Source organism: Clostridium tyrobutyricum DSM 2637 = ATCC 25755 = JCM 11008 (assembly GCF_000359585.1).
Lineage (GTDB): Bacteria > Bacillota > Clostridia > Clostridiales > Clostridiaceae > Clostridium_B > Clostridium_B tyrobutyricum.
In genome coordinates this window covers 1-57,671 of the sequence record NZ_APMH01000023.1, presented here as the reverse complement: position 1 = coordinate 57,671, position 57,671 = coordinate 1, and the positions used below count along the sequence as shown (strand labels likewise).

The window sequence follows — 57,671 nt, the reverse complement described above, 5'->3', positions numbered from 1 at the left end:
TTTTCTACAGAGGAACTTCTTGCAAGGGTGAGAGCTCTTGGTAGAAGACACACTCATTTTATTCAAAGTGAGGAAATAAGAATATCATCTTTGACTTTTGACCCATTAAGGACAGAAATAAGATGTAATGATAAAAGTTTAAAGCTTACTGCCAAAGAATCACAACTTTTAGAATTGTTAGTTAGAAACAAAAATCAAGTAATAACCAAAGATCAGATTTTGGATAGAGTATGGGGAATTGATTCAGATGTTGAAATGAATAATAATATTGAGGTGTATTTTTCATATTTAAGAAAGAAATTGAGAAAATTAAATTGTAATGTTATTATTGAAACTATAAGAGGAATCGGATATTGCTTGAAAGAGGTTTGATTATGTTTCGTAAATTAAAAATAGAACTTATTTTAATTAATTTGATATTAACGAGTTTGGTGCTTATTACTATATTTTCAGGTATATACATACTTATGAAAAAAAGTTTTGATCATTCTTCTTATATGAGAATGGTTAAAACAGCAGAGATGGAAAATTTGCCACCTTCACCACCTGAAAGAAATTTAACACCATCTGATAGTTTCTTTATAAAAATAGATAGATCTGGAGCTGTTCGTGAAATCTCCAGTAATTCCATTATAACTAGAGATTCGTCATATAATGTAATAGAAAAGATTTTAAAAGATAATAAGGATAAAGGAATTATAACGTATAAAAGCTATAAATTACGATATCTTGAGATAGCTAAGCCCTATGGACGTATTATAGTTTTTGTAGATAAATCATTTGATAATGAAGTATTAAGAAGATTAATTATGATTTCTATATTAGTTTGTATAATAAGTCTTGTACTTGTATTTATAATAAGTTTGTTTCTTGCCAATGTATCTCTTAAACCTGTTATGACAGCATGGGAAAGACAAAAAGCATTTGTTGCAGATGCATCTCATGAACTTCGTACGCCTCTTGCCGTTATAACTACAAATCTTGATATAGTATTGGATAATAGGGAATATAGTGTGGAAAGTCAGAAAAAGTGGCTTGGGAATGTAAAACTTGAAACAACTAGAATGACTAAACTTATAGAGGCACTTTTATTTATTGCAAGGTCTGATTCAAGTAAAACTTCTTTTAGTAAAAATGAGTTTAATTTGAGCAATGCGGTTGTTCAATCAGTACAACCTTTTGAAGCAGTGGCAATTCAAAGTGGAATAAAGATTATATCCAAGGTTGAACCGGATATCTTTCTAAAAGGAACAGAAGGAAGAATTAAGCAGCTTATAGCTATTTTAATTGACAATGCTATAAAACATACAAGATCTGGAGATACTGTTACAATAAAAACGACCATGGTTAAAAGTAGAATTCAAATAACAGTATCAGATACAGGGGAAGGTATACCAAGAGAACACTTAAGTAAAATTTTTGATAGATTTTATAAAGTTGATAAATCAAGGGCAAAAAGAGAAGGCAGTTTTGGACTTGGACTTTCAATTGCAAAATGTATAGTAGAAGAACATAATGGCATCATAGATGTGTTAAGTGAGGTAGGAAAAGGCACTGAGTTTAGAGTTGTATTTGAAACTAAAAAAGTATTGCAATAATATTGGATATTATTGTGTTTAAGGTAATGATAAATATTTTTCAGCATAATTAATAAAAGACAATGCAATCTATTTTATGATGCATTGTCTTTTAAACTATTTGCTATATCCATTTGGATGATTCTTATGCCATTTCCATGCAGTATCAATAATTGTTTCCAAAGAGTTGAATTTAGGATTCCAGCCTAATTCCTTAATTGCTTTGTTTGAAGAAGCTATTAGTGTTGCAGGATCTCCTGGACGTCTATCTGCAATTTCTGACTTGATATTTATTCCAGTAACTTTTTTTGCAACTTCAACTACTTCTTTTACTGAAAAACCTTTTCCATTGCCTAAATTGTAAATTTTACTTTCACCACCAGATTGCAATCTTTTTAGAGCAAGTAAATGGGCAGAAGCCAGATCTGATACATGTACATAATCTCTAACACAAGACCCGTCTTCAGTATTATAATCATCACCAAAGATCATTATCTTATCTCTTTTACCCATAGCAGCCTGAAGTATTATTGGAATAAGATGAGATTCTGGATTATGATCTTCTCCTATTTTTCCATTTATATGTGCACCGCATGCATTGAAATATCGAAGTGCAGTATATTTTATGCCATAGGCATTGTCACACCATTTCAATATTTTTTCTACTGCTAATTTGGATTCACCATATGGATTCGTTGGAAATGTTTTGTCCTGTTCTTGTATAGGCACATTTTCAGGCTCTCCATAAGTTGCAGCTGTAGATGAGAATACAATATATTTTATATTGTGTTTGTTCATGGATTGTAAAAGACTTATAGTGGATCCAATATTATTATCAAAATATTTAAGTGGATTTTCTACACTTTCACCGACTAGGGAATTTGCTGCAAAGTCAATTACTGCATCAATTTTATTCTCAGTAAATATTTTATCTAAGATAATACTGTCTTTTAAATTCCCCAAATAGAATTTTCCACCTAAAATTGCATCTTTATGACCTGTTTGAAGATTGTCAAGTATTACTACATTATGATTATTTTCTAATAAGTGGGCAACCATATGGCTTCCTATATAACCCGCACCACCGCAAACCAATATATTCATTATGAACCCTCCCGATGAGTGATATTCTAATTATTATAGAACAAAAATATATTTATTACAATTTAATTTATTGTGAACTTATCTATCATGGCTGAAAGTTTTTCAGCCATTTCGGATTGACTTTGAGAAGAAACTGAGATTTCTTCAATGGCTTTGGTAACTTCGCCTACACTTCCAAGTATTTCTTCAGAACCTGAAGCAGATTCCTCTGCTGTGGATGCAGCACTTTGTATAGCCGTGCTTACCTGGGATACAGCTTCATGCATCTGTTTTGAAGAGCTATCTATTTCTTTGGATATAGTATTTATAAATTCAGAGTCCTTTTCATACTGAATTCCCGTATCCATAAGGAACTGATAATTTGGTTTGACATTGTTTGCTATGTATTCGAGTACTTCTTTGCTGCTGTCAGATAGATTTTTAAAAGCTGTTTCTACAGCCAGTACCATTTTATTTATACTTTCAACGGTAGTTGATGACTCCTCAGCAAGTTTTCTAACTTCATCTGCAACTACAGAGAATCCCCTTCCCTGCTCACCAGCCCTTGCTGCTTCAATTGCTGCATTTAATGCAAGCAGGTTGGTTTGCTCGGCTATATTTCCAATGGAAGCTGCCATTGTCTTTACTTCTGAAACAACCTTTCCATCTTCAATAGCTTTTAAAATTTTATTGTTCTTTTCTTCATATACAGAGGCACTTTCTTCTATACTTTTGGAAGCTTTCTGTTTTATTTTTACAGCACGGTTTTTTATTTCAACAGATGACTTTGAAGCCTCATTAGCTTTTCCTGAAAGTTCACTTGTATTTGCTTCCATTTCCTCCGATGACGCACTTATTTCTTCTGTAATACTGCTTAAATTTTGAGAGCCTTCAGCTATTTGGGCAGTCGATTCATTTACAGAGGACATCATGGAGGATATTTCTTCAGTTGTAGCAGATAGATCCTGACTTGAGGAATTTATGGTTTTTATACTGCTTGTTATTTCACTAACTAGATTTTTTATATCTTCAGTAGCATTATTTAATGCATTTGATATGATACCAAATTCATTTTTACTTGAAATACTTAAACGTTTAGTTAAATCACCATTACTAAGAGAATTTGCAAATAATAAAATTTTATTAAGCACTTTTCCTGTGGAAGAGGCTAGGATATTACCTAAAAGTATTGCAATAGTCAATCCGATTATTGTAATTAAAATTATAGCAATTAAAGATGACGTATATAGAGCATTGTTTTTAATATTACTGCTTTTGGAGTTCTGCACTGTTATTTGAATCAGCTTTTCTATAGTAGATGTTAACTTATTTCTATAACTAGCAGCTTGTTTGTTTAATAACATTGCATCGTCATATTTTCCCGCAGCCATTAAATTCAGAATTTTATTGTATATAGTTCTCCATGAAATAAGTTCATTGTCTAATTGGGATACCAATGTTTTCTGCTCAGAAGTTAAATTTGATTGCTTATATAAAGTTAATATACGATCATTTTCATCTTTATATGGAGATATAGTTTTTAAAGTATCAGCAGTTTTATTTTTATCACGGCTTTCAACTAAATTTATTATTTCTAAACGTAAATGCATTGTATTGGCATCAAATTTGTCTAAATTTTTAATAGTTTTTAGATCTTCATTGTATAGTTGATTGGAAGCTGAATTTATTCTTTTAATATTTATACATCCTATAGCACCTACTATTACGATAAATATTGCTACTACACAGAAACTTAATAGCATTGTTTTCTTTACTTTCATCTTATTAAAAAAGTTCATTTATAACCCTCCTAAAATTCACATATTAATTAATGTTATATAATAATTGATATTAATTAATATTAATTAATATCAATATACCATCAGATTTATGGAAATACAACACAATAAAAGTAATACAATGGTAAATTGTCACAATATTATAATGTTATAATATTAATTAATGAATACTTTTATATTTACTAAATAGTTTATGAGGAGTTGATTTTATGTATCCTATAAAATTTAAAAATTTATATTTTGAAAAGATATGGGGAGGTAGAGATTTAGGACTGTTTAGGAGTAATCTTCCGGAGGGGGATATTGGTGAGAGCTGGGATATATCTTGCCATCCTAATGGAATGAGTATAGTTGCAAATGGTAAATTCAAAGACATGAGATTTGATGAACTTATTAAGCAGACGGGAGATAAAATAGTAGGCACAAAAATAGACAAGAAAAATTTTCCCATACTTGTAAAAATAATCAATGCTACGGACAAACTATCCATACAAGTTCATCCAGATGACAGATATGCAAATAGAGTTGAAAATCAAATGGGCAAGACAGAAGCATGGTATGTAATAAAGGCATTTCCAGGAGCAAGCTTAATAGTTGGAACTAAAGAAGGGTGTACTCTGGAACAATTTAGAAATGGAATTTCAAATGGAAATTTAGAAAGGTATATGAATAGGATACCTGTAGAAAAAGGAGATGTTTATTTTATAAGAAGCGGCATGATACATGCAATTTGTGAAGGTGTAATTTTAGCAGAAATACAACAGAGCAGTGATATAACATATAGAGTGTATGATTATAATAGGGGAAGGGAATTACATGTAAAAAAGGCCCTGGATGTAGTCAATTTAAAATTACGAGGTGAAAAAAGTACAGGACTTAGGGTAGAGAGACAAGGATTTTTTAAAACCTATATATGCATTTCAAAAGAATTTTCTTTAGAACTTTATGATATTTATAAAGAAGCTGTTGAAATTAGCGATAAGGAAAGATTTTATATATTTACATGTGTGGAAGGACAAGGCGATATTATATATGACAATGGTGCCGAACCTATAAATGTTGGAGATAGTATACTTATTCCAGCATCACTTGGAGAATATAGATTAAGAGGTAATATGAAACTTGTAAAAAGTTATGTACCAGATTTTGAAAAAGTTGAATCAGAAATATTAAAAGAAGTAGAAAAGATATAATAAGTTTTAATAAGAGACATGGTAAGTTTTTTTACTTATTATGTTTTTTATTATAAAAAATTATAAAAATACTTGCAATTTAATAATTAGTGTTATATAATAATAATTGTTGAAAGAAACATAAAAAAATTTACGATATAAATTATTAAATATAAACCATTAAGGGAGGATTTTTATTATGAAAAAATTTGTTTGTACAGTTTGTGGATATGTATATGAAGGAGAAAAGGCACCAGAAAAATGTCCAGTATGTGGTGCGTCAGCTGATAAGTTCGAAGAAAAAACTGATGATGAGGTTTCTTGGGCTGATGAGCATAAAGTAGGAATTGCAAAGGGAGTTGATCCTGAAGTTTTACAGGGATTAAGAGACAATTTCACTGGTGAATGTTCAGAAGTTGGTATGTACCTTGCTATGGCTCGTCAAGCAGATAGAGAAGGTTATCCAGAAGTTGCAGCAACATATAGAAGAGCTGCTGAAGATGAAGCTGATCATGCATCAAGATTTGCTGAACTTTTAGGGGAAGTACTTACAAATGATACAAAGAAAAACTTACAGATGAGAGTAGATGCTGAAAGAGGTGCCTGTGCTGGAAAGAAGAAATTAGCTACACTTGCAAAAAAATTGAATTATGATGCAATTCATGACACAGTACATGAAATGTGCAAAGATGAAGCTAGACACGGAGCAGCTTTTCAGGGAGTATTAAACAGATATTTTAAGTAGGATTCCAAATCTGCGATTTGGTGTGAGGCCTAATGTGAGCTGAATCTAGATAAAAAATAAGCTTGTACCTTTAATAAAGAGTACAAGCTTATTTTTATTATGCTGGTGGATACATGAAATATGATATTTTATCAGCTATAGATGTTTGGGTATCAATACTTCTTTCATGGTATGCATCTGTATTTCCATCATCAGTATAAGGCCAATCGCCGCCTTGATTATCACATATATAAGCATAATGGAAATCATCAGGATCAGCCCACTTCATAAAAGTGTAGGTATGAGTTGGACCTGTCCCGTTCGAAGCACCAATAGTAAAACATATATCTCCCGGTAACAAAAGAGATAAATCATATGATATTTTCCATCCCAAATTTGTAAGTACATTTGTAAGAGTTCTAGTATTTGCAGTAGAGTTTGGTATATTTATACCTATACTTCTCAATGCTGTACTTTGATAAAATGCACAGTTGTTACTGTATGGATCATCACCATAGCCTAAGGAAGCATGTATTTGAACAGCTCTATCGTAAACCGAATTTCTATTAGTATAATCTGAAAGATAATTATACAATTTAAGCTCAGTAGCATTTTGAGTTCTCTTACCATCTGTAGGTGAAGGAGATTGAGGAACAGCTTCTATAGTCAAGTTTAATTTTACAGTATTTTTATAACCACTTACGGTACCATTGAATGTGTAATTGCCAGGACTTCTTGTACTGTTCAATTGCTTGTCCCAAGATATAGCAACTTTGGATGTAGTTCCATCGGACATAGTTGCATCTACAGTTGTAGGTAAAGTAAAAGCTCCTCCTTGTTTTATAGTTAAATTGATATCATTAATTGAGGATATACTCGATTGTGTTTTAAAGCTAACTATAGTAGGATTTGAAAGAACTTTTCCAAACTTTGATGTTATACTTTGGGAAACTGACAAATGATACTCATTATCAAAGTCAAGCGCAACTGATGGTGTTATTAGTACAGTTTGATCGAGACTATTTTCTACTATTGTCATTGTAATTGGAACTTCTGCATTTGTAGTTTCGTTTATTAGCTCTATTTTTCCTTCTAATGAATCAATAGTAACAGGTTGATTAAACTTGACCTGCCATGTTTTAGTTGTTGCAACATTATCCTTCGTAACTACATTACTACTATCTGAATTTACTTTTTGAGAATAGTTTGCAGTAATTGTTCCATTGTCCTCAGTTGAATATGTATTTTTTGATTTTTCACTCGACTCTACACTTGATTCTGTATTAGTACTAGATAAAGTATTTTTTTCAGATGAAGAAGTGTCATCTTTAGTAGTAGAAATCGACTTGTCCTCAATAGAACCTTCTGTGTTTGTGGAATTATTATCTGTGTTTGAAATTACAGCCGAACTAGATGTTGTTATTTGAGAAGATTCAATAGAAGACTTGTCTTCATTATTTGCAGCAAATGCAGTACTGTGGCTTGCTATTCCTGTTGTTGCACATACAGCACATACAATTAATAAGTGTTTAGTAAAACTTTTCATTATTAACCTTCCTTCTCTATTTTTATTATATATAATTAGTTTATCCTTTTTTTGTTTAGGTTTCAACAAATTTTATGAAATTGTTTTATTTATATTTAGAATAAAGGAGTAAAACAAATAATAAATTTATAAAGTAGGAAATACTATATATACTATGTAGTTTAATTATAAAGGTTGGTGTATATATGCGAAGTAAGTTTATATATAATTTAAAAATATTTGTAATAAGATTTGTAAAAGATGATGTTATGGCACTTTCCTCCCAACTTGCCTATAGTTTAGTCTTCTCCTTTTTCCCTTTTTTAATATTTATTATAAGCCTTGTAGGGTATATTCCTGTGGAAAGTGGTGATATATTGATTATGTTAAATGGAATACTTCCCGAAGATATTTTAAAAATTATAGAAAGTACGATTGTGAATATTGTAGATACCAGGAATAATAAAATATTATTTTTAAGTTTTATTTTTACTATATGGAGTGCTTCAAATGGTTTTCAAGCTGTTATTAAAGGCCTTAACAAAGCATATGGTGAAGATGAGGATAGAGGAATTTTAAAATTATATACGATATCAATACTTTGTACTTTTGGAATTATATTTATAATTTTAATTACTAGTATACTCTTGATATTTGGACAATTATTAGGACGATTTCTGACAACCGAATTAGGACTTAATGGAAACTTTAATTTTGCCTGGAATGTAGTAAGATATTTAATAATAATTTTTTCAATAAGTTCCATTTTTGGGGCAGTTTATATTTATACACCTAATGTCAGGCTGAAGTGGTATGAAGTAATTCCGGGGTCAATAGTATCCACTATAACATTGATTCTTGTATCTATATGTTTTGCTTTTTATGTAAATAATTTTGCCAATTATTCTTTAATATATGGAAGTATAGGTGCTGTAATAGTACTTTTGACATGGCTGTTTATTTTATCTAATATTACTATAATAGGTGGAGAAATTAATGCACTTTTTTGGAATAAAAGAAGATTTGTTAATAAATAAGCTCCAGAATATATTGATTCTGGAGCTTTCATAATTTTATATTATAAAGTATTTTCTTTTAAAACATCATTTAATGTTTTTTCGGATTGTATTGCTAACATTATTTTACCGGATTTTGAAGTATCACCTATAAGAATGCCACCTACTAATTTATTGTTTTCAAAGAATAATTTTGAGTATGTTCCTTTGGAAGGATCACTAGATGAAATATTTTTAAAATCCTCTGAGAAGTTTCCACAGGAAAACAAATTACAGTTCATTGCAGCAAATATAACAGAAGATACAAAAGATACAAAATGGACTTCATCACCTACAGCGTTATTACCAGCTGTTTTTCCCATTTCTACGGCAGCAGGCCAGTTACCGTAGATTTTTTCATTGTATTCACATATATCTCCACATGCATATATATCTTTTGCAGAAGTTTCCATTCTGTCATTTACAATGACACCTTTATTGACTTTTATACCTGAATTTTCAGCTAATGTTTTATTAGGACGTATTCCTATAGAGAATAGAACTAAATCAGTATTGATAATTTTTCCACTTTTTAATTTTACAGAAGATACTTTATCCTGACCCTGTATTTCATCTGCACTATCGCCAAGGATTATGGAAACACCAGATGTATCAATGTATTTTTTGAATATTTCAGCTCCTTTAGTATCCAGCTGTCTAGGAAGCAGTCTATCCGAAAATTCAACGATAGTTACAGAAAGACCATTTTTTTTCATTTCCCATGCAGCTTCAAGACCTAACAAACCACCACCTATGACTACGGCATTTTTAGATTTATTCATGTATTCTTTTATATTGTCCGCATCTTTTAAAAATTTTAGAGTAAATACTCCCTTTTTATCATTGCCTTTTATAGGAGGTATAAAATTTACACTTCCATTTGCAAGGATTAATTTATCATATGATAGTTCTTTATTATTACTAAGGTATATTTTTTTAGATTTTGAATTTATAGATTTAACTGAAGTATTGAGGATTAATTCTATATTGTTCTCATCATACCATTTTGGACCGGTTACATAAAATTTATCATCAGGTATGGAAGTCGCAAGATAATCTGACAACTCAGGCCTGTAATATGTTAAATATTTTTCTTCTGATATTAATTTTATGTCAGCTTTGGTATTTCGTGTTCTTATAGACTTTGCAGCATTAAATCCTGCTGCACCGTTTCCTATTATTATAAACCTATCTTTTGAGTTGGATTTAAAGGACATATTATTTTCTGCTACTTCCACAAATTGACTGGAGTCTGCTCCACATACAGGGCAGATTTTTGGAGGCTCATCTCCCTCAAATATTACACCGCAAATAAGACATTTCCATTTTTTCTTTGTTTTTATGGATTTATTCATTCTAAGCCCTCCTGCTTATTACCTAATAATAATTATTCAATATAGATACAGTATAATATAGTTATAAACTAAAATCAACAAAAATAGTTAAAATTTAGATTAAGTGTTGACAAACAAATTTTAGCAATATATACTCTTGATGCTTGAGTATTTTGTAATTATGGGAGGTAAAAATGTTTGATTTCTTAAAAAAGGAATTTCAGATACTTTCTCCAGCTGATGGAAAGGTTGTGAGTTTGTCAAAAGTACCTGATCAGATATTTTCAAATAGAATTGCAGGAGATGGAGTGGCTATTGAGCCTATAGGGGACAGCATACTATCCCCAGCTGATGGAGTAGTATCATTTATATTTAATACAAATCATGCTTTTGGAATTATTCTGGATAATGGCTTGGAAGTTTTAGTTCATATAGGTATAGATACTATAGATTTGCAAGGAAAAGGGTTTAAAAGAGTAGTATCAGAAGGTTCTAAAATTAAAGCCGGTGATATAATCATAAAAATAGATAAAACATTCATACAAAGTAAAGGATATTCGCTTATAACTCCTGTAATTATAACAAACACGGATATTATTTGTAATATCAATTTTAAATGTAATTTAAACTCTTACGTTAAAGCTGGAAAAGACCCAATAATAACTTATAAAATGAGATAAGCAGAGAACCCAAATCTGTGATTTGGTGTGAATCGATTACTCATCTAAAAACTAGATTCCAAATTTATAATTGTTTGTAAATGATTTACTGATATGGTGCAATTCAATAGAATAAGATTGTCAAATTATAATGAATAGAATGTTTATGGTGAAGTTATCTAATTATGTTGTCATATAAAAGAGATAATTAATAATTTAACTTTATCACAAAGTGACATAATTTTTTTGTGATGTGTGATAATATAATTTCTGTAAATCAATTATAAAAACAATATAGTTTGGGGGAGAAATGTATGGTAATTGAGAATCTTATGAAAACAAAATTGGGTGACAGTAAAAAGAGTAATTATTTTTATAGATTAATTAAAAATAATTTAGATATTATATGTAGATGGGATATAGTACAGATACAGTCATATGGAATAGAAATAGAAAGACAGGATATATTCAATGAAAAATTAGTTGATATATGTAGAGATTGTGTAAAAAATATAAGCCCTGATAGATACAAGGTACATAATTTATTGCGGTTATTGTACACGAAGGAAGTTTCACCAATTCATCTTGTAGATATAATTGGTGATTATGTTGATGATTATGCTATGGACTTTGATAAACAAATAAAAACTATGGCTTATTAAAAATATTGAAGAATATAGAACAGATAATAGAATTTGCAGCTATTCCTATTATTTATTCTATATTCTTAATTTTTATAGTGTATAATTATACTTGAATAACAATATGAGTATTGGAGGTAGTGTTGTTGATTTTAGGTGTTGGAGTGGATATAGTTGAAATATCCAGGATAAAAAGTGCGTTGGACAAATATACTAATCTTGTAGACAGATTATTTGATAAAGATGAGATTAAATATTTTAATAAAAACAACAACAAACCTGAGTCTATAGCTGGAAGCTTTGCAGCTAAGGAAGCTGTATCTAAAGTTTTTGGAACTGGATTTAGAGGATTTGAATTTAAGGATATATGCATACATAGAACAAATTTAGGTAAGCCTAACGTGATTTTAAAGGGAAAAGCTGAAGTATTAGCAAAGAAATATGGCAATTATAGAATTCACTTGAGTATATCTCATGAGATTAATAATGCAATAGCATTTGCAGTTATGGAGGTTGATGATATTGAAAGTTGCCAATGTTGAAACAATGAGAAACATAGATAGTTATTGTATAAACGAACTTAAAATACCAGGTATAGTTCTTATGGAAAACGCAGCGCTAAAGGTAGTAAAAAATATTGATACTAAAAAATACAGTTCTTTTTGCATAATTTGTACCAAGGGAAACAATGGAGGCGATGGATTTGCTGTTGCCAGGCATTTATATAATTTAGGAAAATGTATAAATGTATTTCTAATTGGAAATGAAAAAAATATGAGCAATGATTGCAGGATTAATTATGATATATTAAAAAATTTAGGAGTTAAAGTAGATATAATAGATAACAGTCAACAAATAGAAAAGGTTAAATCAGCTATATATTTCAGTGATATGACTATTGATGCTATTTTTGGAACTGGGCTTTCAAGAGATGTAGAGGGAATATATGGTGACATTATAAGTCTTATAAATGAAAACAGTAAGTACGTGTTATCTATAGATATTCCCTCAGGACTTAGTGGTGATACAGGTAAAGTATTAAAAAATTCCATTAAGGCAAATAAAACCGTATCCTTTCAATTATATAAGAAGGGATTTTTAAATTATGAGGCTGATGAATTTACTGGAAGTATAATTATTGAAGATATAGGAATTCCAAGCATTGCAATTAATAAATTTAATATTAGAGATTTTATTATAACTGATACAATAGCAAAAAACACATTAAAAATAAGAAATAAATATTCTCACAAAGGAGATTTTGGCAGAGTAGTAATTATTGCAGGATCAGTTGGATTTTCTGGAGCAGCATATATAAGTACCCAATCTGCGGTTAAAGGTGGGGCAGGACTAGTTACTCTTGCATGCAGAAGGGAACTCCAAAATATTATGAGTTCAAAACTTGAAGAAGCAATGACTGTTGATCTGGCAAATGATCAGAAACTTGAAGAACTTATTCAAAAGTGTGATGCTGTAGCTGTAGGACCAGGTATGGGAAATAATGAATTCACACTAAATATTTTAAAAATGCTTCTGAACAAAGTAAGAAGTACTTTGGTAATTGATGCGGATGGAATTAATGTTTTAAAGGGTAGGCTGGATATTTTAAAAGATAGAAAGTGTAAAATTATAATGACTCCACATTTAGGAGAGATGTCAGGAATTACAGGATTAGCCATGCATTATATAAAAGAAAATAGAATAGATATTGCTAGAAAATTTGCCAGAGAAAATGATATAACATTAGTACTTAAAGGTTATAATACTGTTATAACGGATGGATACAGTTTAGCCATAAATTCTACTGGAAACAGTGCAATGGCATCAGGTGGAATGGGAGATTGTTTAACTGGTATGATTACATCCCTTGCAGCTCAAAATTATACTCCTTTTGAGGCTGCTTGCATGGCTGCTTATGTGCATGGACTTTGTGGGGATAGGTTATCGGAAAATATGTTTTGTGTAAATGCCAGTGATATTATAAGTCAAATACCATTTATATTGAAAGATATACTATATAAATGATAATTTGTTAAGATGATTGTAATACAAATATAACTAATGGAATAGTATTAGTAGTGAAATACATTTATAGGGGGTATAAAATGTATAAAAAGCTGCTAAGTATTTTCATTATGTGCTTTGCTGTGATTTTTGTCTTCGTATCATGTGGAAAAAAGATAAAAAACACTGAAGAAATAATAAATTATCTTAAAGATTTAGACAGCTACAGCTGTAATGTAAATATACGAATAGAAAATGATAAACAAAAAATAAATTATACTGGTAAACAATTATACAATAAAAAATATGGAAAAAGATTTGAACTGGGGAAGGATAGACTATTCATATATAAGCAGAATAAAATATTTGCAAGTGACCTTAGTAGTGGAAGTAATTATAATATAGATGAAGATTTTGATAGCTTATTTAAATTCTGTTTTATAGATGAATATGTAAGCCTTATATATACTAATGAAAGGGTTGATAATTCATTTAAGAATATATATAATGAAAAGTATCAAGTTATAAGTTTGGATATACCAGGGAATAATAAAAATATGTGTAAAGCAGAACTATATATAAATGCAGTAAGTTCTGTACCGCGATTTTTAATGATTTATAACTCTAACGGTGAAAAAATGGTAAATGTTGAGTATACTGATTTTAAATCAAATATAGAATTGAAAAAAGATATTTTTGATATAGGTACCGTGTATAAATGAGGAGTGACATAAGTGGATAAGGTCTTCAGACCTGCATGGGTAGAGGTAGATTTGGATAATTTAATTTACAATGTCAGGCAGATAAAAAACAAAGTAGGGGCCAGAGATATAATAGGAGTGGTGAAAGCTGATGCCTATGGGCATGGGGCTTTTGAAGTTGCTCAGACTCTTTTACAAAATGGTTTTACAAAGTTAGCTGTTGCTATTTTGGATGAAGCTATAGAACTGAGAAAAAAGGGAATAAAATGCCCTATTATGATACTGGGAATTACAGATGATAATTTTTTGAAAGACATAGTATTATACGATATAGAACCTACTGTGTGTTCTTATGAATATGCTATAAAGCTATCAAAAGTTGCTAGCCTGTATAATAAGAGAGTAAAAATTCACATTGCGGTAGATACAGGAATGGGAAGAATAGGATTTTTGCCTAATGAGGACAGCGTAGATTTAATTTGTAAAATAAATGAACTTCCTAATATTGAGGTAGAAAGTTTGTTTTCTCATTTTTCTACAGCTGATGAGACCGATAAAGAATATACTAAACTCCAATTTGAAAAATATAATGAGTTTTATAACATGCTTAGTTTAAGAAAAGTTAATATAAATATGAGAAATATAGCTAATAGTGCTGCAATAATGGAACTTCCATTTACCTATCTTGATGAAGTAAGACCAGGAATAATAATCTATGGATATTATCCATCAGGAGAAGTAGACAAGAATGCCATGGACATAAAGCCGGTAATGCAATTAAAAGCTAAGATAGTTCATTTAAAGACTTTAGATGCAGGTGAGTATATTGGTTATGGTAGAAAATTTAGAACTAATAGAAAAACTGTTATAGCAACGCTTCCTATTGGATATGCAGATGGTTATTCCAGGAGATTATTTAATAGGGCCAAGGTTATTATAGATGATAAGTTTGCTCCTGTTATTGGAAACATATGCATGGATCAATGTATGGTTGATGTAACTGATATTGAAAACATAAATGTTGGAGACGAAGTTATACTTATGGGTCAGCAGAACAAATTGAGATTTGATGCGGAGGACATAGCTTCCATACTTGAAACCATAAGTTATGAAGTGCTGTGTATGATGAGTAAAAGACTTCCAAGAGTGTATATTAAACATAATAAAGTAGTAAAAGTCAAAAATTATATATTATAAAATTAATATTTTCCTATTACATAAGATTTTAATTTATTGAAATACATACTAAAATTAAAAGTACAGGTCTTTATATAAAAAATATACGTCTAGTAAAGGATTTGTGTCAAAAAATATTGTTGAAATATGAATATTTTTTTGACATGTACAATTATTATGACTATAATTATTTTATGTTTATCTTTTGCTTACGTTAATAGGAGGTATTAATTTTTAATGTCAAATTCAAAAAGATTAGTAGTGAACCTCTCAGAAAGACTATATGATGAGTTCAATGCAGCACTTAAAGAAGATTGTAAAAAAAGAAGTGAATTTATTAGAGAAGCTATCATATTATATATTAAGGAGAAAAAAAGGTTAAATATTATATCTGAAATGGAAAGAGGATATAAAGAAATGGCACAACTTAATCTTGAGTTTGCGGAAATGGGCTTTGCATGTGACATAAGGGAATTAAAAGAATATGAAGCGAAGCTTTCGGAGAGTGATTTGCCAAATGACAACGATAGTGAAAAGAGGAGATATATTTTATGCTGATTTAAGCCCTGTAGTAGGATCTGAACAGGGTGGAATTAGGCCTGTGATTATTATTCAAAACGATGTAGGAAATAAATACAGCCCTACTGTTATAGTTTCGGCTATTACTTCTCAGATAAATAAAGCAAAACTTCCGACCCATGTAGAAATTTCTTCAGAGGCATATGGACTTAATAAGGATTCGGTAGTATTGTTAGAACAAATAAGAACATTGGATAAAAGAAGGTTGAAAGAAAAAATCGGCCATATGACAGATATAGATATGAAAAAAGTAGATAATGCACTTCTAGTGAGTGTGGGTCTCCAGTAAACTATTTAAGGGTAATTTTACCCTTTTTTTTATTAATAATAATTTAATACTTTAATTTTCAATTACTTATTGTTATATGATATAATGAAAATCAGGGTATAAAATCTTTTGCAATAAAAGAAATGTATTGAGGAGAGGTATAAATGATAGAATTTAGAGGCGTAAGTAAAGTTTATAATAACAACATATTTGCGTTGTCCAATATAAACCTTAAAATAGAAAAAGGTGAGTTTGTATTTTTAGTAGGCCCAAGTGGAGCCGGGAAGACAACCTTTGTTAAGATGATGCTTAAAGAAGTTGAACCAACTAGTGGAAATATAATAGTAAATGAAAAAGATATAACAAATTTATCAAGAAGAAAGATACCATTTTATAGAAGAAATCTAGGAGTGGTTTTTCAGGATTTCAGATTGATACCTACATTAAATGTATATGAAAATGTAGCTTTTGCCATGAGAGTAATTGGATCTTCTTCAAGACAGATACGAAAAAAGGTTCCAATAGTGTTATCACTTGTTGGATTGGCTAAAAAATATAAATCATTCCCAAATGAATTGTCTGGTGGAGAACAGCAGAGAATATCACTTGCACGAGCTATAGTAAATAACCCGTCTATACTAATAGCAGATGAACCTACAGGAAATCTAGACCCTGAAACTGCCATGGATATAATGGATACAATAAGTGATATAAATAATGCAGGCACTACAGTGGTTATGGCAACTCATGCCAAAGAAATAGTAGATAGCATGAGGAAAAGGGTTATAGCAATAGAAAAGGGAATAATTGTTAGAGATGAACAGAGAGGTGCATACGGTTATGAGAATTAGTACGATAAAATTTTTTATAAGTGAGTCTTTAAAAAGCTTAAATAGAAATAAGACTATAAGTACTGCATCAGTAGCTACAGTTGCCGCCACTCTCTTTATACTTGGAGTATCAATACTTGCTATGGTAAATGTAAATCAGGGAATACTTCAGGTTCAATCAAAAGTAGAGGTAGATGTATACTTAAAAGATAATATAACTAGTTCACAGAAAAAGGATTTGGAAAATAAAATCAAGTCCAATGGTAATATTCAATCATTAACTTATGTAACTAAGTCACAGGCTGTAGATAAATTTAGAAATCAATTGGGAGAACAGAACAAATCATTAGTTGACGGTCTTGAAAAAGATAATCCACTTCCTAATTCATACATAATAAAGGTAACAAATCCAGAATATGTTTCCAAGTTAGTAAGCAGTATTCAGGATATGCCTGGTATTGAAAGTATTCAAGATGGAAAAGGAATTGTGGATAAAATCGTAAAAATAACTAGAACTGTAAGGTGGATAGGAATTGTTATATTAGTTATAATGGTAGGAGTTTCTCTATTCTTAATTGGGAATACTATAAGACTTACAGTATATTCACGAAGAAGAGAAATAGGAATAATGAAATATATAGGAGCTACAGATTGGTTTATAAGGTGGCCTTTTATAATAGAAGGTATTATTATAGGTATAATAGGAGCAGGTGTGGCAGATATAATCTTATATTATCTATATAGGATGTTGTATTTTAAGACATCTTCTTCACTTATATTAATGCAATTAATAAGTCCTCAATATGTATATAGTAATATATTAGGAATATTTTTATTAGTAGGAGTTATAATAGGTGCATTGGGAAGTTTACTTTCTATAAGAAAATTTTTAGCAGTTTAATCTATGATTTTAAGTACTGGCATGCAGTTATCTGCATGCCAGTTTTATAGAAAAACATTTTAGGTAATTTTGTATATTTATATTTTTTTAGTGTTATAATTATTTCATATCTACATAAATACTAATATAAGACAGTTTTTTATATGCTTAAATGTTATTAAAAGAGGTGAAGATAGCTTGAATAAAAAGAAAAAGTGGATATTGGGGATAGTATTTATTATAATTGCTACTAATATAGCCACTATGTTTGGAACTTATAGTTTTTGGCAAATCAGAGAGGGAAATGCAATAAGTAAATTTGAAAAGATATTTGAAGTTAGAAATACACTGTATAAATATTATGATGGCAAGATAGATGATAGTGTTCTTTTGGAGGGTGCATTAAAAGGAATGACATCATCATTAAAAGATCCGTATACTGTATTTATGAATAAAAAAGAATTTAATGACTTTAATACTGAAACTGAAGGGAATTATAGTGGAATTGGAATACAGGTTGCTTCAAAGGATAATAAGATACAAATACAGCAGGTATTTGAAGATTCTCCTTCTAAAAAAGCTGGATTGATGACCAATGATATAATTGAAAAAGTCAATGGAATTGAAGTTAATGGAAATGAGCTTGAAAAAGCTGTTTCTATAATGAAGGGAAAAGAGGGAACAGAAGTCAAGCTTACAATTTTCAGAAAAAATAAAGGCAGCTTTGATGTTAAGGTAAAGAGGGCCAAAGTGAATATGGTAACTGTAACTGGAGAGATTGTAGACAATAATGTTGGATATATTCAAGTATCCATGTTTGATGAAAATACAGCTAAAAACTTTAAAAAAGAATTGACATTGTTAAAGAGCAAAGGCATGAAATCTTTAATTATAGATTTGAGGGATAATCCAGGAGGTGTACTGGATCAGTGTGTATCAATGGTATCTAATTTCTTGCCTAGTGGTAAAGTAGTAGTTTCTACAATAGATAAATATAATAATAAAAAAGAGTATAAATCTGAAGGTGGCAATTTTTATAATATGCCTATTACTGTACTTACAAATGGAAATTCTGCCAGTGCATCGGAGATATTTTCTGGAGCAATTAGGGATTATAAATTAGGAACTTTAGTTGGAGAAAAAACTTTTGGAAAAGGTGTAGTTCAAACTATGTTTGATACTGGAGAAGGAACTGCCTTAAAGGTCACCATATCAAAATATTATACTCCAAGTGGTGAAAATATACACAAGAAGGGAATAAAACCGAATGTTCAAGTAGTATATCCTGACAGTTTAAAAAACAAGCCATATGATAGAAACTCAGATCCTCAATTTATAAAGGCATTGCAGATTGCAGAGAGTAAAATTAAATAGTAAATTTTAATTTGAGGAAAAGGGGTATTAACTTTTAATGAATATGTTGGTTTACACACTAAAAGCTATAGCTTATGCACTTACAAATTTTTATTTTATAGTGCTTTTAGCTATACTAGCTTTTGTGCTATATAGAAAAAATAGCAAGATTGTGTTGATGCAAAAGATGATAATAGGGGAAAAAATTAATACTACACTTGAACTTACTATATCTCAAATTGTAATAGGAATTTTTGCAGGAACTTTGGCAAGTGTTATAATGTCTTATTTGGGAATTACATTTAATAATAATTCTTCAGTGGAGTTGATCTTTTTAGCTTCTATAGTCTTTATGTTTTTTAATCCTAGATTTATATGTTTTTCTTATTCTGGGGCATTAATTGGATTTATAAGCATTTTATTAAATATAGTTTCCATGCACTTCAATATGTCAGGTTTGGATTTTTTGAAAATAGACATAGTATCACTTATGAGTATGGTTGCTATACTCCATTTTGTAGAAGGTATACTTGTTGTAATTGATGGCAAAAAAGGAAGTATACCAGTTTTTACAAATAAATCGGGAAGAATAGTTGGAGGATTTGCACTCCAGAGGTATTGGCTAATTCCTATAGCTATATTTTTTATTCTCCAGTCTAAACCGGATACGGCTTCATATGTACAATTATATACTCCAAATTGGTGGCCAATTTTAAAGAACCAAATAACTAATGTAAATTTATTGAAGACGGCAGTACTTACATTAATGCCATTTTATGCGGTAATCGGATATAGTTCAGTGACTTTCACAAGAAATGTTAAAGAAAAAACTTTTATGTCCGGTATGTTTATAATAGTTTATAGTGTTCTGTTATTTGTTTTAGCACAATTTGCAAATATAAATTTATTTTTAAAATTATTTGTTATAGTATTTGCTCCACTTGCTCATGAGGGTATGATATTTATACAAAGATATATAGAAACTGTTGGAAAACCTAAATATATAAGCAGTGATGAGGGAATTATGGTTCTTGCTGTAGCGCCAAATTCCCCAGCCAATGAAATGGGAATAAAAAGTGGTGATTTACTAGTTGAGATAAACAGTCAAAAAATTGAAAATGAAGAAAAAATAACTGAGATAGCTAGAAAGTGCTCAAATTTTATATGGTTTAAAATTAAGAGAGTAACTGGAAAACTTGAACAAGTAAGTTATAATAAGATGAATGAAAATAGAAGACTTGGAATAGTATTTGTACCTAGAAATGTGCCCAAAGATAGCACGATAATAAAATTGAATAAAGATAAGTTTTCAGATGTACTTAATAAAGTTAAAAATAAAAACAAGGATAAGGATGATTAGAAAATGGGAGTTTTCAAAATACATTCTAAATTTAAACCTAAAGGTGATCAACCTCAAGCTATAGATAGTATAAGTAAGGGTATAGAAAAAGGAGATAGATTTCAAACCCTCCTTGGTGTAACTGGTTCAGGAAAGACCTTTACTATGGCAAATATAATACAAAGAATACAAAAGCCAACTCTTGTACTTGCACATAACAAGACATTAGCGGCTCAGTTGTGTTCTGAATTTAAAGAGTTTTTTCCAGAAAACAGTGTGGAATATTTTGTTTCTTACTATGATTACTATCAACCAGAGGCTTATGTTCCCCAAACCGATACATATATTGAAAAAGATGCTTCTATAAATGATGAAATAGATAAACTTAGACATTCAGCAACTTCAGCTCTTCTTGAGAGAAAAGATGTAATTGTAGTTGCATCTGTATCATGCATATATGGTCTTGGAAATCCAGAAGAGTATAAAAAACTTACTATCTCCTTAAGACCGGGAATGATAAAAGACCGGGATGAAATAATTAAGAAATTAGTAGAAATACAATATGAGAGAAATGACATAAACTTTGTCAGGGGAACTTTTAGAGTAAAAGGGGATACCTTGGATATATTTCCAGCTTCATCTACAAGTCATGCTATAAAAGTAGAATTTTTTGGCGATGAAATTGACAGAATAAAAGAATTTGATGCTTTAACAGGTGAAACTATGGGAATTAGAAAACATGTGTCCATATTCCCAGCCTCTCATTTTGCTACTTCTAAGGAGAAACTTGAGATAGCTATATCTAAAATAGAAGAGGAATTGGAGAACAGATTAAATGACCTCACTGCCCAAGATAAACTCCTTGAAGCTCAAAGAATAAAGCAGAGAACTAATTTTGACATAGAGATGATGAGAGAAGTTGGTTATTGCAGTGGAATTGAAAATTACTCCAGAATATTAGATGGAAGAGCGAAAGGCTCTCCCCCTCAAACTCTAATAGATTATTTTCCAAAGAATTTTTTGCTGTTTATAGATGAAAGTCATGTTACACTGCCTCAGGTAAAAGCCATGTATGCAGGAGATAGATCAAGAAAACAATCTTTGGTTGATTATGGGTTTAGACTTCCATCGGCTTTTGACAACCGACCGTTAAAATTTGAGGAATTTGAAAAAAAAATAAATCAAGTGGTGTTTGTAAGTGCTACTCCATCAGATTATGAAATCTGTCATTCCCAAAATACTGCAGAACAAATATTGAGACCTACAGGATTATTAGATCCCGAGATTGTAGTTAAGCCTGTCAAAGGACAAATAGATGATTTATATTCCAGTATAAACGAGACAATAAAAAGAGGTTTCAGGATTCTTGTAACTACTCTTACAAAAAAGATGGCAGAGGATCTTACTGATTATTTTAAAGATATGAATATAAGGGCCAGGTATATGCATTCAGGCATAGTTACTATAGAGAGAATGAAAATAATTAGAGATCTTAGAAAAGGTGAATTCGATGTACTTGTTGGAATAAATCTTTTAAGGGAAGGTCTAGATATACCAGAAGTAGCACTGGTTGCCATATTGGATGCAGACAAAGAGGGCTTTTTAAGGTCGGAGCGATCACTTATACAAACTATAGGCAGGGCAGCTAGAAATTCTGAAAGCAAGGTTATAATGTATGCTGATAGAATTACTGATTCCATGAATAAAGCTATAACGGAAACAGAAAGAAGAAGAAAAGTACAAATGGATTATAATCATAAGCATGGAATAGTGCCTAAAACTATAAATAAAGGAATTAGGGATGTAATTGAGGCTACTACAGTTTTAGAAAAAAAAGAAGAATATAATACATTAGATGAAGCTATTATTGGAAATAATAAAGATATAGATAAATTAATAGAAAGTAATGAAAAACAGATGAGGCAAGCTGCAAAAGAATTAAGATTTGAGGAGGCAGCTGTACTTAGAGACATAATACTAAAGCTACAAAAAGAGAAAAAGAAGATAAAATAGATTTATATACTAAGGAGTTAGAATTATGAGGGACAGCATAATTATAAAAGGTGCTAAAGTTCACAATTTGAAAAATGTAGATTTAACTATACCACGAGATAAGTTGGTAGTTTTTACAGGGCTTTCAGGATCAGGTAAATCTTCTCTTGCATTTGATACTCTATATGCAGAGGGACAGAGAAGATATATGGAATCCCTATCAGCTTATGCCAGGCAATTTTTAGGCCAAATGAATAAACCTGATGTAGAATATATAGAAGGTTTGTCTCCTGCAATATCCATTGATCAAAAAACTACAAGTAAAAATCCTCGTTCTACAGTAGGAACAGTTACTGAGATATATGATTATCTAAGGTTGTTGTATGCTAGGATAGGAATACCTCACTGTCCTAAATGTGGCAGGGAAATAACTCAGCAGACTATAGATCAGATGGTTGACAATGTGCTATCCATGCCTGATAGAACTAAAATACAAGTGCTTGCGCCATTGATAAATGGGCGTAAAGGTCAGCATGTGAAAATAATTGAAAATATAAAAAAGAATGGATATGTTAGAGCCAGGGTTGATGGAAAAATAGTAGATCTGGAAGATGAAACGATAAATTTGGAAAAGAATAAGAAACATACTATAGAAGTTGTAGTGGATAGACTTATAGTAAAGGATGAAATAAGAAGCAGATTAACTGATTCCATAGAAACGTCTCTTAAATTGTCAGATGGAGTAGTTATTATAAATGTAGTGGGTGGAAAGGACATACTTTTTAGTGAAAAATTTTCCTGTATACATTGTGGAATAAGCATTGGAGAGATTACACCCAGAACTTTTTCCTTTAATTCCCCATTTGGAAAATGCGATACATGTGATGGGCTTGGAACTCTTTTAGAAATTGATGAAGATTTAGTTATACCAGATAGGACCAAGAGCATAGTTGACGGGGCAATTCTTCCATGGGGAGAAGGGAGTTTAAAAGAGGATTCATGGACTTTTAGCATACTCAGGGCCCTTTCAGAAAAATATAAATTTAGATTAGATACTCCGGTAGAAAAACTCAGTGATAAGATACTGGATATTTTACTTTATGGATTAAAAGGTGACAGTATAAAGGTAAAGTATGAAAAACAAGGCAGATTAATGGAGTTTAATCATGCATTTGAAGGGATAATAAATAACTTGAAACGCAGGTATATTGAAACCAATTCTGACTATATAAAAAATGCAATAGAAAATTATATGAACAATAATCCATGTCCTGGCTGCAAGGGGGCTAGATTAAAAAGAGAGGCTCTATCAATTACTGTAGGAGGAAAGAATATATATGATTTTTGTAGTATGCCTATAAAAGATGAACTCAAATTTTTAAATACCCTTAATCTTTCTGAAAAACATAAATTAATAGGAGACCAAGTTTTAAAAGAAATAAAAGGCAGACTTAAATTCCTAATAGATGTAGGTCTTGATTACCTTAGTTTGGCTAGATCATCAGGTACGCTTTCCGGCGGCGAATCACAGAGAATTAGATTGGCTACGCAAATAGGTTCAGGTCTTGTTGGGGTGCTTTATATATTGGATGAACCAAGTATAGGACTTCATCAAAGAGATAATGACAGACTTATTGAGACATTAAAACATCTCAGGGATATAGGCAATACTTTAGTGGTTGTAGAACATGATGAAGATACAATGAAGGCTTCTGATTATATAGTGGATGTAGGTCCTGGAGCAGGGGAACATGGCGGAGAAATAGTTGCTCAAGGTACTATAAATGATATAATGAAAAGTGATAGATCTCTAACGGGTCAATATTTAAGTGGAAAAAAGAAGATAGAAGTGCCTAAGAATAGAAGAACTGGAAATGGAAAATATATAAATATAATAGATGCATCTGAAAACAACCTAAAAAATATAAATGTGAAATTTCCTCTTGGGATTTTTAACTGTATAACGGGAGTATCAGGATCTGGGAAAAGTACCCTTGTGAATGAAATACTTTATAAGGGACTTAATAAGAGTATAAATGGTTCTAAAGATAATCCCGGGAAGCATAAAAGTATACTTGGAATAGAAAATATAGATAAGATTATAGATATAAATCAAAGTCCTATAGGAAGAACACCTAGGTCAAATCCTGCCACATATACGGGAGTATTTGACATAATAAGAGAGGTATTTTCAAATACTTCTGAAGCAAAGATGAGGGGATATAAGCCTGGAAGATTTAGCTTTAATGTAAAAGGTGGCAGATGTGAAGCTTGTAGAGGAGACGGTATAATAAAGATTGAAATGCAATTTTTATCTGATGTATATGTTCCATGTGAAGTATGCAAGGGCAAGAGATATAACAGGGAAACTCTAGAAGTAAAATACAAGGGTAAAAATATAGATGATATTTTAAATATGACTGTAGAAGAAGCCGTGATTTTTTTCAAAAATATACCTAGAATAGAGAATAAACTTCAAACTTTAATGGATGTAGGACTTGGATATATTAAATTGGGTCAGCCATCTACACAGTTGTCTGGTGGAGAAGCTCAAAGAATTAAACTTGCTTATGAACTCTCAAAGAGGAGTACTGGAAAAACGCTTTATATATTGGATGAACCCACTACAGGCCTTCATATAGATGATGTAAAAAGACTTGTAGATATACTGCAAAGAATTGTAGATACAGGTAACACAGTTGTAGTAATAGAGCATAATCTGGATGTTATAAAATGTGCAGATTATATTATAGATCTTGGACCGGAAGGCGGTGAAAATGGTGGCAAGGTATTGTGCGTAGGTACACCTGAAAAAATAGCCCTAGATAAAACATCTTATACAGGACAATATTTAAAAAAGATGTTATAATCTACATAAAGATTAGCGTAATTAGATTCATAATGCTAATCTTTTCATCTTTAGGGGAGGATATGTAAAAATGGATCTGAGTAAATTGAGTTTGATTTTTAAAATAGTAATCATTGGAATAGTATATATAATAATATTTTGGGCACTAAGAATAATGTACAAGGATATAAAAAATGGTGGAAAAAGAGTAAGAGTATCCAATAGAAGATCTTTTGGTCTTGAAGTATTAGTTCCAGGAAATAATTCTAATCTTAGAAAGGGTGCTGTTATCCCCATAAGAAAGGAGATAACCATAGGTAGAAAAAACGATAATTTATTGAGATTGGAAGATCCTTATACCTCGTCTCACCATGCTAGGGTATATGTTAAGAATGGTAAGGATTGCATGATAGAGGACCTGGGGAGTACTAATGGTACTCTTTTAAACGGTAAAAAATTGAATGGGCGCCAATACCTAAATTCTGGAGACGAAATAAAAATTGGGAATACTTCTTTTAAGGTTATATAGTAGTGTATCGTATTATTATTATTAGTCATATTTTATAGGGTGGTGAATGTAATTGGATACTACTAGAGATGAGAAAAAATTACTTAAATATACATATTTACTGTGTTTATTTTGTTTTTTCAATCTAGCTGTAATAAAACAGCCTTTTGATAAAGGGGCTATGATAATGGCAGTTGTTATCTGTCTGCTAGTTGGATATTCATATTTTGTAATAAGAAGATTTTTTTCAGATGGAGATAAATATATATTTATTTTTTCAAGTATCTTGTCGGTTATAGGTATGGTAATGCTGTATAGAATAAATACGGCTGTTTCAATTAAGCAAATTATATGGTTTGCAATTGGAGTTACTGGATTTATATTAATTGTAGTTTTAATGCCTGATACAACAAGTTTTAGTAAATATAAATATATATATTTAATATGTACTTTAATATTTATGGGTATGGGATTCTTTGCAGGTACAGAAATAAATGGTTCTAAAAACTGGGTTAGTATAGGTGGAATGCAATTTCAGCCTTCGGAGTTTGGTAAATTATTTTTAGTGGCTTATCTGGCTGCAGAGTTAAAAAATTACAAAAATTTCAAGAACCTCATAATTCCATGTATAGTAGTAATGATTTCTTTGGGATTTATGGTAATTCAAAAGGATCTTGGTTCAGCACTTATATTTTTTGGGATAACTATAACTATGTTATACATAGCTACATCAAAATTCAGATATGTAATAGTTTGTTTTTTATTGGCAGCAGTTGGAGCAGTTATAAGTTATCATATGTTCGGGCATGTAAGATTAAGGGTAATGATATGGAGAAATCCATGGCCTTATGTTAGTGACCAGAGTTATCAAGTGGTACAGTCCTTATTTTCTATAGCATCAGGGGGACTTACAGGGTCTGGACTTGGACTAGGACATCCAGAATTTGTACCAATAAACACTACAGATTTTATATTTGCAGCTTTATGTGAGGAACTTGGTATATTAATGGGATTTGCTATTATAATATTGTATTTTTTACTTTTCTATAGATGCATGAGGGCAGCTGTTTATTGCAATGATAAATTTTCAAGACTATTGGCAGTAGGATATAGTGCTATGATTGCATCTCAAGTTTTGGTTATAGTTGGAGGTGTTATGAATGCAATTCCACTTACAGGAGTAACTCTACCACTTGTAAGCTATGGAGGCAGTTCCATGTTGATAACATTTTTTTCTCTAGGTATAATTCAAAAGATATCAGAAGAGGGTAGGTAGTATGAATAATACGCTAAATAATATAAAAAAAGTAATGTTTGTTTTTTTGATATGTTTTATAGGATTGGTTTCCTATATGACTTATTTTGAAATGATAGTAGGTCCCAGTGTAGTAAATAATGGCCATAACAGGAGAACATGGATCAGGAGAAATGAGGTACTCAGGGGAACTATATATGATAGAAATGGAGATGCTCTGACTAAAAGCGAGCCTATAAATTCAGAAACTCAGAAAAGGGAATATACAGGAGGGGCAGTATTTTCACATATTCTTGGTTATGTAGATCAAAAGTATGGGATAACTGGGCTTGAAAGAAAATATGATACAGATCTCATGACTACAGATATAAAGGACAGCTTAAAAAGCCTGATTTTAAATAAAGGGCGTAGTAAAAAAAAGGTTGGAAATGGAGTAAAAACTACTCTTGACATGGCAACTCAAAAAACGGCTTATGATCTTTTGGGAGATAATAGAGGAGCTGTTGTTGTTCTGAATCCTAAAACTGGAGCAGTAATTGCCATGGTATCAAAACCATCCTTTGATCCTAACAATCTTGAAGACAGTTGGTCGGCTATAAACAAAGACTCAAGCAGACCTCTTTTAAATAGAGCTACTGCAGGGCTGTATCCACCAGGATCTACATTTAAAACAGTAACAGCAATAAGTGCACTTGAGAATATGCCAAATGCACAGAATAGAACTATACAAGATACAGGTTCCGTTCAAATAGGTCCAGATTATGCACTTCATAATTATAATGGAGAAGTTCTTGGAACTTTAAATCTTTATCAAGCATACACGCATTCAAGTAATGTATATTTTGGTACTCTAGCACTTGATCTTGGTAATAATACATTGAAAAATACTGCAGAGAAGTTCTTCTTCAACAAGAGCATTCCAACAGATGGGATACCTGTAGAAGCCAGCCATTTTCCTACACTAAAGTCTTATGAAAAAGGAAGTATAGCTCAAAGCGGTATAGGCCAGAGCAGTGTCCTTGCCAGTCCACTTCAGATGGCAGTAGTAACAAGTACTATAGCAAATGATGGTGTAATGATGAAGCCTCATCTTGTGACAAGTGTAATTACCAGCAGCGGAAAGCTAGTAAAGACAATATCTCCGGAATCAGCAGGACAAATTATATCATCAAATACAGCTGATATAATGAAAAATATGATGAAATCAGTAGTTGATAATGGTACAGGATCAGGAGCTTATATAAATGGAATAGAAGTTGCCGGAAAAACTGGTACTGCAGATAATCAGGTTATGGGAGCAGGATCTCCTCCACATTCATGGTTTATAGGTTTTGCACCATATGATGATCCACAGGTAGCTATTGCAGTAATTGTAGAAAATGGAGGCCAGGGAGGAAAGGCAGCTGCTACCATAGCTTCACAGGTAATAAGCACAGCTTTACGAAGATAATTATATAATCGAGTGTTTTCCCGGGAAATTTTGTTGAAAAAAGTAATATTATATAAAATTTAATGCTATAATATACTCACTTATACTAAACTTTATTCAATGAAAAGGAGAAAAAATGAAAGGTAGAACTCATGCTGGAATGGGAGTAATTACTTTTTTATCCATTTATAAATTTCTCCCGGGAGGATTTAACTATTTGGGGATGATAGTAGTTTTATTTGCATCCATATTGCCGGATATAGATCATCCTAAAAGTATAGTAAATAAATATATACTTCCTTTTAAAAATAAAATGACGAAGGCTACTCTATATGGCTGCATAGGTGCAGTGCTTTTATGGTACAATTATTTGTATTTAGATAAACCTATAATAAAGGCATTAGGTATAGTTTTTATTATAATAGCAGTATCTTCACATAGAGGAGGACTTACCCATAGCTTAATGGGAATGTCATTATTTTCTTTTGTAGCTGGATATATAGGTAATATGTATAATATACATTATCTGGTATATTATTTTATGATAGGATATGGAATGCACCTTATATGCGACATGTTTACTAATATGGGAGTGCCTTTATTTTATCCTTTTAGGAAGAAAAAAGTCAAGTTTCCATTTACTTATAAAACTAATTCTAAAATTGGGTCTGCTATAGAGCAATTACTTATGATATGTGGACTCTTATTTACTATTTATAAAATACCAGTAATATTTTATAAATAGTCTAAGTTAGAAACTTTATTGTGTAGGGGATGATGGTATGTTTGACCTTGAATTTCAGTTAAAAGTATTGCCGGATAAACCCGGTGTATACATTATGAAAAATTCTCTTGGTGGAGTTATATATGTTGGAAAAGCTAAGGTATTAAAAAATAGAGTGCGCCAATATTTTCAAAATTCAAGAAATCACTCTGCCAAGGTAAGAGCAATGGTGGAAAATATATATGAATTTGAGTATATAGTTACAGATTCTGAAATAGAAGCTCTTATATTGGAGTGCAATCTTATAAAGAAGTATAGGCCAAAGTATAATATATTGCTTAAGGATGACAAACATTATCCATTTATAAAGCTCACTATGAATGAAGATTTCCCTAGGATAATTATTACAAGGAGAATTAAAAAAGATGGATCAAAATACTTTGGCCCATTTCCAAATTCTTCTTTTGTATATGAAACCATAGAACTTATAAAAAAAATATTTCCGATAAGAACCTGTAGAATAAAAATAATAGAAGATGAGACAAATATAAGACCTTGTTTGAATTATTTTATAAAATTGTGCAAGGCACCTTGTGCTGCTTATATAAATAAAAATGAATATGGAAAAATAGTGAATGAAATAATAGATCTTCTATCAGGCAAAGATAAAAAAATAATAAGTGGATTAAAAGAAGACATGAACAATGCATCTACGAATTTGGATTTTGAAAAAGCAGCTAACATAAGAGATAAAATTTTTGCAGTTCAAAAAGTTACAGAAAAGCAAAAGATAATAACTGGAAATTTTGAAGATGAAGATTTTATAAATATATCATCCGATGAAGTAGATAGCTGTGTACAGATATTTTTCTTAAGAGATGGCAAAATAGTTGGAAGGGAGCATTATATTATTCAAAATACTGTGGATTCTCCTAAAGGAGAAATAATTGCTGATTTTATTAAAGAATTTTATGGCGGAACTGCTCATATAGCAAAAAGTATATATGTACCTATAGTGGAGGATTGTGAATTGCTACAAAAGTGGTTATCCATGAAAAAAAATTCCAAGGTAAATATAAGAATTCCATATAGAGGGGATAAGAAAGCTACCTTGAAATTAGTGGAAAAAAATTCGGAAACCATGCTCGCAAATTTCAAGATGAAGTTTATCCAAGATACTCAAACACATAAGAAGGCATTAGAAGAATTAACTGAAATTTTAAATTTGGATGATATCCCTCATAGAATAGAAGCTTATGATATATCAAATATACAAGGTGTTGATTCTGTTGGAAGTATGGTAGTTTTTGAAAACGGAACAGCAAAGCACAGTGATTATAGAAGATTTAAAATAAATACTGTTAAAGGTGCAAATGATTATGATAGTTTATACGAGATATTGTCCAGAAGATTTAAGCATGGGTTAGATGAAATAAAGAGAATACAGCATAAAAATTTAAAACTAAGTGCCGGAAAATTTTGTGTGTTTCCAGATTTGATTCTTATGGATGGTGGAAAAGGTCAAATAAACATTGGCCTTAAAGTATTAAAAGACTTTGATATAAATATCCCAGTTTGTGGAATGGTTAAAGATGATAATCACAAAACAAGGGGACTTATATATAATAATATAGAGCTTTTGATAAAATCCAATTCAAACCTGATGAGGTTTATAACTAGAATACAGGATGAAGTTCATAGGTTCGCTATAACATACCATAGAAGTTTGAGAAACAAGAGAGTACTTCATTCAATATTGGATGACATACCCAATGTAGGAAATCATAGAAGAAAAGAGCTATTGAAAAAGTTTGGAAGTATAGACAACATAAAAACAGCTGAAATAGAAGAACTTGTGAATACACCTTCTATTGATAGACGTACAGCTCAAAGTATTGTAGATTTTTTTAAAAATCAGAAAAATTAGTTGTGCTGGCATCTTTCTGCCTAATTATTAAAAAAAGCATATATAAACCTTGATTAAGATGCATATGTACACTATACTAGATTAAGATTTTAAATTAAATTTCAAGGAGAATAGAACCATGAATAAATTTAGAGATTTTAGTAATGATTTAATAAAAATATTAGATGAAAAAGATATAAAAATAGATGAGCCTATGAGTAGCCATACTTCTTTTAAAGTTGGAGGGCCTGCAGATATTCTTATAACTCCGGAAAGTGCAGATCAAGTTTTAGATGCAGTGAAACTGTGTAAATCAAAGAATGTACCTTACTACATAATGGGAAATGGTTCTAATTTGTTGGTTAAAGACGGTGGGATAAGAGGAGTAGTGGTAAAGTTAACTAAGTTAAAGAGTATAAAAATTCAGGGCAGTAGAATTATAGTATCAAGTGGTGCATGTCTAAAGGATGTTTCACAGAAAGCTTTGGATAATAGTTTGACTGGCTTTGAATTCGCATGTGGAATTCCTGGAAGCGTAGGCGGAGCTGTTACTATGAATGCAGGAGCATATAATGGAGAAATATCCAATGTTATTGAAAGTGTAATTGTAATAGACAACCATACTAAAAAGAGAATACTAAACCTTGAACAATTGGAACTTGCTTATAGGATGAGTTCTATATTAAAGTATGGATATATTGTTTTGCAAGTTACGTTTAAATTGGAAAAGGGAGATCATAGCAAAATCAATGACAGAATTGAAAATCTAAATAGAAGAAGAAGTGAAAAACAGCCTCTTGAATATCCATCGGCAGGAAGTACTTTTAAGAGACCGGAGGGCCATTTTGCAGCTAAATTAATAGAAGATAGTGGTTTGAAAGGGATGAGCGTTGGAGGAGCACAAGTATCTGAAAAACATTCAGGATTTATAATAAATAAAAAGGATGCTACCTCAAAAGATATATTGGATTTAATAAAGTTAGTTCAAGATACAGTAAAACAGAAGTTCAATGTAGATCTTTATACAGAAGTTAGAATTATTGGAGAAGATTGATATCCAGGAATAATTCATATATTATAAAAATGGAGAATCCGCTTGAGATAGGCTGGATCCTCTATTTTTTATGAAATTTTTTTATGTTATAATTATAACAGTGCATCTATTGTAATATAATAAGATTATTGCTAATTAGGAGGGACGATTATGAGATTTGTTATAGTAACAGGTCTATCCGGTGCAGGTAAAACTCAGGCTGTAAGAAATTTAGAAGATTTAGGATATTTTTGTGTAGATAATCTTCCATCTACATTAATACCTAAATTTGTGGAAGCATGTTATAAAGCTGATGGTAAAATTGATAAAATAGCCTTGGTTATAGATATACGGGGCGGCCAATTTTTTGATGATATATTTGAAAGCCTGAGTTATTTAAAAAAACAGGGATATAAATATGAGATACTCTTTTTAGATGCATCAGATGAGGTTTTAATAAAGAGATTTAAGGAATCTAGAAGGAAACATCCTTTAGCTCCCGAAGGAAGAATATTAAAGGGAATAACTATGGAGAGAAATAAACTTAGAGAATTAAAAAATAAAGCAGATAATATAATAGATACTTCTAAACTGGCTACAAGGGAACTCAAAGAAGAAATAACCAAGATATATTCAGAAGAGGGACAGATAGAAACCCAGCTAATGATAACAGTACTTTCCTTTGGATTCAAATATGGAATACCGGTAGATTCAGATCTGGTATTTGATGTTAGATTTCTTCCTAATCCATTTTATATACCAGAGTTAAAGAAGTATTCTGGAAATGATAAATTAGTTGCAGATTATATAATGGGATTTGACCAGACAGGACAATTCATAGATAAACTTTCTGACATGTTGGAATTTTTAATACCATATTATATCAAAGAGGGAAAAAGACAACTCATTATATCTATAGGATGTACTGGAGGAAGACATAGGTCGGTAGCAATTGCAAATACAATTTATGATAAATTAAATAAAATCGGTCATAAAGTTAATATAGATCATAGGGATATTGAGGAAGATGTAAATAAAGGTGGTAAAAAACTATGAAAATTATGGGCTGGCTCAGGCCTGGAATAAAAGTTAAAAGGTGGGTTATGCTTGGAATCATGGGTGGACTATTTATAATATTCGGGGTAATTGAATTTATAAATAGAAGATTTTACAGCATGTATTATATATCATTTTATATATTTCTAATTATATCCGGAGTTTTTGTAGTATATATTTCAGTAACTCAAGGAATGAGATCCATAATAGCACTTATAAACAAAGGTTATTTAAGTGTATCCTTGAGTTCGGCAAAATTGGAAAACTTGATATATGAAAAAAGACTTCTTGTAAAAGGACCTAAAATAGTTGCAATTGGTGGAGGAACTGGATTGTCAACTATGCTTAGAGGTCTTAAATATTACACTTCCAATATAACTGCGATAGTAACTGTTGGAGATGATGGTGGAGGTTCAGGAGATCTAAGAGAAGATTTGGGAATATTACCGCCTGGAGATATAAGAAACTGCATATTGGCTCTTGCAGATACTGAACCTCTTATGGAAGACTTACTTCAGTATAGATTCAAAGATGGAAGGCTGAAAAATCAAAGTTTTGGAAATCTATTTTTGGCAGCCATGGATGGCATATCTTCAAATTTTGAAGAAGCTGTTCATAAGATGAGTTCAGTATTGGCAGTAACGGGAAAAGTCATGCCAGTAACTCTTGATAATCTGATATTAAAGGCAAAGTATAAAGATGGTTCTATGGCTCAAGGAGAATCCACTATTCCTGAAGAAGCTATAAAGAGAAATACTAAAATAGATAAATTATTTATTGAACCAAAGGGAGCCAGGGCTTTAAAAGAAGCAATTCAAGCTATAGTTGAGGCAGATGCTGTAATTCTTGGGCCAGGGAGTTTATATACTAGTGTTATACCAAATCTATTAGTTAAGGATATTGCAGAGGCTCTTCAGAAAACAAAAGGTATAAAAATTTATATATCCAATATAATGACCCAACCAGGAGAAACAGATGGTTTTTCAGTGTCAGATCACATAAAGACAATTTATAAGCATGGTGGAAATGGAATAATTGACTACGTTATTGTAAATGTAGGAAGGATAGATAAAAACTTGGCAGGTAAATATCATGAGGAAGCTTCACATCTTGTAGATATAGATGAAGATGAAGTAAACAAACTAGGGGTAAAAGTTATAGAAGGAGATTTTATTAGTGCAAAAAATGGATTAATAAGACATAATTCAGAAAAACTTGCATCTATTTTAATAGAAACAATTATGGATAAAAAATTATTGTATGATAGAAAGAAGATAATTGAATATTTCTATCTGTCTGAGAGAATTAAAGAAAATAAAAAGCAGTAGGAAGGTGATAAAAATGTCATTTTCGTTGAAGGTAAAAAATGAAGTCTGCAGGTATATAAATATTAGCAAAGGAGAAGCTGTAGCTGAGTTGTCAGCTATAATGAAAGTAAGTGGTACTTTATCTTTAGGCTCCAATAAACAGATAAGTTTTAAAGTAAATACAGAGAATCCTACTATCGCGAGATTTATCTTTATTATATTAAAAGATAAATTTGATATACATAGTAAGATATTGGCGACAAAGAGCAATTCGTTAAAGAAGAACAATATATATATAGTTGTTATTACTGAAAAAATGCATGTTGAAAATCTACTTAAAGATATAGGACTTCTTAAAAAGGAGGAAAATGTATTTTCACTGGATTATAGTATACCAGATATAGTGTTTGAAAAAGATGAGTACAAAAAGGCTTATATAAGAGGAGCTTTCCTTGGAGGCGGCAGTATAAGCAATCCAGAAAAAACATATCACCTTGAATTTGTAACTCACAATGAAAATTATGCACATGACTTAAGTAATCTTATAAATGAATATGGGCTAAACTCTAAAGTTATTCAGAGAAAAAGCAGTTTTATAGTTTATTTAAAAGAAGGGGAACAAATAGTAGACTTATTAAATATAGTAGGAGCTCATTCTGCACTTTTGGATTTAGAGAACATAAGAATAATGAAAGAAATGAGGAATAATATTAATAGACTGGTAAATTGTGAAACTGCCAATTTAAGCAAAACTGTAAATGCATCAGTAAGGCAAACTGAAAGTATAAAATTGATAAAGAGGGAAATCGGGCTTTTACGTCTTCCCCAAAACCTAAGAGAAATAGCAGAATTAAGACTAAATCATCCAGATGAATCGCTTAAAGAATTAGGTGAAATGCTAAATCCTACTGTAGGGAAATCAGGAGTAAATCATAGATTAAGGAGAATTGAAAAAATAGCAGATGAACTGAGAAGAGAAGAGAGGTAGGAATAGATTATGTCAAAACATGAAGATATAATCAAGTATATACTTTCACTTGATGTTGGCACCAAGATATCGGTAAGAAGTATAGCTAGTGATTTGGGGGTAAGTGATGGAACGGCATATAGGGCAATAAAGGATTCTGATAATTTGGGAATTGTTACGACTATTCCAAGGGTAGGTACAATAAGAATAGAAAAAGTTGAAAAGAAAAATATTGAATCCCTCACTTATGGTGAAGTTATAAATATTATAGATGGAACTCTGCTTGGCGGAAAAGATGGGGTATATAAGGTACTTCACTATTTTGTTATAGGGGCCATGACTATAGATGCAATGGAAAAGTATATAAAGAAGGACTGTCTTTTAATAGTTGGAAATAGAGAGGAGGCTCAAAGGCTTGCATTACTAAATAATTCAGGAGTTCTAATTACTGGCGGATTTCAATGCAGTGATGAAATAAGGGAACTTGCAAATGAAAAATGTCTTCCAGTCATATCTACTACTTATGATACATTTACAGTGGCAAGTATGATAAACAAAGCAATTTCTGAGAATTTAATAAAAAAGGATATTGTTCTTATAGAAGACATAATGGAAAATAACCCTGAATATTTAAGTATAAATGATACAGTTTTAAAGTGGAGGGAGAATTTGGAGAGGACTCAACATGAAAGATATCCTGTGGTAGATAATAAAAAGAGGGTAGTTGGTATTGTTACATTAAAGGATATACCAAATAAAACATCAGATGATGAATTGATAAGCAAGCTAATGTATAAGAATCCAATAACGCTTACTCCAAAAGCTACAGTAGCTTATGCAGCCCATATAATGGGATGGGAGGGCATAGAATTATTTCCAGTAGTAAATGGCAAGACATTAGTAGGAGTTGTTACAAGAAAAGATGTCATAAGAGCTCTTCAATATATGGCTAGGCAACCTCAGCTTGGAGAAACTTTTGAGGATTTGGTATTAAAGGAATTTGAATTCAATACAGAAGGGGATTGCATCCATTTCTATGGAAAGATAGTTCCAGAAATGTTAAATCCAATTGGAACTGCATCCTGGAGTTCTCTCAATATGATTCTTTCTACCATGGGTGTCATGACATTGAGACAAAACAACAATATAAATGTACTTGTAGACAGTATCAGTACTTATTTTATGAAACCACTTCAAATAGATAGCGTTATACACATATATTCTAATATAGTTGATATAGGAAGAAACTTTTGCAAGATAGAAATAGATATGTATAATGATAAAAAACAAATTGCTGGTAAATGTATTTTATCGGCACGAATAATAAGAAGTTAATATATAGGGGGAATTGTATTAATGTTTACACATGTTGTTTTTTTCAAATTAAAGGATAGGAATACTGAAAATATAAAAAAGGCAAAGGAAATACTTATGAAAGTAGATGGAAAGATACCATCTTTGAACACTATAAAAATAGGTATTGACGTAGTAAAATCTGAAAGATCTTATGATCTGGCATTAATTGCTACATTTGATTCAATAAAGGATATGGAGGCATATCAGATTCATCCAGTACATGTAAATGAAGTTCTAGCTAATTTGAAGCCTATGCTGGATTCATCGGTATCAGTAGATTTTTAAACTTTATATAGCACTTTTGTAGTGTTATCTGAAAGATGAGGTGAGTATGCATGGAAAAGGGAAATCATGAATGGGTCAGTTTGCATCAACATACAGAATACTCTCTTTTAGACTCTTCTGCCAAAATCCCCAATCTTGTAAAAAGGGCAAAAGAACTTGGAATGAAGAGTATGGCAATAACAGACCATGGAGTTATGTATGGATGTGTGGAATTTTATAAAGAGGCAAAATCCCAGGGTATTAAGCCTATAATAGGTTGTGAAATATATGTTTCACAAAATTCAATGCATATAAAACAAAATAACGGTAAAAATGAAAATTACCATCTGGTGCTTTTAGTGAAAAATGAATCAGGATATAGAAATTTAATGAAAATAGTTTCTACAGCATCTACAGAAGGATTTTATTATAAACCTAGAGTAGATCATGACTATCTATCTTCTCACAGTGAAGGTTTGATTGCTTTAAGTGCATGTTTAAGTGGAGAAGTTCAGTCAAATATATTAAAGGATAATCTAAAGAGAGCCAAGGAGACAGCTGTATTCTACAGAGATACTTTTAAAGATGGATTTTACCTTGAACTTCAATATCATGGCATAGAAGATCAGATTAAGATCAACAAACAATTGAAGCTAATGTCAAAAGAATTAAATATACCGTTGGTTGCAACTAATGACGTTCATTACATAAGAAGAGAAGATTATAAGTCACATGATGTATTGTTATGTATACAAACAGGAAAAACTGTAGATGAAGAAAATAGAATGAAATATCCTTCAGACCAGTTTTACTTGAAGTCACAGAATGAAATGTATGAAATGTTTTCAGATGTTCCCGAAGCTATTGAAAATACGGTAAAAATAGCTGATGAGTGTAATTTTGACTACGAATTCCATAAATCAAAGTTACCTAATTTTCCTCTTGATGAAGGCATAGACCATTATGAATACATGAAAGATCTGTGCTATAAGGGGTTAAAGGAAAGATATTCGGAGATTAATCAGAGTCTAAAAGACAGATTAGAATATGAACTTGGAATAATAAAGAAAATGGGATACGTTGATTATTTCCTTATTGTATGGGATTTTATAAGATTTGCCAGACAAAATGGAATAATGACAGGGCCGGGACGTGGAAGCGGTGCAGGTTCTATAGTTGCGTATACTCTGGGAATTACTAAGATAGATCCAATAAAGTATAATCTTATATTTGAGAGATTCTTAAATCCTGAAAGAGTATCTATGCCAGATATTGATAGTGATTTTTGTTATGAAAGACGTGGAGAAGTAATAGATTATGTGGTAAAGAAATATGGAGAACATAATGTATCTCAGATTATAACCTTTGGAACCATGGCGGCTAGAGCATGTATAAGAGATGTAGGGAGAGCCATGAATTATCCATATGGTGAAGTCGACAGAATAGCAAAGATGATTCCTGCGGTATTAAATATAACTATAGATAAGGCACTTGAAATGAATCCTGAATTTAAAGAGGCTTATGATAATGAACCTCGAACTAGTGAACTTATAGATATAGCCAGGGCTTTGGAAGGATTGCCAAGGCATACATCTACCCATGCTGCAGGAGTTGTTATAGCTTCCCAGCCTCTTGTAAATTATGTTCCTCTTCAGAAAAATGAAGATAATATAGTAACTCAGTTTACAATGGGCACTTTGGAAGAACTTGGTTTGTTAAAGATGGATTTTTTGGGGTTGAGAACTTTAACTGTACTTAGAGATGCCATTACAATGATCAAAGAAAATAAAAATATTGATATAGACCTGGACAGCATAGATTATGATGATAAGTCCGTTTACAATATGATAGGTGAAGGAAAGACAGTAGGTGTATTTCAATTTGAATCTCCAGGGATAACTAATTTTGTGAAGGAATTAAAACCGGATTCATTGGAGGATATAATAGCTGGAACAAGTCTCTACAGACCAGGACCTATGTCTGAAATACCAAAGTATATAAGAAATAAAAATCATCCTGAGGAGGTCAATTACATAACTCCACAACTTGAACATATCTTGTCAGTTACTTATGGGTGTATGGTGTATCAAGAACAAGTAATGCAGATTGTAAGAGATCTAGCGGGATATTCCATGGGAAGAAGTGACCTGGTAAGACGTGCCATGTCCAAAAAAAAGCATCATGTTATGGAAGAAGAAAGACGCAATTTTGTATATGGAATAGTTGATGAGGACGGAAATGTTAAGGTGCCAGGATGTATAAGAAATGGTATATCCAAGGAAATTGCAAATAAGATATATGATTCCATGATAGATTTCGCTTCCTATGCTTTTAACAAGTCTCATGCTGCAGCTTATGCAGTAGTATCATTTCAAACGGCTTATTTAATGCATTATTATCCTGTTGAATTTACAGCGGCGATGCTAAATAGCATAAAGGGAGACAGTGAAAAAGTTGCATATTATATAAGATTTGCAAAAGATCAGCATATAGATATACTTCCACCGGATATCAACGAGAGCTATGCAAAATTTACAGTTAAAGGAAATAGTATAAGATTTGGTCTTTCTGCTATAAAAAATGTAGGAGAAAATATCATAGATAGTGTAGTAAGATCCAGAAATAAGTATGGAAAGTTTAAAGACCTGGTTGATTTTTGCAACAATGTGGAAATCACATGTATAAATAAGAGATTAATAGAAAGTTTAATTAAATCAGGAGCTTTTGATTGTTTTGGGGTATATAGATCCAAACTTATTGCTGTTCATGAAAAGGTACTTGAAAGCATAAATGCATCTCGAAGGAGAAACATTGAAGGACAGGTAAGCTTGTTTTCTACAGTTGATGACAGCAGCATAAGAATACATTACCCGGATATAAATGAATTTAAAGAAAGAGATAAACTGGCTATGGAAAAGGAGATGACTGGATTATATCTATCAGGTCATCCATTGGATGAATACAAAAAAACACTTGTACTTAAGACTAGTTTGAAAATTTCAGATATACTCATGGATAAAACTCTTGAGGGAGAGATTGTTAGTGAATCAAAAGTAAAAGATGGAGACAAGGTTATAATAGGAGGAATTGTTTCTGAACTTTCTAAAAAAGTAACCAAAAATAATGACATTATGGCATTTGCAAAATTAGAGGATTTATATGCATCTATAGAAGTTATAATATTTCCAAAGATACTCCAAAAATTTCGAAATCTCATTGAAGAAGATGCACTGTTGATATTAAAAGGAAGAGTTAGCATAAGAGAAGAGGAAGAGCCCAAGATAATATGTGAAACTATAGAACCTCTTATTAGAATTGATACTAAAAAGTTGTATATTTTAATTGAAAGTGAAGACGATCTAAAAGATGATGTAAATAAATTTAGATCTTTAGTACAAAGGTATAAGGGAAATATTCCAGTATATATTTGCACCAAAAAGGAAAGAAAAAAATTTAGACTCGATAGAGAATTGTGGATTAAAAATGAAAATGGTATCTTGGATTACCTGAAAGATACTTTTGGTAATACAAATATTAAATTTATGTAACTGGAATAATTTGATATAAAAAAGGTTAAAATACTAAATGCAATATAAGTTTAGTATTTTAACCTTTTTTTATTTAAAATAACTTTATATTTTGATGAAAAATGGGCAAATATATGATATAATTAAAAACATAGTTAGTATTTAAAAATGTAAGTTTGTATGATATAAGTGGGACATAAATAGTCCCAGCGGTCATAGGAGGTATAAGCGTATGAGAACAATAGGTGTATTAACAAGTGGTGGCGATGCCCCTGGCATGAATGCGGCCATAAGAGCAGTGGTAAGAGCCGGTTTAGATAAAAACTTCAATGTTATGGGAATACTTAGAGGTTATAGTGGACTCATAAGTGGTGAAATAATACCTATGGATAGACAAAGTGTTGCAGACATAATCCAAAGAGGTGGAACAATTTTAAGAACTGCACGCTGTGCAGAGTTTAAAACAGAAGAAGGAAGAAAAAGAGGAGCCAATATATTAAAGACTTTTGGAATAGATGGATTGGTTGTAATTGGTGGAGATGGATCCTTCAGAGGAGCACAGCTATTATCAAAACTTGGAATATCAACTGTAGGTTTACCAGGCACTATAGACAATGATTTAGCTTATACAGATTTTACTATAGGCTTTGATACTGCAACAAATACAGTATTAGATGCTATAAATAAATTAAGAGATACTTCTACATCTCATGAAAGAGTAAGTATAGTTGAAGTCATGGGAAGAAATTGTGGAGACATTGCACTTTATGCAGGGTTGGCTGGTGGAGCTGAAAATATAATCATCCCTGAAAAAGGATATGAACAGGATACTCTATGCAGGACTATATTAGAAGGAAAAATGCATGGTAAAATGCATAATTTAGTAGTACTTGCGGAAGGAATTGGCGGTGCTGAAGATCTCGCTAAAAAGGTTGAAGAAATAACTGGAATAGAGACAAGGGCTACAAAACTTGGACATATCCAAAGAGGTGGAAGCCCAAGCTGCCGAGATAGAATACTAGCTTCACGAATGGCTTTTAGAGCTGTAGAATTACTTGAAGAAGGAAAATCTTCCAGAGTTGTAGGAATTAAAGATGGAAAGATAATAGATGAGGATATTGATGAAGCTTTAGAGGAACCCAAGCATTTTGATGAAAAATTATTCGAAATAGCAAATGCTTTATCATAATAAATTAAAATTGTATTTAAAGGAGATTGAAATATGCAAAAGACTAAAATGATTTTTACCGTTGGTCCTGCTAGTGACACAGATGAAATTTTATCAAAACTTATTGAGGCTGGTATGAGTGCTTCAAGACATAACTTTTCACATGGTGACCATGAAGAGCATAAGGGAAGAATGGATGCAATAAAGAGACTTAGGAAAAAATACAATAAACAAATAGCTATAATTCTTGATACAAAAGGACCAGAAATAAGAACCGGGGATTTTAAAAGCAAGCTTGAATTAAAAGAAGGTCAAAAATTCACTGTATATTGTGGAGAAGAAATTCTTGGAGATGAAACTAAGTGTTCCATAACTTATGCAGATCTTTATAAAGATGTAAAGCCTGGAGACAGCATACTTATTGATGATGGATTAGTAGGTATGGAAGTTGAAAGCATAGATGGAAACAAAATAAATTGTGTAGTTAAGAATAGTGGTTTAGTTAGCAGTCATAAAGGTGTTAATGTACCAGGAGTATCCATAAAGCTTCCGGCTACTACAGAAAAAGACGAATCAGATTTGAAATTTGGATGCGAACAAGGCGTGGATATAATAACAGCATCCTTTATAAGAAAAGCCCAAGACGTAATAACTATAAGAAATATACTTAAGAAAAATGGCGGAGAACACATCCAGATATTCTCAAAGGTAGAAAATCAGGAAGGTGTAGACAATATAGATGAAATAATAGAAGCTTCAGATGGAATAATGGTTGCAAGAGGAGATATGGGAGTTGAAATTCCAATAGAAAAAGTACCTCTTATACAAAAGTCCATAATAGCTAAATGCAATAGTGTAGGTAAACCTGTTATAACAGCTACTCAAATGCTTGATTCAATGATAAGAAATCCAAGACCAACAAGAGCAGAAGCATCAGATATAGCAAATGCAATTTTTGATGGAACAGATGCTATAATGTTAAGTGGAGAATCTGCAAATGGTAAATATCCTGTAGAAGCAGCACAGACTATGGCAAGAATAGCTCAATCTGCAGAATCCAAGATTAATTTTGATGAATTACTTAAAAAGAAAAGAGAAGCTAGTGTAACTGATGTATCCAATGCTATAAGTTTTGCAGCTTGTTCTACAGCAGCTGAATTAAATGCAGATGCAATAATAACAGCTACTCAGAGCGGAAGTACAGCTGTAAGAGTTTCAAAGTACAGACCTGCTTGTCCGGTTATTGCAGCTACTCCAAATGAAAAAGTATGTAGAAAATTAGCTCTTAATTGGGGGGTTTTTGCAATACTTACAGATAAATATGAATCTACAGATGAAATGGTAGAAAAATCTATAGATGCATCATTAAAAGCTGGTTATATAAAGAAAGATGATTTGGCAGTTATAACTGCAGGAGTACCAGTTAGCACTACTGGTACTACAAATATGATCAAGGTTAATGTAGTTAAATAATTAATCTATTAAATAACTCTGGGATTTTGCCTGGAGTTATTTCTTTTACAAAAATTTTAAGAAACTTAATAAAAAATATTGAAATATTATACAAAGTTAATGTATAATATAGTGATACACGGTTAGAATTATTGATATGAAACTAAGAGACAACTGATTCTATATTATTTTGCACCTTTAAAACAGGTGCTATTTTTTTAGTTATACTTAAAAATTTATATATAATGTGATTTTATGGTGGTGGAGCAATGGAAAAGGCAGTACAAAAAAATGAAGAATATACAATAACTATAGATGGAATGGGATATGAAGGCGAAGGAGTAGGCAGAATAAATGGATTTACAATATTTATACCGGGAGCTATAGTTAATGAAAAAGTAAGGATAAAAATCGTAAAGATAAACAAGAACTTTGCTTTTGGGAAAATTATTGAGATAATTGAAGAGTCAAAAGATAGACTAAAAGCAAAATGTAACATATATAAAAGATGTGGAGGCTGTCAACTTCAGCATATTTCTTATAATTTACAATTGAATTTTAAGAAAACAAGAGTTATAGACTGTCTGAAAAAAATAGGAAAGTTTAATGTGGAAGAAGATAGTGGAATAGATGTACTTGATACTATTGGAATGAAAAATCCATGGAGATATAGAAATAAAGTACAATTACCTGTAGGAAGTGGCAAGGAGGGTATAAATATTGGATTTTATGCCAAGCGTAGTCATGAAATAATAGATATGGATTCCTGTTGTATACAGGATAGAACTGCAGATGAAGTAATTAAAATTATACGTAATTGGATGAGTGAATATAACATTGAGCCATATGATGAAAAAAGTGGTAAAGGTATTGTAAGGCATATAATGGTGAGAAGAGCATTTTCAACTGATGAGGTAATGGTAGTTATTATAACGGCTGTCTCTAGACTGCCATTTAAATCCGAAATTATAGAACTTATAACAAAGAATATATGCGGAGTTAAAAGTATAGTTCAAAATATAAATAGTAAAAAGACAAATACTGTATTGGGTGGAAAATGTATAACTCTCTGGGGTGAAGAAAGTATACATGATTATATAGGAAAGTTCAAATTTAGAATATCGCCATTGTCTTTTTTTCAGGTAAATCCAGTTCAAACGGAAATACTTTACAATAAGGTACTGGAATATGCAGAATTGACAGGCAATGAAATAGTATTCGACGCCTATTGTGGAACAGGAACAATATCATTATTCTTATCACAAAGAGCAAAAAAAGTATATGGGGTGGAAATAGTAGAGCAGGCTATAGAAAATGCCAGATTAAATGCAGCAGAAAATGGAATAGATAATGCTGAGTTTATAGTTGGAAAGTCAGAAGTAGTTATTCCAGGTTTAATAGATGATGGAATAGAAGCTGATGTTGTTGTTGTGGATCCCCCTCGAAAAGGATGTGAGCGAGTTCTACTTGATGCAATTGCCAGGATGAAGCCAAAGAGAATAGTATATGTGTCCTGCAATCCCAGTACTCTTGCCAGGGATCTTAAAATTCTTGAGGAACTTGGATATTCGACTAAAGAAGTACAACCCGTAGACATGTTTTGCCAGACTGCTCATGTTGAGTGTGTTGTGGCATTGAACGCTTAGTGAAGATGAGTGTGCGAAGTCTGAGCTTAGCGTGAAAGCCCGCATTACGGAGGGTAACGTAGTAATGTGTTCCTTAAAAAAATATTGTATATCAAAGGCTTAGAGCATTATGCCCTTTTGTCGTGTGTTTTATGTTTGGATATACTGGAATAGGGAACAGTTTTTTGACACGGGGAATACATAAATATGTAAATATATATTTTGATACAATCGAAAGTCACTGAAATCAGTGGCTTTCAGTTTTTTTGTTAAAGTTAATATGTTGGTTAGGCTAAATTATTTCATTAAAATTAGTACTTAATAGTAAAAATGTAATTTTAGAAAATTACATTTTTACTAGTTGCAATAAAATTACTTTTGTGATATGATCACATCATAGCAAATAAAGTTAATTTTAGAAAGGCACAATATTTTATGAAAAAGTTGAGTGAATTAGTTGAATTAGTAAGTGGATCGCCTCAGTTTAGAATTACTGAAGTGTTTGATGAGAAAACACCGCTTTTTACTTATTATAGTCAAACAGATTTAACAGATGATTTGGTAGGTATTATTTCAAATGATATGGACAATAAACAAGTCAGAACCAATGATAAAGTAAATACCTTGTGCGATGGTGATGTGGTGTTTAGTTTAATCACGGGAATTGCAGCGATGGTAAGAAAAGAACACGAGGGATATCTTTATACGCAAAACTACGTTAAATTATTACCTAGCAATAATATTGATTCAAAGTTTTTAGTTTATCTCATTAATGAAAACAAAATAATCAAGAAACAGTTTGTTTTGGGACTGCAAGGTTCGCAAGTTTTAAAATATACTCTCAAGCAGCTTAAACAGCTTGAAATACCAAAAATACCTTCCATAGATAAGCAAAAAATTATAGGACAAGTCTATTTTAATCAGTTAAGATTGCAAAGCCTTAAAAATAGAGCAGCAGAACTTGAAACAAAAATCATATTATCCAGGTTAGAGGAGGCAAGTGAGAAATGAATGAAGAGCAATTTGAAACTGAATTAATACAATATATTACCAGTGGAACCATAACTAAACCTGAACACCTGGAAGGAATAAGCGACTTTATGGTTAGCGAAAAACCTGCTGATTACTGTGTGAAAACAAAGCTGTGGAAGTATGAACCAAAAATTAAAACTACAGAAAAGCTTTGGGATAACTTCAAAGAGATTCTTGAACAACATAATCAAAATACACTTGATCATCCTCTAAGTACTGTGGAATTTAATCAAGTTAAAAAGATTATATCTGATATTCAAACACCATATGAAGCTGGACAATTTTTATATGGACTCAATGGTGTATCGCAAATCGAAATTGATTTAGATGATGGTCGTCATGTATTTTTAACGGTTTTCGATCAAAAACAAATTGGTGCTGGAGATACACTATATCAAGTAGTTAATCAAATCGAACGCCCTGCAATTATCACAGGGAAACAAAATCGTCGTTTTGATACGACACTTCTTATTAATGGTTTACCTATTATACAAATTGAGGAAAAACGTGATACACGTGATGTCAATGAAGCATTAAATCAAATGCATCAATATTCTGAAGAAAATCAATATGGTGATATTTTTTCCACTTTACAAATATTGGTGGCAATTACGCCAAATAACGTGAAGTATATGGCGAATACCATGCCGGATAAGTTCAATAAAGACTTTGCTTTTAACTGGCAGCGTAAAAGTGATAATACGATTGTGCGTAATTGGAAAGAGTTTGCTGATTCAATGTTAAGTATTCCAATGGCACATCAGATGGCTACTAATTATATGATTTTGGACGGCACAAAAAACAAACCAATGTTAAAGGTAATGCGTCCATATCAAGTATATGCGACTCAGAATGTAATTGAAAATTTAAAAAAGGTTGATTTTGAGCTCGGCACAAATAAAGTAGGTTATGTTTGGCATACTACTGGTTCTGGTAAAACTATAACTAGTTTTAAAACAGCATGGCTTGCAAGTCGTATGCCGAAAATTGATAAGGTTGTCTTTGTAGTAGATAGAATTGCTTTAACGAAACAAACAAATGAAAATTATAGTGCCTATGATCCAGATGCTAGTGAGGATATGATTGGTAGTGTTCAAAATACTTATAATACTAATGATTTGAGCCGTAAACTAAAGAGTAAAGATAATAATATCGTTGTTACTTCTGTTCAAAAGCTTGATACATTAGTAAAACGTAAATCCTTTAAAGCACCTGATAAAAATATTGTATTTATCGTGGATGAGGCACATCGTTCAACTGGCAGTGAAAACTTTGAAAAGATACAAAAAGCTTTTAAGAAGTCCGCTTGGATTGGTTATACAGGAACACCTATGTTTGATGAAACTACCAGTGGCTTACGAACTGAAGATATTTTTGGACCATTGTTACATGCCTATACCATTCGTGAAGCAATTGCAGATAGAAATGTTTTAGGCTTTAAAGTGGATTTTGAAACAACTATTGATGAAGAACAAATGAAATTGCAATATCTACCAAATTTTTATCGCGAACATTATCCGAAATGGACTGAACAAAAAATTATAGATAAGATTAATAATCTAAGTCAAGAAGATATGGATGATGCGGTTGAACCAAGTTTCTATGATGAAAATCCGGATCATATCAAGTTAGTAGTTGAAGATATTTTTAAGAACTGGCGAAATCGTTCAAATGGAGGCAAGTATAATGCCCTCTTTACTACTCATGTTGGTGGTGGGAAAGCGAGTACTCCAATGGCAATGATGTATTTCAATGAATTTCAACGAGTAAATGATGAAAATAGGAAAAATGGTGGGCAAACATTAAAAGTAGCAGTTACATTCAGCCAAAACTCATCCAATAATGATAGTATGCTTGCTACCAATCAAGGTTTACATGATGCTATCAAAGCCTATAACAGAGAATTTGGTACAAGCTTTGGCATGGACGATGTATCAGGATATACACAGGATGTTACTAGTCGTTTGAATAAAACTGCTACAGACAAGAACTTCTTAGATATTGTGATTGTGGTAGATCAACTTTTGACTGGATTTGATGCACCAGAGCTTAATACCCTTTATGTAGATAGAACACTTAAAGGGGCTGGACTTATTCAAGCCTATTCAAGAACAAACCGTATTGCTGATATGCAGGAAAAACCCTGGGGGCGTATTGTAAATTATCGCTGGCCTGCTCAAAATGAGAAGCTGATGAATGAAGCTCTTGCAATTTATGCTAATAAGGATTCTGCAATTTTATCAGAAGATGAACAGCGTGAATCTAACCAAAAAGATGGTATTATCGCCAAATCTTTTGAAGATGTATTTAATGAAGTTAAAGAGGTTGCTCAGAAATTAGACAGCTTAACTAATGAGTTCCAGCAATTACCATCCTCTGAGAAGCAAAAAGAATATATGTTTGATTTGCTGCGCAATTATAATGTTGGCATGGCTAAATTAAAACAATATACCCCTGAAGAAGTCGATGGAAATACAGTAGGTTTCAATTACGACAATCCTGATGAATTAGTTGAAAAATTAGGCATGACAAGTGTTCAAGAAGCCATGCTTACTACAGTTTTAACCAATGAGCTTAAACAACATATATCAAAAGAAAAGAAAATTCCTTTTTATCAAATTGAGTTAAGAATGACTCATGTGAAGGATGTGAAAATAGATTATGATTATTTAACTGAATTGGTAGAACGATTATTAAACCAGGTGCATGAGGGCAAGAGTCAGGAAGCACAAGCTACAAAACAGAAAATTGATCAATTTGCCAATGGTTTGGAAGATAGAAATTATGCTGTGAAGGTTATGAATGCAGCAATTGCTATTATCAAAGGGCATTTTCCAACCGAAGGTTCTAATCTTAAATATCCAGTGAAATTGAGAGATAGTGAACAAATTATTCAAGCGGCCAACAATGTCAGCCTTGATAGAATGTTCCTGGATTTTCGAGTGAAGTGGGGAATTACAGATATTATTACAAGTGCTCAGATGCGTGAATTATTTAGTCATCATCGTTATGGTATGCAGGATTTAGATGATACCGGTCAAATCCGGGATATAATTGCTAAGGCAAGCGTGGATTATAAGACGTTGGCACATAATGAAGAGATACAATCTTTGTCTAAAATCAAGTACCGTAATGGTTTGCGTGAAGCCATTTATGAATTAGCCGATGATCAGGCTGAAAGCTAATTTATCATATAATACTTTAAAATTAATTATTGAACTGCCGACTATCAATTGACAGTTAAGATAGGAGATAAAATGGATAAAAATAAAGCGAATGTACCTAAAATAAGGTTTCCAGGATTCACTGTCCCTTGGGAACAGCATAAGTTGGGTGATGAATCAATGGAAATTGTTGCTGGTGGAGATATTGATAAAAATAAAATTGTTGATTCAGGAAAATATCCTGTTTTAGCTAATGCACTAACCAATGATGGAATTGTTGGGTATTATAAGAATGATTTCCGTATAAAAGCCCCTGCTGTAACAGTGACTGGACGAGGTGACGTAGGTCATGCAAAGGCAAGAAAGGTTGATTTTACGCCAGTTGTTCGACTATTAGCTGTAAAGACTAAGCATGATGTTGACTTTTTGGAGAATGCAATTAACAAACACGAAGTTTTGGTTGAATCAACGGGTGTACCACAATTAACAGTTCCACAATTATCGAAGTATAAGATTTATTTTCCGAAAACAGATGACGAGGAAAAAGTTATGGGAGTCTTTTTTAAGGACCTCGACAACCTTATCACCATTCATCAGCGTAAGTTAAATCACTTGCAGGATAAGAAGAAAAGTTTGTTACAAAAAATGTTCCCGAAAAATGGCGAAGATTTTCCAGAACTTCGTTTTCCAGGATTTACTCACCCTTGGGAACAGCGTAAGTTTAGTGATACCTTTACGAATATACCAAATAATACTCTTGCTAGAGCTGAATTGAATTACAATTCTGGTCTAGCTAAAAACGTACATTACGGGGATGTTCTAATCAAATTTGGAGAATTACTAGATGTTGAAAAAGATGAAATCCCATATATTACAGATGGTGCTTTGGTAAACAAATTCAGGTCATCAAAGTTGCAAAATGGGGATGTAATTATTGCTGATGCAGCGGAAGATGAAACGGTTGGAAAGTGCACAGAATTGGTAAATGTAGGCGAAAAAATAGTCATTTCTGGACTACATACAATTCCATGTAGACCAACATTATCTTTTGCATCAGGATACCTTGGATATTTTATGAATTCTTATGCATATCATAATCAGCTTTTACGATTGATGCAAGGTACCAAGGTGTCATCTATCTCTAAATCAGCATTGCAAGATACGTTTATCTTTCACCCATTTGATATTGTAGAACAAAAGAAAATTAGTGAGCTTTTTCAACAGCTAAATAAGCTTATCACCCTTCATCAACGTAAGTTAAATCACTTGCAAGAACAAAAGAAAGCATTACTACAACAGATGTTTATATAAACAGATTTTTGGTTTCGAGTGGAGTTTTTTGTACATCTGAAACTTGAAAATTGTTATCCAGGGGCGTAGCAGACATTATACCCACTTTATAAGAAAAGTAGAGAACCAAAATTTCAATTTTGTGTGAATCACTTTCAAAGAGTTCGATAAGGGTATTACCGCTGGCAAACATCGAATAAAATAATTTCAAAAGAGAAAGGAAATAAAAATAATGAGTAATAATCTACAAACAATTACTAGTAAACTTTGGGCCATGGCAAATGAATTGCGCGGCACAATGGATGCTTCAGAGTACAAAAATTATATCCTGGCATTTATGTTTTATCGATACCTTTCAGAACATCAAGAGCAGTATTTAGTAGGAAACAATGTTATTGATGTTGCTGATGGACAATCTACCAATGATGCTTACCTAAAACAAGCGGTAGGTGCAGATTTGGATGATTATTTAGAAGATATTTCATCAAGTTTGGGGTATGCAATTGCGCCAAATGATACATGGGAGTCTTTGATTAATAAAATTAATGATGCACAAGTTATTCCTAGCGACTACCAGACTATTTTTGATAACTTTAATAAGAATGCGGAATTAAATAGGGAAGCGGTGAAAGATTTCCGTGGTATATTCAACGATATTAACCTGGGAGATTCACGTCTTGGAAGTTCTACAAATGAACGTGCAAAATCACTTAACAATATAGTTAAATTAGTGGACGAAGTTGAATACAAGGGAGATGATGGAAGAGACATTCTAGGTGAAATCTATGAATACTTAATTGGTAAATTTGCTGCAAGTGCTGGTAAAAAAGGCGGAGAATTCTATACACCTCATCAAGTAAGCAAGATTTTAGCTAAATTGGTCACTAATGGTGTAGAAAAATCAAATGAATTTTTCAATATATATGACCCGACAATGGGCTCAGGATCCTTACTGCTTACTGTTGGACAAGAATTGTCTGATGGTATTCCTATGAAGTATTTTGGTCAAGAGTTGAATACAACAACGTATAACTTGGCCCGTATGAACTTGATGATGCACAATGTGTCTTATAACAATATGACACTAAATAATGCCGATACTTTGGAAAACGATTGGCCGGATGGACCAGACGAAAAAGGGATTGATCACCCGCGGAGTTTTGATGCAGTGGTTGCAAATCCACCATATTCTGCGAAATGGGATAATGATAAAACCAAATTAAAAGATCCACGCTTTAGCGATTATGGGAAATTAGCACCAGCCTCAAAAGCAGATTATGCTTTTATATTGCACAGTATATATCATTTAAATAGTGATGGAACAATGGCAATTGTTTTGCCTCACGGCGTGCTATTTCGTGGTGCAGCAGAAGGTAAAATCCGTCAAACTCTAATTGAAAAAAATTATCTTGATACGGTTATTGGTCTGCCAGCTAACTTATTTTATGGAACAAGTATACCAACAGTCATTTTAGTATTTAAGAAAAATCGTAAAACTAAAGACATATTATTTATTGATGCAAGTAATGATTTTGAAAAAGGTAAGAATCAAAATAACTTAATTGATAAAAATGTAGATAAAATCATCAATACATTTAAAGAGCGTAAAAATATAGATAAATATGCTCACTTGGCATCAATTGATGAAATCAAGGAAAATGAGTTTAACTTGAACATTCCACGTTATGTTGACACTTTTGAAGAAGAAGCTCCAATTGATTTGGAAGAAGTAAATAGGCAGTTAGAACAAGACAATAAGGAAATTGCAGAACTTGAAGCGAAGATTAATGAACAATTGAAGATTTTAGGTGTAAAAATTTAGATTTAAATTTGAAAAAATGTTTCTATGAACTCAATAGGCTTAACAGGTATATAGAAAGTATTTATGACAGCTAGATTAGGATGATTATGATATTGAGATATGTAAATGGACTTAGCTGGGAACAAGTAGCAGTAAGTGTAAACCCTTATGTATCTGGTGAAAGCGTGAGAAAATCACATGATAGGTTTTTAAAGAGAAATTAAGACAAGCCAATTTATTATATGGTAAAATAATATTGTTAAATAATGATAAACGAGGTGTAACTAATGCCCCAAAATAAAGAATATAAAGCAACAATAAATGCAAATGGAACAAATATTTCTATTGTTTTAAAGGGAAATGAAGCTGATTATATCAGTTTAACTGATATTGCAAAATATAAAAGTGACGAGCCAAATGATGTTATTCGTAATTGGCTAAGAAATAGGGATACTATAGAATTTTTGGGATTATGGGAGAAAATAAATAATCCAAATTTTAAACCCGTCGAATTCGACGGGTTTAGAAAAGAAGCAGGTAAAAATGCATTTGTTCTATCTCCACAGAAAATGAAAGCTTCTGAGGAGATTACCTTTTACATCTACCAAAACAATTAGTTGGGAAAGTAAAACTATATGAAGATGGGATGGAAATATGTAAAGACCTAGTATATGTACTTTTGATAAAATAATTAAGAAAACATAAAGAATATAATTATGAATGAGAAGTACTTAGCGAAAGGGTGATAAGATGGGACTATAAAATCCATTCATACTGTGTGGAGATGGCAATGTATAAAAAGTACAGAAGGAAGGCTTGATTGAGTCTTCAGGAAGATTAATTATAGGAGAATATATTATGAAAATTTCAAAAAAAGATGCGTTGATATGGTTTGAATTTTTTTCAACATTACCTGAGGAAGAGGAAATTATGACAAAACAACAAGAAATAATTTATTCTACCTTTGCGCAAATTGAGGCAGCCCTCAATCATAGAAATGATATGTTAATGTCGAAGATTAAAAATTTGAAAACTTTGAAAAATAGGACTTTTTTTGTTGGAGATGAAGGTAAATTCCCACAAGGATGTCGTTCTTGTCTGTTGGGTACTGGTTTGAATGCAATCAGAAAAACCAACAAATGTAACATAGAGTGTAAGTTTTGTTATAACTATGGAGAGCTAGAAGATATTCCCCCAATTGGCGAAGGTATGTGGGAAATTGGAGGCACAAGATTTTATGACAAGGATATTGATTTACTTCTTTCCATACAGAAGAAACCCACTGGTATCTGCTACGTTTATTTAGAGCCATTCATGGAAATTGAAAAATACTATTCGGTAATAAGGAAATTTAGTAATGCCAAAATTCATCAACATCTATATACAAATGGAATTTTAGCTAGTTCAGAGACATTAAAAGCATTAGGTGAAGCCGGCCTTAATGAGATACGTTTCAATCTGGGTGCTTCTAAGTGTTCAGACAAAGTGATTGAAAATATCGGAATAGCGAAAAAATATATTAAAAATGTAGGTATTGAAACTCCAATGACTCCTGAGTTTTTCGAAGCTTTTTTTAAGAAAAAGCAAGCTATCTTAGATACAGAACTTGATTTTATCAATTGTGCGGAATTACATTTGAATGATAATAACATAGACAATTATTATGGGGAAAATATGTATATTTCCAGACAAGGTTATATATCTCCAATTTGGAGTAGGGAATTAACTCTGAAATTCATGAAAATAGCCGATGAAGAAAAGTGGGATTTAGTAGTTCATGACTGCTCAAACTATACAAAATTTGCTAGAGATTTAAACTTGAGCAGCAAAGAGGGTAAATGGTTTGGAGCCAGTGATTATGCCTGTGAGTTTTCTAGAATTCCATATGAAGCATTTTTACCAATACTGCGTGATGAAAATTTCAAATTTTTAGGTGAAGAAGAATTGCCTGAGGGTTATAAACCAGGAGAGATGATTCTTTAGAAGGTCTTGCCACCGATTTTTATTTTCAGGTGGCAATTATGATCTCCAAAATGCTTACAATATGTTTCTTCATCTTTTTAGTTAAATGGAAATAAAAGCTTATTCCAAGTACATTAAATCACTAAATAAGAAAACGTTTAATCATTATGATATAATGTAATCAAAAGCAGGTGGAATGTATTGGCAATTTAGAATTGTATAAAGAAAAAAATTTTTAAATGATCAAGGAGGAAATTTATGTTAAATGTAATTATCTTTATTGTAATAGGCATTGCGGCAGGTATCTTAAGTGGATTATTTGGGGTTGGCGGTGGAGTAATTATAATTCCAGCCTTAATGTTTTTTGAAGGATTTTCTCAATTAAAAGCTCAGGGGACTTCATTGATTGCCATGCTTCCACCTGTTGGCATACTTGCATTTATTGAGTACTATAAAAAGGGAAATACTGACTTAGTTGGCGGTATAATTATTTGTGCTGCAATGCTAGTAAGTGCTAAATTTGGCGGTCAATTAGCAAACGTGCTTCCTGCCAATGTAATGAAAAAGACTTTTGGAATATTTATTATTTTAGTTGGGATAAAAACTTTCCTGAGTAAATGATTAAACATAATAACTTTTTTGATTTTAAGAGCTTTGGAGAAATCCAGAGCTTTTTTGAATTTATTTATTTAATTAGGTTGCATTAAAGACATGAAAAATGTCAGTTTTTAAGAAACCTAAATACAATAAAAAACAATATAGTGTTTGTATGATTAAAGGTTCAGACATAACAAATTTTATAGTTAAAAATATATGGAAACTTCAGTTCATATTGTTATGAAAAGTTATATTAGTTTATTATTATAAATATTTTTAATAATTTAGACAAAATAGTATTTTTATTTTAGATAAAAAAGAATAAATTATTGCAATTTTATTAATTATGTATTATTATATGAAGGTAAAACTCAATAATTCAGATGAAGATAGTGGGAGAGTTGTGGCATGGCCATTCACCGAAGAAGTGAATCTTTCAGGTACCTATTTAATTAGAGATGACCGCTATTGGATGAATCCTTGGAGAGACTCTTAATGAGCACCGAAGGAGAAAGTCGCAGGACAAAACTCTCAGGTAAAAGGACAGGGGAAGGTAACATATCTTGTAAGAGTAATATGTAATCAATTACTTCATTTAGATTTTATCTATTCCGTTTATATCCCCAATTACAAATATTAAAATATTTAGTACAAGCTTTTGAATAATATGGGGTATAAAAGTAAATCAACAGCAAAATTATTTACTAAAATCAATTCTATAGTATTGAAATTTGATTTTTTGTCTTACTGTATATGTCTGTTACTCCACTGATTGTCTAATTGTCCATTGACCTGAATTTTGAGAAAAATGAAAATATACAATACCAAAGGTGGCATTAATATGAATTTAGAAACAGTAATATTTAGAAAGGCGGAATACATATGTCTGAAATGTCTGAAAATCAAAACTTATCAAGAGGATTAAAAAATCGTCATGTTCAATTACTTGCAATTGGAGGTGCAATTGGTACTGGATTATTCCTTGGTTCAGGTAGGTCAATTCACCTGGCAGGACCATCTATTTTATTTGCATATGCAATAACAGGATTAATTTGTTTTCTTATTATGCGTGCCCTCGGGGAATTATTGCTTTCTAATTTAAATTATCATTCTTTTGTGGAATTTGTACATGATTATCTGGGAAACGGGGCAGCATTTATTACGGGATGGACCTACTGGTTCTGCTGGATTTCACTGGCCATGGCTGATTTGACTGCTTCTGGACTTTATATGCAATACTGGTTTCCTGGTGTACCTCAATGGTTGCCAAGTCTTATATTTCTTGTAGTCTTACTTGGAATGAACCTTACTGCGGTAAAGTTGTTCGGTGAAATGGAATTCTGGTTTGCACTGATTAAAATTGTTGCCATTCTATTATTGATTATAGTTGGTGTATTTATGATTATTAAAGGATTTTCTACAAATGCTGGTGCATCCAGTTTTGCAAATCTTTGGAAGCACGGCGGCTGGTTTCCTAATGGGTCAGGTGGTTTTATACTCTCATTCCAAATGGTCGTATTTGCTTTTACTGGAATTGAACTGGTTGGCTTGACAGCAGGCGAAACTGAAAATCCCAAACATGTTATTCCAAGGGCTATTAATAATATTCCAATTAGAATTATTATTTTCTATATTGGAGCACTTATTGTAATTATGAGTATATATCCTTGGAATTCAATTAATCCTGCTAAAAGTCCATTTGTTGAGGTATTTGCTGCAGTGGGAATAGTGGCAGCGGCAAGTATTATAAATTTTGTTGTACTTACATCTGCAGCTTCTGCTTGTAACAGTGGTATATTTAGTACAAGCCGTATGGTATATTCTCTTGCTAAAGAAAATAATGCACCCAAGTCAATGAAGAAGTTGACATCACATAAAGTACCTTCTAATGCTCTAATATTTTCTGCAGTTGTTATATTGATTTCAGTTATTTTGAGTTATATTATGCCAGAAGGGGTGTTTGTACTTATTACTAGTATATCAACATTTTGTTTTATTTTTATTTGGGCTATTATAGTTATATGCCATTTAAAGTACAGAAAAGCTAACCCTGAGCTTGCTGCAAAAAGTAAATTTAAAATGCCATTTTATCCAATATCAAGTTATATAATTCTAATATTTATCGTTTTTGTTTTAGTTGTATTGGCACTTAATAAAGAAACTCGTGTAGCATTATTTGTAACACCTGTATGGTTTATAATTCTTGGAATTATATACAAAATAATTAAATTAAAAAGGAACAGCTAAAATAACAACTAATAGCTTCAGCTTTATGCTGTCTCTTTGGTAGAAAATAAATGTAGCACACATATTTACAACTTTTGCACATTAAATTCTTTTTTACCACCCTTTACAAAACCATGCATTCGCTTATATACAATTGAAATTATGGATATTATAATTGTTGAAATTATTACTGAAAATAGCACAAAATGCCATCCGGCTTTGGTATACATGACTAAAACAGTAGTAGCTCCTGCAGGAGGATGAAGTGTGTCTGTTAAAAGCATGGAAAATATGGATAAACTCAGTGCTAAAGCTAAGCTCACTGAAGTAATATTCATTGAATTCATGAGAAATAAGCCAATAAAAGCACTCATTATATGTCCCCCCATGATATTTTTGGGGCGTGAAAATGGACTATTGGGTAAAGTGAAAATTATTACACAACTTGCGGCTATAGACCAGCTAGTAAAAGTCAATAGAAAT

Annotated in this window: 47 protein-coding genes and 1 riboswitch (1 of these 48 running past the window's edge); of the genes, 42 read left to right on the top strand and 5 right to left on the bottom strand. The window is 31.6% G+C overall.

Features of this window, described 5'->3' with window-relative positions:
* Positions 1-372, top strand: the 3' portion of a protein-coding gene (locus J418_RS0110235) for a response regulator transcription factor (protein ID WP_017895533.1). The gene continues 306 nt to the left of window position 1, outside the view; 372 of the gene's 678 nt are visible here — the last part of the coding sequence; its start codon lies off the left edge, out of view; it ends in the stop codon at positions 370-372.
* A 2-nt stretch (positions 373-374) separates the two neighbouring features.
* Positions 375-1,598 (top strand): sensor histidine kinase, encoded by a 1,224-nt coding sequence (locus J418_RS0110230; RefSeq protein ID WP_017895532.1) that lies wholly within the window; start codon positions 375-377, stop codon positions 1,596-1,598.
* A gap of 96 nt (positions 1,599-1,694) precedes the next feature.
* On the opposite strand, the gene galE is transcribed toward J418_RS0110230, so the two are convergent.
* Complete coding sequence (gene galE / locus J418_RS0110225) at positions 1,695-2,681, bottom strand: UDP-glucose 4-epimerase GalE (RefSeq protein ID WP_017895531.1); 987 nt, start codon at positions 2,679-2,681, stop codon at positions 1,695-1,697.
* A 62-nt stretch (positions 2,682-2,743) separates the two neighbouring features.
* A complete protein-coding gene (locus tag J418_RS0110220) occupies positions 2,744-4,459 on the bottom strand; it encodes a methyl-accepting chemotaxis protein (protein ID WP_017895530.1) in 1,716 nt (571 codons plus the stop codon).
* A 209-nt stretch (positions 4,460-4,668) separates the two neighbouring features.
* On the opposite strand from J418_RS0110220, the gene J418_RS0110215 reads away from it, so the two are divergent.
* Positions 4,669-5,652: a type I phosphomannose isomerase catalytic subunit gene (locus J418_RS0110215; protein ID WP_017753261.1), complete on the top strand. Its 984-nt coding sequence runs from the start codon at positions 4,669-4,671 to the stop codon at positions 5,650-5,652.
* A gap of 178 nt (positions 5,653-5,830) precedes the next feature.
* Positions 5,831-6,376, top strand: a complete 546-nt coding sequence (locus J418_RS0110210) for an NADH peroxidase (protein ID WP_017753262.1) — start codon at positions 5,831-5,833, stop codon at positions 6,374-6,376.
* 97 nt (positions 6,377-6,473) lie between these two features.
* Here J418_RS0110210 and J418_RS0110205 read toward each other — a convergent pair whose 3' ends face one another.
* Entirely contained in the window at positions 6,474-7,901 is a 1,428-nt protein-coding gene (locus J418_RS0110205) for an Ig-like domain-containing protein (RefSeq protein ID WP_017895529.1), read from the bottom strand.
* Between the two features lie 185 nt (positions 7,902-8,086).
* Between J418_RS0110205 and J418_RS0110200 the strand changes: the two genes are divergently transcribed.
* Positions 8,087-8,917, top strand: a complete 831-nt coding sequence (locus J418_RS0110200; RefSeq protein WP_017753264.1) for a YihY/virulence factor BrkB family protein — start codon at positions 8,087-8,089, stop codon at positions 8,915-8,917.
* 41 nt (positions 8,918-8,958) lie between these two features.
* On the opposite strand, the gene J418_RS0110195 is transcribed toward J418_RS0110200, so the two are convergent.
* Complete coding sequence (locus J418_RS0110195) at positions 8,959-10,290, bottom strand: FAD-dependent oxidoreductase (protein WP_017895528.1); 1,332 nt, start codon at positions 10,288-10,290, stop codon at positions 8,959-8,961.
* A 173-nt stretch (positions 10,291-10,463) separates the two neighbouring features.
* Between J418_RS0110195 and J418_RS0110190 the strand changes: the two genes are divergently transcribed.
* The 37 genes from J418_RS0110190 (at position 10,464) to J418_RS0110000 (ending at position 57,209) form a co-directional block, all read left to right on the top strand.
* Positions 10,464-10,949, top strand: coding sequence for a PTS sugar transporter subunit IIA (locus J418_RS0110190; protein ID WP_017753266.1), 486 nt, complete (start codon positions 10,464-10,466; stop codon positions 10,947-10,949).
* Positions 10,950-11,242: 293 nt separating this feature from the next.
* Positions 11,243-11,590 carry a DUF6514 family protein gene (locus J418_RS0110185; protein WP_017753267.1) on the top strand — a complete coding sequence of 116 codons (348 nt, stop codon included), beginning with the start codon at positions 11,243-11,245 and terminating at the stop codon, positions 11,588-11,590.
* Between the two features lie 125 nt (positions 11,591-11,715).
* Positions 11,716-12,111, top strand: coding sequence for a holo-ACP synthase (acpS, locus tag J418_RS0110180; RefSeq protein WP_017895527.1), 396 nt, complete (start codon positions 11,716-11,718; stop codon positions 12,109-12,111).
* Positions 12,092-13,594 carry a bifunctional ADP-dependent NAD(P)H-hydrate dehydratase/NAD(P)H-hydrate epimerase gene (locus tag J418_RS0110175; protein ID WP_020381128.1) on the top strand — a complete coding sequence of 501 codons (1,503 nt, stop codon included), beginning with the start codon at positions 12,092-12,094 and terminating at the stop codon, positions 13,592-13,594. The genes acpS and J418_RS0110175 overlap by 20 nt, the downstream gene beginning before the upstream one ends.
* An 80-nt stretch (positions 13,595-13,674) precedes the next feature.
* Entirely contained in the window at positions 13,675-14,295 is a 621-nt protein-coding gene (locus J418_RS0110170; protein WP_017753270.1) for a germination lipoprotein GerS-related protein, read from the top strand.
* A 12-nt stretch (positions 14,296-14,307) separates the two neighbouring features.
* Positions 14,308-15,471, top strand: coding sequence for an alanine racemase (gene alr / locus J418_RS0110165; protein ID WP_017895525.1), 1,164 nt, complete (start codon positions 14,308-14,310; stop codon positions 15,469-15,471).
* A gap of 216 nt (positions 15,472-15,687) precedes the next feature.
* Positions 15,688-16,008 (top strand): CopG family ribbon-helix-helix protein, encoded by a 321-nt coding sequence (locus J418_RS0110160; protein ID WP_017753272.1) that lies wholly within the window; start codon positions 15,688-15,690, stop codon positions 16,006-16,008.
* Positions 15,968-16,318 (top strand): type II toxin-antitoxin system PemK/MazF family toxin, encoded by a 351-nt coding sequence (locus J418_RS0110155; protein WP_017753273.1) that lies wholly within the window; start codon positions 15,968-15,970, stop codon positions 16,316-16,318. Before J418_RS0110160 ends, J418_RS0110155 begins: the two co-directional genes overlap by 41 nt.
* 143 nt (positions 16,319-16,461) lie before the next feature.
* Positions 16,462-17,148 (top strand): cell division ATP-binding protein FtsE, encoded by a 687-nt coding sequence (gene ftsE, locus J418_RS0110150; protein WP_017753274.1) that lies wholly within the window; start codon positions 16,462-16,464, stop codon positions 17,146-17,148.
* The gene (gene ftsX / locus J418_RS0110145) at positions 17,138-18,028 is read left to right on the top strand and encodes a permease-like cell division protein FtsX (protein WP_017753275.1); all 891 of its coding nucleotides are present in this window, start codon (positions 17,138-17,140) and stop codon (positions 18,026-18,028) included. The genes ftsE and ftsX overlap by 11 nt, the downstream gene beginning before the upstream one ends.
* A 177-nt stretch (positions 18,029-18,205) precedes the next feature.
* Complete coding sequence (locus J418_RS0110140) at positions 18,206-19,381, top strand: S41 family peptidase (RefSeq protein ID WP_017895523.1); 1,176 nt, start codon at positions 18,206-18,208, stop codon at positions 19,379-19,381.
* Positions 19,382-19,418: 37 nt separating this feature from the next.
* Positions 19,419-20,720 carry a PDZ domain-containing protein gene (locus tag J418_RS0110135; protein WP_017895522.1) on the top strand — a complete coding sequence of 434 codons (1,302 nt, stop codon included), beginning with the start codon at positions 19,419-19,421 and terminating at the stop codon, positions 20,718-20,720.
* A 3-nt stretch (positions 20,721-20,723) separates the two neighbouring features.
* Complete coding sequence (uvrB, locus tag J418_RS0110130; protein ID WP_017895521.1) at positions 20,724-22,712, top strand: excinuclease ABC subunit UvrB; 1,989 nt, start codon at positions 20,724-20,726, stop codon at positions 22,710-22,712.
* Between the two features lie 25 nt (positions 22,713-22,737).
* Positions 22,738-25,560 carry an excinuclease ABC subunit UvrA gene (uvrA, locus tag J418_RS0110125; RefSeq protein WP_017753279.1) on the top strand — a complete coding sequence of 941 codons (2,823 nt, stop codon included), beginning with the start codon at positions 22,738-22,740 and terminating at the stop codon, positions 25,558-25,560.
* A 70-nt stretch (positions 25,561-25,630) separates the two neighbouring features.
* Positions 25,631-26,068: an FHA domain-containing protein gene (locus J418_RS0110120; protein ID WP_017753280.1), complete on the top strand. Its 438-nt coding sequence runs from the start codon at positions 25,631-25,633 to the stop codon at positions 26,066-26,068.
* Between the two features lie 52 nt (positions 26,069-26,120).
* Positions 26,121-27,323 carry an FtsW/RodA/SpoVE family cell cycle protein gene (locus tag J418_RS0110115; RefSeq protein ID WP_017895520.1) on the top strand — a complete coding sequence of 401 codons (1,203 nt, stop codon included), beginning with the start codon at positions 26,121-26,123 and terminating at the stop codon, positions 27,321-27,323.
* Between the two features lies 1 nt (position 27,324).
* Entirely contained in the window at positions 27,325-28,752 is a 1,428-nt protein-coding gene (locus J418_RS0110110; RefSeq protein WP_017753282.1) for a peptidoglycan D,D-transpeptidase FtsI family protein, read from the top strand.
* 115 nt (positions 28,753-28,867) lie between these two features.
* Positions 28,868-29,476: a metal-dependent hydrolase gene (locus J418_RS0110105; RefSeq protein ID WP_017753283.1), complete on the top strand. Its 609-nt coding sequence runs from the start codon at positions 28,868-28,870 to the stop codon at positions 29,474-29,476.
* A gap of 37 nt (positions 29,477-29,513) precedes the next feature.
* Positions 29,514-31,382 (top strand): excinuclease ABC subunit UvrC, encoded by a 1,869-nt coding sequence (gene uvrC / locus J418_RS0110100; RefSeq protein ID WP_017895519.1) that lies wholly within the window; start codon positions 29,514-29,516, stop codon positions 31,380-31,382.
* Positions 31,383-31,500: 118 nt separating this feature from the next.
* The gene (gene murB, locus J418_RS0110095) at positions 31,501-32,415 is read left to right on the top strand and encodes a UDP-N-acetylmuramate dehydrogenase (RefSeq protein ID WP_017895518.1); all 915 of its coding nucleotides are present in this window, start codon (positions 31,501-31,503) and stop codon (positions 32,413-32,415) included.
* A gap of 150 nt (positions 32,416-32,565) precedes the next feature.
* A complete protein-coding gene (rapZ, locus tag J418_RS0110090) occupies positions 32,566-33,450 on the top strand; it encodes an RNase adapter RapZ (protein WP_017753286.1) in 885 nt (294 codons plus the stop codon).
* A complete protein-coding gene (locus tag J418_RS0110085; protein ID WP_017753287.1) occupies positions 33,447-34,778 on the top strand; it encodes a gluconeogenesis factor YvcK family protein in 1,332 nt (443 codons plus the stop codon). Before rapZ ends, J418_RS0110085 begins: the two co-directional genes overlap by 4 nt.
* Before the next feature lie 13 nt (positions 34,779-34,791).
* Positions 34,792-35,745 carry a DNA-binding protein WhiA gene (gene whiA, locus J418_RS0110080; protein WP_017753288.1) on the top strand — a complete coding sequence of 318 codons (954 nt, stop codon included), beginning with the start codon at positions 34,792-34,794 and terminating at the stop codon, positions 35,743-35,745.
* A gap of 9 nt (positions 35,746-35,754) precedes the next feature.
* Positions 35,755-37,059, top strand: a complete 1,305-nt coding sequence (locus J418_RS0110075; protein WP_017753289.1) for a DRTGG domain-containing protein — start codon at positions 35,755-35,757, stop codon at positions 37,057-37,059.
* Between the two features lie 21 nt (positions 37,060-37,080).
* A complete protein-coding gene (locus J418_RS0110070) occupies positions 37,081-37,365 on the top strand; it encodes a Dabb family protein (RefSeq protein ID WP_017753290.1) in 285 nt (94 codons plus the stop codon).
* 50 nt (positions 37,366-37,415) lie between these two features.
* Positions 37,416-40,892, top strand: a complete 3,477-nt coding sequence (locus tag J418_RS0110065; RefSeq protein WP_017753291.1) for a DNA polymerase III subunit alpha — start codon at positions 37,416-37,418, stop codon at positions 40,890-40,892.
* Between the two features lie 211 nt (positions 40,893-41,103).
* Positions 41,104-42,060 carry a 6-phosphofructokinase gene (gene pfkA, locus J418_RS0110060; protein WP_017753292.1) on the top strand — a complete coding sequence of 319 codons (957 nt, stop codon included), beginning with the start codon at positions 41,104-41,106 and terminating at the stop codon, positions 42,058-42,060.
* Positions 42,061-42,093: 33 nt separating this feature from the next.
* The gene (pyk, locus tag J418_RS0110055) at positions 42,094-43,512 is read left to right on the top strand and encodes a pyruvate kinase (RefSeq protein ID WP_017753293.1); all 1,419 of its coding nucleotides are present in this window, start codon (positions 42,094-42,096) and stop codon (positions 43,510-43,512) included.
* A gap of 248 nt (positions 43,513-43,760) precedes the next feature.
* Positions 43,761-45,137, top strand: a complete 1,377-nt coding sequence (gene rlmD / locus J418_RS0110050) for a 23S rRNA (uracil(1939)-C(5))-methyltransferase RlmD (RefSeq protein ID WP_017895517.1) — start codon at positions 43,761-43,763, stop codon at positions 45,135-45,137.
* A gap of 414 nt (positions 45,138-45,551) precedes the next feature.
* On the top strand, positions 45,552-46,127 hold the full coding sequence (locus tag J418_RS0110045; protein WP_017895516.1) for a restriction endonuclease subunit S: 576 nt from the start codon (positions 45,552-45,554) through the stop codon (positions 46,125-46,127).
* Entirely contained in the window at positions 46,124-49,333 is a 3,210-nt protein-coding gene (locus J418_RS0110040; protein WP_017895515.1) for a type I restriction endonuclease subunit R, read from the top strand. Before J418_RS0110045 ends, J418_RS0110040 begins: the two co-directional genes overlap by 4 nt.
* A gap of 72 nt (positions 49,334-49,405) precedes the next feature.
* Positions 49,406-50,623 carry a restriction endonuclease subunit S gene (locus tag J418_RS16170; protein ID WP_017895514.1) on the top strand — a complete coding sequence of 406 codons (1,218 nt, stop codon included), beginning with the start codon at positions 49,406-49,408 and terminating at the stop codon, positions 50,621-50,623.
* Between the two features lie 211 nt (positions 50,624-50,834).
* Complete coding sequence (locus tag J418_RS0110025; protein ID WP_017895513.1) at positions 50,835-52,424, top strand: type I restriction-modification system subunit M; 1,590 nt, start codon at positions 50,835-50,837, stop codon at positions 52,422-52,424.
* A gap of 266 nt (positions 52,425-52,690) precedes the next feature.
* Positions 52,691-53,020, top strand: coding sequence for a KilA-N domain-containing protein (locus J418_RS0110015; RefSeq protein WP_017895511.1), 330 nt, complete (start codon positions 52,691-52,693; stop codon positions 53,018-53,020).
* Positions 53,021-53,261: 241 nt separating this feature from the next.
* The gene (locus J418_RS0110010; protein ID WP_017752318.1) at positions 53,262-54,386 is read left to right on the top strand and encodes a radical SAM protein; all 1,125 of its coding nucleotides are present in this window, start codon (positions 53,262-53,264) and stop codon (positions 54,384-54,386) included.
* 237 nt (positions 54,387-54,623) lie between these two features.
* Positions 54,624-54,986: a sulfite exporter TauE/SafE family protein gene (locus J418_RS0110005; protein WP_017752319.1), complete on the top strand. Its 363-nt coding sequence runs from the start codon at positions 54,624-54,626 to the stop codon at positions 54,984-54,986.
* Positions 54,987-55,432: 446 nt separating this feature from the next.
* Positions 55,433-55,519, top strand: a riboswitch (glycine riboswitch).
* A gap of 334 nt (positions 55,520-55,853) precedes the next feature.
* Positions 55,854-57,209: an amino acid permease gene (locus J418_RS0110000; RefSeq protein WP_023625163.1), complete on the top strand. Its 1,356-nt coding sequence runs from the start codon at positions 55,854-55,856 to the stop codon at positions 57,207-57,209.
* Between the two features lie 65 nt (positions 57,210-57,274).
* On the opposite strand, the gene J418_RS16165 is transcribed toward J418_RS0110000, so the two are convergent.
* A complete protein-coding gene (locus J418_RS16165) occupies positions 57,275-57,664 on the bottom strand; it encodes an HPP family protein (protein ID WP_136710914.1) in 390 nt (129 codons plus the stop codon).
* Between the last annotated feature and the right edge of the window lie 7 nt (positions 57,665-57,671).

What these genes read in the sequence shown, in the direction of transcription:
- J418_RS0110230 (WP_017895532.1), top strand. Translation starts at nt 375, where the DNA reads ATGTTTCGTAAATTAAAAATAGAACTTATTTTAATTAATTTGATATTA.
- galE (WP_017895531.1), bottom strand. Translation starts at nt 2,681, where the DNA reads ATGAATATATTGGTTTGCGGTGGTGCGGGTTATATAGGAAGCCATATG.
- J418_RS0110220 (WP_017895530.1), bottom strand. Translation starts at nt 4,459, where the DNA reads ATGAACTTTTTTAATAAGATGAAAGTAAAGAAAACAATGCTATTAAGT.
- J418_RS0110215 (WP_017753261.1), top strand. Translation starts at nt 4,669, where the DNA reads ATGTATCCTATAAAATTTAAAAATTTATATTTTGAAAAGATATGGGGA.
- J418_RS0110210 (WP_017753262.1), top strand. Translation starts at nt 5,831, where the DNA reads ATGAAAAAATTTGTTTGTACAGTTTGTGGATATGTATATGAAGGAGAA.
- J418_RS0110205 (WP_017895529.1), bottom strand. Translation starts at nt 7,901, where the DNA reads ATGAAAAGTTTTACTAAACACTTATTAATTGTATGTGCTGTATGTGCA.
- J418_RS0110200 (WP_017753264.1), top strand. Translation starts at nt 8,087, where the DNA reads ATGCGAAGTAAGTTTATATATAATTTAAAAATATTTGTAATAAGATTT.
- J418_RS0110195 (WP_017895528.1), bottom strand. Translation starts at nt 10,290, where the DNA reads ATGAATAAATCCATAAAAACAAAGAAAAAATGGAAATGTCTTATTTGC.
- J418_RS0110190 (WP_017753266.1), top strand. Translation starts at nt 10,464, where the DNA reads ATGTTTGATTTCTTAAAAAAGGAATTTCAGATACTTTCTCCAGCTGAT.
- J418_RS0110185 (WP_017753267.1), top strand. Translation starts at nt 11,243, where the DNA reads ATGGTAATTGAGAATCTTATGAAAACAAAATTGGGTGACAGTAAAAAG.
- J418_RS0110170 (WP_017753270.1), top strand. Translation starts at nt 13,675, where the DNA reads ATGTATAAAAAGCTGCTAAGTATTTTCATTATGTGCTTTGCTGTGATT.
- J418_RS0110160 (WP_017753272.1), top strand. Translation starts at nt 15,688, where the DNA reads ATGTCAAATTCAAAAAGATTAGTAGTGAACCTCTCAGAAAGACTATAT.
- J418_RS0110155 (WP_017753273.1), top strand. Translation starts at nt 15,968, where the DNA reads ATGACAACGATAGTGAAAAGAGGAGATATATTTTATGCTGATTTAAGC.
- ftsE (WP_017753274.1), top strand. Translation starts at nt 16,462, where the DNA reads ATGATAGAATTTAGAGGCGTAAGTAAAGTTTATAATAACAACATATTT.
- ftsX (WP_017753275.1), top strand. Translation starts at nt 17,138, where the DNA reads ATGAGAATTAGTACGATAAAATTTTTTATAAGTGAGTCTTTAAAAAGC.
- J418_RS0110135 (WP_017895522.1), top strand. Translation starts at nt 19,419, where the DNA reads ATGAATATGTTGGTTTACACACTAAAAGCTATAGCTTATGCACTTACA.
- uvrB (WP_017895521.1), top strand. Translation starts at nt 20,724, where the DNA reads ATGGGAGTTTTCAAAATACATTCTAAATTTAAACCTAAAGGTGATCAA.
- uvrA (WP_017753279.1), top strand. Translation starts at nt 22,738, where the DNA reads ATGAGGGACAGCATAATTATAAAAGGTGCTAAAGTTCACAATTTGAAA.
- J418_RS0110120 (WP_017753280.1), top strand. Translation starts at nt 25,631, where the DNA reads ATGGATCTGAGTAAATTGAGTTTGATTTTTAAAATAGTAATCATTGGA.
- J418_RS0110110 (WP_017753282.1), top strand. Translation starts at nt 27,325, where the DNA reads ATGAATAATACGCTAAATAATATAAAAAAAGTAATGTTTGTTTTTTTG.
- J418_RS0110105 (WP_017753283.1), top strand. Translation starts at nt 28,868, where the DNA reads ATGAAAGGTAGAACTCATGCTGGAATGGGAGTAATTACTTTTTTATCC.
- uvrC (WP_017895519.1), top strand. Translation starts at nt 29,514, where the DNA reads ATGTTTGACCTTGAATTTCAGTTAAAAGTATTGCCGGATAAACCCGGT.
- murB (WP_017895518.1), top strand. Translation starts at nt 31,501, where the DNA reads ATGAATAAATTTAGAGATTTTAGTAATGATTTAATAAAAATATTAGAT.
- rapZ (WP_017753286.1), top strand. Translation starts at nt 32,566, where the DNA reads ATGAGATTTGTTATAGTAACAGGTCTATCCGGTGCAGGTAAAACTCAG.
- J418_RS0110085 (WP_017753287.1), top strand. Translation starts at nt 33,447, where the DNA reads ATGAAAATTATGGGCTGGCTCAGGCCTGGAATAAAAGTTAAAAGGTGG.
- whiA (WP_017753288.1), top strand. Translation starts at nt 34,792, where the DNA reads ATGTCATTTTCGTTGAAGGTAAAAAATGAAGTCTGCAGGTATATAAAT.
- J418_RS0110075 (WP_017753289.1), top strand. Translation starts at nt 35,755, where the DNA reads ATGTCAAAACATGAAGATATAATCAAGTATATACTTTCACTTGATGTT.
- J418_RS0110070 (WP_017753290.1), top strand. Translation starts at nt 37,081, where the DNA reads ATGTTTACACATGTTGTTTTTTTCAAATTAAAGGATAGGAATACTGAA.
- J418_RS0110065 (WP_017753291.1), top strand. Translation starts at nt 37,416, where the DNA reads ATGGAAAAGGGAAATCATGAATGGGTCAGTTTGCATCAACATACAGAA.
- pfkA (WP_017753292.1), top strand. Translation starts at nt 41,104, where the DNA reads ATGAGAACAATAGGTGTATTAACAAGTGGTGGCGATGCCCCTGGCATG.
- pyk (WP_017753293.1), top strand. Translation starts at nt 42,094, where the DNA reads ATGCAAAAGACTAAAATGATTTTTACCGTTGGTCCTGCTAGTGACACA.
- rlmD (WP_017895517.1), top strand. Translation starts at nt 43,761, where the DNA reads ATGGAAAAGGCAGTACAAAAAAATGAAGAATATACAATAACTATAGAT.
- J418_RS0110045 (WP_017895516.1), top strand. Translation starts at nt 45,552, where the DNA reads ATGAAAAAGTTGAGTGAATTAGTTGAATTAGTAAGTGGATCGCCTCAG.
- J418_RS0110040 (WP_017895515.1), top strand. Translation starts at nt 46,124, where the DNA reads ATGAATGAAGAGCAATTTGAAACTGAATTAATACAATATATTACCAGT.
- J418_RS16170 (WP_017895514.1), top strand. Translation starts at nt 49,406, where the DNA reads ATGGATAAAAATAAAGCGAATGTACCTAAAATAAGGTTTCCAGGATTC.
- J418_RS0110025 (WP_017895513.1), top strand. Translation starts at nt 50,835, where the DNA reads ATGAGTAATAATCTACAAACAATTACTAGTAAACTTTGGGCCATGGCA.
- J418_RS0110015 (WP_017895511.1), top strand. Translation starts at nt 52,691, where the DNA reads ATGCCCCAAAATAAAGAATATAAAGCAACAATAAATGCAAATGGAACA.
- J418_RS0110010 (WP_017752318.1), top strand. Translation starts at nt 53,262, where the DNA reads ATGAAAATTTCAAAAAAAGATGCGTTGATATGGTTTGAATTTTTTTCA.
- J418_RS0110005 (WP_017752319.1), top strand. Translation starts at nt 54,624, where the DNA reads ATGTTAAATGTAATTATCTTTATTGTAATAGGCATTGCGGCAGGTATC.
- J418_RS0110000 (WP_023625163.1), top strand. Translation starts at nt 55,854, where the DNA reads ATGTCTGAAAATCAAAACTTATCAAGAGGATTAAAAAATCGTCATGTT.